Annotated in this window: 55 protein-coding genes and 1 tRNA gene (2 of these 56 cut by a window edge); 40 read left to right on the top strand and 16 right to left on the bottom strand. The window is 35.7% G+C overall.

Annotated elements, in window-relative coordinates:
- Positions 1 to 58, bottom strand: the 5' portion of a protein-coding gene (locus ACEN2N_RS03565; RefSeq protein ID WP_441823025.1) for a hypothetical protein. Its footprint begins 173 nt before the window's first position; 58 of the gene's 231 nt are visible here — the first part of the coding sequence; its start codon is at positions 56 to 58; its stop codon lies beyond the left edge, outside the window.
- A gap of 541 nt (positions 59 to 599) precedes the next feature.
- Entirely contained in the window at positions 600 to 1,814 is a 1,215-nt protein-coding gene (gene dinB, locus ACEN2N_RS03570; protein WP_441823026.1) for a DNA polymerase IV, read from the bottom strand.
- Between the two features lie 277 nt (positions 1,815 to 2,091).
- On the opposite strand from dinB, the gene ACEN2N_RS03575 reads away from it, so the two are divergent.
- Positions 2,092 to 2,970: a hypothetical protein gene (locus ACEN2N_RS03575; RefSeq protein ID WP_441823027.1), complete on the top strand. Its 879-nt coding sequence runs from the start codon at positions 2,092 to 2,094 to the stop codon at positions 2,968 to 2,970.
- 1 nt (position 2,971) lies between these two features.
- On the opposite strand, the gene ACEN2N_RS03580 is transcribed toward ACEN2N_RS03575, so the two are convergent.
- Complete coding sequence (locus ACEN2N_RS03580; RefSeq protein WP_441823028.1) at positions 2,972 to 3,436, bottom strand: hypothetical protein; 465 nt, start codon at positions 3,434 to 3,436, stop codon at positions 2,972 to 2,974.
- Between the two features lie 15 nt (positions 3,437 to 3,451).
- Positions 3,452 to 3,925: a hypothetical protein gene (locus ACEN2N_RS03585; RefSeq protein WP_441823029.1), complete on the bottom strand. Its 474-nt coding sequence runs from the start codon at positions 3,923 to 3,925 to the stop codon at positions 3,452 to 3,454.
- 273 nt (positions 3,926 to 4,198) lie between these two features.
- Between ACEN2N_RS03585 and ACEN2N_RS03590 the strand changes: the two genes are divergently transcribed.
- Both ACEN2N_RS03590 and ACEN2N_RS03595 read left to right on the top strand, forming a co-directional pair.
- Positions 4,199 to 5,533 carry a phospholipase D-like domain-containing protein gene (locus ACEN2N_RS03590; protein ID WP_441823030.1) on the top strand — a complete coding sequence of 445 codons (1,335 nt, stop codon included), beginning with the start codon at positions 4,199 to 4,201 and terminating at the stop codon, positions 5,531 to 5,533.
- A 152-nt stretch (positions 5,534 to 5,685) separates the two neighbouring features.
- Positions 5,686 to 6,738 (top strand): DNA cytosine methyltransferase, encoded by a 1,053-nt coding sequence (locus ACEN2N_RS03595; protein ID WP_441823031.1) that lies wholly within the window; start codon positions 5,686 to 5,688, stop codon positions 6,736 to 6,738.
- A 21-nt stretch (positions 6,739 to 6,759) separates the two neighbouring features.
- Here ACEN2N_RS03595 and ACEN2N_RS03600 read toward each other — a convergent pair whose 3' ends face one another.
- Positions 6,760 to 7,563 carry a CPBP family glutamic-type intramembrane protease gene (locus ACEN2N_RS03600; protein WP_441823032.1) on the bottom strand — a complete coding sequence of 268 codons (804 nt, stop codon included), beginning with the start codon at positions 7,561 to 7,563 and terminating at the stop codon, positions 6,760 to 6,762.
- A gap of 469 nt (positions 7,564 to 8,032) precedes the next feature.
- Positions 8,033 to 8,112: transfer RNA gene (locus ACEN2N_RS03605), tRNA-Leu, on the bottom strand.
- Positions 8,113 to 8,303: 191 nt separating this feature from the next.
- Here ACEN2N_RS03605 and ACEN2N_RS03610 point away from each other — a divergent pair.
- The 3 genes from ACEN2N_RS03610 (at position 8,304) to pth (ending at position 10,626) form a co-directional block, all read left to right on the top strand.
- On the top strand, positions 8,304 to 9,245 hold the full coding sequence (locus tag ACEN2N_RS03610) for a ribose-phosphate pyrophosphokinase (protein WP_441823033.1): 942 nt from the start codon (positions 8,304 to 8,306) through the stop codon (positions 9,243 to 9,245).
- 41 nt (positions 9,246 to 9,286) lie between these two features.
- Positions 9,287 to 9,910, top strand: a complete 624-nt coding sequence (locus ACEN2N_RS03615) for a 50S ribosomal protein L25/general stress protein Ctc (protein ID WP_441823034.1) — start codon at positions 9,287 to 9,289, stop codon at positions 9,908 to 9,910.
- Between the two features lie 86 nt (positions 9,911 to 9,996).
- Positions 9,997 to 10,626 (top strand): aminoacyl-tRNA hydrolase, encoded by a 630-nt coding sequence (pth, locus tag ACEN2N_RS03620; RefSeq protein WP_441823035.1) that lies wholly within the window; start codon positions 9,997 to 9,999, stop codon positions 10,624 to 10,626.
- On the opposite strand, the gene ACEN2N_RS03625 is transcribed toward pth, so the two are convergent.
- Together ACEN2N_RS03625 and ACEN2N_RS03630 are read right to left on the bottom strand one after the other, a co-directional pair.
- On the bottom strand, positions 10,623 to 11,306 hold the full coding sequence (locus ACEN2N_RS03625) for a hypothetical protein (protein ID WP_441823036.1): 684 nt from the start codon (positions 11,304 to 11,306) through the stop codon (positions 10,623 to 10,625). The genes pth and ACEN2N_RS03625 overlap by 4 nt on opposite strands.
- A complete protein-coding gene (locus ACEN2N_RS03630; protein ID WP_441823037.1) occupies positions 11,303 to 15,067 on the bottom strand; it encodes a zinc-dependent metalloprotease in 3,765 nt (1,254 codons plus the stop codon). The genes ACEN2N_RS03625 and ACEN2N_RS03630 overlap by 4 nt, the downstream gene beginning before the upstream one ends.
- Before the next feature lie 53 nt (positions 15,068 to 15,120).
- On the opposite strand from ACEN2N_RS03630, the gene ACEN2N_RS03635 reads away from it, so the two are divergent.
- The 17 genes from ACEN2N_RS03635 (at position 15,121) to ACEN2N_RS03715 (ending at position 28,861) form a co-directional block, all read left to right on the top strand.
- Entirely contained in the window at positions 15,121 to 16,047 is a 927-nt protein-coding gene (locus ACEN2N_RS03635; RefSeq protein ID WP_441823038.1) for a bifunctional riboflavin kinase/FAD synthetase, read from the top strand.
- A gap of 2 nt (positions 16,048 to 16,049) precedes the next feature.
- Entirely contained in the window at positions 16,050 to 17,378 is a 1,329-nt protein-coding gene (locus ACEN2N_RS03640) for an HTTM domain-containing protein (protein ID WP_441823039.1), read from the top strand.
- A gap of 80 nt (positions 17,379 to 17,458) precedes the next feature.
- Positions 17,459 to 18,730, top strand: a complete 1,272-nt coding sequence (gene serS, locus ACEN2N_RS03645; protein WP_441823040.1) for a serine--tRNA ligase — start codon at positions 17,459 to 17,461, stop codon at positions 18,728 to 18,730.
- 135 nt (positions 18,731 to 18,865) lie between these two features.
- Positions 18,866 to 19,192 carry a DMT family transporter gene (locus ACEN2N_RS03650; protein WP_441823041.1) on the top strand — a complete coding sequence of 109 codons (327 nt, stop codon included), beginning with the start codon at positions 18,866 to 18,868 and terminating at the stop codon, positions 19,190 to 19,192.
- 25 nt (positions 19,193 to 19,217) lie between these two features.
- Complete coding sequence (locus ACEN2N_RS03655; protein WP_441823042.1) at positions 19,218 to 19,862, top strand: DUF1801 domain-containing protein; 645 nt, start codon at positions 19,218 to 19,220, stop codon at positions 19,860 to 19,862.
- Positions 19,863 to 19,930: 68 nt separating this feature from the next.
- The gene (locus ACEN2N_RS03660) at positions 19,931 to 21,718 is read left to right on the top strand and encodes a tetratricopeptide repeat protein (protein WP_441823043.1); all 1,788 of its coding nucleotides are present in this window, start codon (positions 19,931 to 19,933) and stop codon (positions 21,716 to 21,718) included.
- 75 nt (positions 21,719 to 21,793) lie between these two features.
- Positions 21,794 to 22,426: a DUF4286 family protein gene (locus tag ACEN2N_RS03665; protein WP_441823044.1), complete on the top strand. Its 633-nt coding sequence runs from the start codon at positions 21,794 to 21,796 to the stop codon at positions 22,424 to 22,426.
- 20 nt (positions 22,427 to 22,446) lie between these two features.
- Complete coding sequence (gene rsmA, locus ACEN2N_RS03670; protein ID WP_441823045.1) at positions 22,447 to 23,313, top strand: 16S rRNA (adenine(1518)-N(6)/adenine(1519)-N(6))-dimethyltransferase RsmA; 867 nt, start codon at positions 22,447 to 22,449, stop codon at positions 23,311 to 23,313.
- Positions 23,300 to 24,655 carry a magnesium transporter gene (gene mgtE, locus ACEN2N_RS03675; protein WP_423997058.1) on the top strand — a complete coding sequence of 452 codons (1,356 nt, stop codon included), beginning with the start codon at positions 23,300 to 23,302 and terminating at the stop codon, positions 24,653 to 24,655. The genes rsmA and mgtE overlap by 14 nt, the downstream gene beginning before the upstream one ends.
- A 114-nt stretch (positions 24,656 to 24,769) precedes the next feature.
- Positions 24,770 to 25,135, top strand: coding sequence for a cupin domain-containing protein (locus tag ACEN2N_RS03680; RefSeq protein ID WP_441823046.1), 366 nt, complete (start codon positions 24,770 to 24,772; stop codon positions 25,133 to 25,135).
- A gap of 10 nt (positions 25,136 to 25,145) precedes the next feature.
- Entirely contained in the window at positions 25,146 to 26,090 is a 945-nt protein-coding gene (locus ACEN2N_RS03685; protein WP_441823047.1) for a 2-hydroxyacid dehydrogenase, read from the top strand.
- A gap of 1 nt (position 26,091) precedes the next feature.
- Positions 26,092 to 26,547: a DUF1801 domain-containing protein gene (locus tag ACEN2N_RS03690; protein WP_441823048.1), complete on the top strand. Its 456-nt coding sequence runs from the start codon at positions 26,092 to 26,094 to the stop codon at positions 26,545 to 26,547.
- Positions 26,548 to 26,553: 6 nt separating this feature from the next.
- Positions 26,554 to 26,940 (top strand): VOC family protein, encoded by a 387-nt coding sequence (locus tag ACEN2N_RS03695; protein ID WP_441823049.1) that lies wholly within the window; start codon positions 26,554 to 26,556, stop codon positions 26,938 to 26,940.
- 55 nt (positions 26,941 to 26,995) lie between these two features.
- Positions 26,996 to 27,445 (top strand): NINE protein, encoded by a 450-nt coding sequence (locus ACEN2N_RS03700; RefSeq protein ID WP_133686120.1) that lies wholly within the window; start codon positions 26,996 to 26,998, stop codon positions 27,443 to 27,445.
- Positions 27,446 to 27,524: 79 nt separating this feature from the next.
- Positions 27,525 to 27,848: an ArsR/SmtB family transcription factor gene (locus ACEN2N_RS03705; protein WP_441823050.1), complete on the top strand. Its 324-nt coding sequence runs from the start codon at positions 27,525 to 27,527 to the stop codon at positions 27,846 to 27,848.
- Positions 27,849 to 27,863: 15 nt separating this feature from the next.
- Positions 27,864 to 28,349, top strand: a complete 486-nt coding sequence (locus tag ACEN2N_RS03710; protein WP_441823051.1) for a DUF6428 family protein — start codon at positions 27,864 to 27,866, stop codon at positions 28,347 to 28,349.
- A gap of 11 nt (positions 28,350 to 28,360) precedes the next feature.
- The gene (locus tag ACEN2N_RS03715; protein WP_441823052.1) at positions 28,361 to 28,861 is read left to right on the top strand and encodes a GNAT family N-acetyltransferase; all 501 of its coding nucleotides are present in this window, start codon (positions 28,361 to 28,363) and stop codon (positions 28,859 to 28,861) included.
- 1 nt (position 28,862) lies between these two features.
- Here ACEN2N_RS03715 and ACEN2N_RS03720 read toward each other — a convergent pair whose 3' ends face one another.
- From ACEN2N_RS03720 to ACEN2N_RS03730, 3 genes are all read right to left on the bottom strand, one after another.
- Positions 28,863 to 30,683, bottom strand: a complete 1,821-nt coding sequence (locus ACEN2N_RS03720) for a GNAT family N-acyltransferase (protein WP_441823053.1) — start codon at positions 30,681 to 30,683, stop codon at positions 28,863 to 28,865.
- A gap of 80 nt (positions 30,684 to 30,763) precedes the next feature.
- A complete protein-coding gene (locus ACEN2N_RS03725; RefSeq protein ID WP_423997041.1) occupies positions 30,764 to 32,011 on the bottom strand; it encodes an aspartate kinase in 1,248 nt (415 codons plus the stop codon).
- Positions 32,012 to 32,047: 36 nt separating this feature from the next.
- Entirely contained in the window at positions 32,048 to 32,530 is a 483-nt protein-coding gene (locus ACEN2N_RS03730) for a GNAT family N-acetyltransferase (protein ID WP_441823054.1), read from the bottom strand.
- Positions 32,531 to 32,637: 107 nt separating this feature from the next.
- On the opposite strand from ACEN2N_RS03730, the gene fbp reads away from it, so the two are divergent.
- Positions 32,638 to 33,648: a class 1 fructose-bisphosphatase gene (gene fbp / locus ACEN2N_RS03735; protein WP_441823055.1), complete on the top strand. Its 1,011-nt coding sequence runs from the start codon at positions 32,638 to 32,640 to the stop codon at positions 33,646 to 33,648.
- 51 nt (positions 33,649 to 33,699) lie between these two features.
- Here the strand turns inward: fbp and ACEN2N_RS03740 are convergent, their stop codons facing one another.
- The gene (locus tag ACEN2N_RS03740) at positions 33,700 to 34,122 is read right to left on the bottom strand and encodes a TerB family tellurite resistance protein (RefSeq protein ID WP_423997035.1); all 423 of its coding nucleotides are present in this window, start codon (positions 34,120 to 34,122) and stop codon (positions 33,700 to 33,702) included.
- A 102-nt stretch (positions 34,123 to 34,224) separates the two neighbouring features.
- Between ACEN2N_RS03740 and ACEN2N_RS03745 the strand changes: the two genes are divergently transcribed.
- The 6 genes from ACEN2N_RS03745 to ACEN2N_RS03770 all read left to right on the top strand — a co-directional run bounded on the left by ACEN2N_RS03745 (position 34,225) and on the right by ACEN2N_RS03770 (position 41,461).
- Positions 34,225 to 35,250 carry a ligase-associated DNA damage response exonuclease gene (locus ACEN2N_RS03745; protein WP_441823056.1) on the top strand — a complete coding sequence of 342 codons (1,026 nt, stop codon included), beginning with the start codon at positions 34,225 to 34,227 and terminating at the stop codon, positions 35,248 to 35,250.
- The gene (locus tag ACEN2N_RS03750; RefSeq protein WP_441823057.1) at positions 35,247 to 36,917 is read left to right on the top strand and encodes an ATP-dependent DNA ligase; all 1,671 of its coding nucleotides are present in this window, start codon (positions 35,247 to 35,249) and stop codon (positions 36,915 to 36,917) included. The genes ACEN2N_RS03745 and ACEN2N_RS03750 overlap by 4 nt, the downstream gene beginning before the upstream one ends.
- A gap of 48 nt (positions 36,918 to 36,965) precedes the next feature.
- Complete coding sequence (locus tag ACEN2N_RS03755; RefSeq protein WP_441823058.1) at positions 36,966 to 37,283, top strand: GIY-YIG nuclease family protein; 318 nt, start codon at positions 36,966 to 36,968, stop codon at positions 37,281 to 37,283.
- Positions 37,284 to 37,325: 42 nt separating this feature from the next.
- Entirely contained in the window at positions 37,326 to 39,797 is a 2,472-nt protein-coding gene (locus tag ACEN2N_RS03760) for a ligase-associated DNA damage response DEXH box helicase (protein ID WP_441823059.1), read from the top strand.
- Between the two features lie 130 nt (positions 39,798 to 39,927).
- Positions 39,928 to 40,599 carry a ligase-associated DNA damage response endonuclease PdeM gene (gene pdeM, locus ACEN2N_RS03765; RefSeq protein ID WP_441823060.1) on the top strand — a complete coding sequence of 224 codons (672 nt, stop codon included), beginning with the start codon at positions 39,928 to 39,930 and terminating at the stop codon, positions 40,597 to 40,599.
- A 58-nt stretch (positions 40,600 to 40,657) separates the two neighbouring features.
- The gene (locus ACEN2N_RS03770; RefSeq protein WP_441823061.1) at positions 40,658 to 41,461 is read left to right on the top strand and encodes a tryptophan-rich sensory protein; all 804 of its coding nucleotides are present in this window, start codon (positions 40,658 to 40,660) and stop codon (positions 41,459 to 41,461) included.
- On the opposite strand, the gene ACEN2N_RS03775 is transcribed toward ACEN2N_RS03770, so the two are convergent.
- Complete coding sequence (locus tag ACEN2N_RS03775) at positions 41,458 to 42,807, bottom strand: dihydrolipoyl dehydrogenase family protein (RefSeq protein WP_441823062.1); 1,350 nt, start codon at positions 42,805 to 42,807, stop codon at positions 41,458 to 41,460. The genes ACEN2N_RS03770 and ACEN2N_RS03775 overlap by 4 nt on opposite strands.
- 126 nt (positions 42,808 to 42,933) lie before the next feature.
- Between ACEN2N_RS03775 and mfd the strand changes: the two genes are divergently transcribed.
- From mfd to ACEN2N_RS03810, 7 genes are all read left to right on the top strand, one after another.
- Positions 42,934 to 46,302, top strand: coding sequence for a transcription-repair coupling factor (gene mfd / locus ACEN2N_RS03780; RefSeq protein ID WP_441823063.1), 3,369 nt, complete (start codon positions 42,934 to 42,936; stop codon positions 46,300 to 46,302).
- Between the two features lies 1 nt (position 46,303).
- Entirely contained in the window at positions 46,304 to 46,630 is a 327-nt protein-coding gene (locus ACEN2N_RS03785) for a TerB family tellurite resistance protein (protein WP_441823064.1), read from the top strand.
- Between the two features lie 105 nt (positions 46,631 to 46,735).
- Positions 46,736 to 47,743 carry a 3-dehydro-L-gulonate 2-dehydrogenase gene (gene yiaK / locus ACEN2N_RS03790; RefSeq protein ID WP_441823065.1) on the top strand — a complete coding sequence of 336 codons (1,008 nt, stop codon included), beginning with the start codon at positions 46,736 to 46,738 and terminating at the stop codon, positions 47,741 to 47,743.
- Positions 47,744 to 47,808: 65 nt separating this feature from the next.
- On the top strand, positions 47,809 to 49,071 hold the full coding sequence (locus ACEN2N_RS03795) for a serine hydrolase domain-containing protein (RefSeq protein WP_441823066.1): 1,263 nt from the start codon (positions 47,809 to 47,811) through the stop codon (positions 49,069 to 49,071).
- 100 nt (positions 49,072 to 49,171) lie between these two features.
- A complete protein-coding gene (locus ACEN2N_RS03800; RefSeq protein WP_441823067.1) occupies positions 49,172 to 49,501 on the top strand; it encodes a hypothetical protein in 330 nt (109 codons plus the stop codon).
- 8 nt (positions 49,502 to 49,509) lie between these two features.
- Positions 49,510 to 49,842, top strand: coding sequence for a hypothetical protein (locus ACEN2N_RS03805; protein WP_441823068.1), 333 nt, complete (start codon positions 49,510 to 49,512; stop codon positions 49,840 to 49,842).
- 166 nt (positions 49,843 to 50,008) lie between these two features.
- Positions 50,009 to 51,328, top strand: a complete 1,320-nt coding sequence (locus tag ACEN2N_RS03810; protein ID WP_441823069.1) for a TlpA family protein disulfide reductase — start codon at positions 50,009 to 50,011, stop codon at positions 51,326 to 51,328.
- Here ACEN2N_RS03810 and ACEN2N_RS03815 read toward each other — a convergent pair.
- Both ACEN2N_RS03815 and ACEN2N_RS03820 read right to left on the bottom strand, forming a co-directional pair.
- On the bottom strand, positions 51,325 to 51,984 hold the full coding sequence (locus ACEN2N_RS03815; RefSeq protein ID WP_133686101.1) for an aspartate kinase: 660 nt from the start codon (positions 51,982 to 51,984) through the stop codon (positions 51,325 to 51,327). The two genes, ACEN2N_RS03810 and ACEN2N_RS03815, sit on opposite strands and share 4 nt — an antisense overlap.
- An 88-nt stretch (positions 51,985 to 52,072) precedes the next feature.
- On the bottom strand, positions 52,073 to 52,432 hold the full coding sequence (locus ACEN2N_RS03820) for a YraN family protein (protein WP_441823070.1): 360 nt from the start codon (positions 52,430 to 52,432) through the stop codon (positions 52,073 to 52,075).
- 186 nt (positions 52,433 to 52,618) lie between these two features.
- Here ACEN2N_RS03820 and ACEN2N_RS03825 point away from each other — a divergent pair, with 186 nt between their 5' ends.
- Positions 52,619 to 54,112 (top strand): DUF1800 domain-containing protein, encoded by a 1,494-nt coding sequence (locus ACEN2N_RS03825; RefSeq protein ID WP_441823071.1) that lies wholly within the window; start codon positions 52,619 to 52,621, stop codon positions 54,110 to 54,112.
- 11 nt (positions 54,113 to 54,123) lie between these two features.
- Positions 54,124 to 55,827 carry a DUF1501 domain-containing protein gene (locus tag ACEN2N_RS03830; protein WP_441823072.1) on the top strand — a complete coding sequence of 568 codons (1,704 nt, stop codon included), beginning with the start codon at positions 54,124 to 54,126 and terminating at the stop codon, positions 55,825 to 55,827.
- Between the two features lie 57 nt (positions 55,828 to 55,884).
- Here ACEN2N_RS03830 and ACEN2N_RS03835 read toward each other — a convergent pair whose 3' ends face one another.
- Positions 55,885 to 56,064 carry a hypothetical protein gene (locus ACEN2N_RS03835; RefSeq protein WP_441823073.1) on the bottom strand — a complete coding sequence of 60 codons (180 nt, stop codon included), beginning with the start codon at positions 56,062 to 56,064 and terminating at the stop codon, positions 55,885 to 55,887.
- A 192-nt stretch (positions 56,065 to 56,256) separates the two neighbouring features.
- Here ACEN2N_RS03835 and metG point away from each other — a divergent pair, with 192 nt between their 5' ends.
- Positions 56,257 to 57,671, top strand: partial view of a methionine--tRNA ligase gene (gene metG / locus ACEN2N_RS03840; protein WP_441823074.1) — the 5' portion only. It continues 664 nt past the right edge of the window; the window shows 1,415 of its 2,079 coding nt (coding positions 1–1,415); the start codon lies at positions 56,257 to 56,259; the stop codon falls past the right edge of the window.

The raw sequence follows: 57,671 nt of genomic DNA on the forward strand, positions 1-57,671 counted from the left end.
GCGCTATACGCTGTGCTTTTGGTTGTTGGTTTTTTGCGTTGAGCGCTGTTCGCTTCACGCTAAGCGCTATACGCTATTTTTTTGCGCTTCGCGTGCGGCGTTGGGCGTGTGGCGCATTACGTTTTCTCACTCATCACTTCACTTCGGCTACGCTCAGTGAACGGATTTCGTCTTTGCGAGGTATTTTCTGCCGAAGCAATCTGCCGAAAGTAGGTACATCCGAATATCATTGTAAGACCAATTCAACAGATCATTTCGTCGTGCCTCCTCGTGAAGACGTTTATACGCTTAGCGTATGGCGTGCGGCGCAATGCGCTTTTTCTCTTCTCTATTTTCTATATTCTCTTTTCTAACTTCAACTTTCTCACTCAGCACTTCACTTCGACTACGCTCAGTGAACGGATGTCGTCTTTGCGAGGTTTTTCACCGAAGCAATCTGCCGAAAGTAGGTACATCCGATTATCATTGTCACCCCAATTCAACAGATCACTTCGTCGTTCCTCCTCGTGAAGACGTTTTTGCGCTTAGCGGTTTTCATCCTTAACAACCATCAACGAACAACCAACAACATTTCATCCCCCCTTTGGGGGCTAGGGGGATTACATCTTCCGATGCGCAAGCACAACAGGCGGTAATCCGTTGAAAGGGTTATGCATTCTCCCGATTGTTTTTGCTCCCATGCCCGATGCTCGCAATACACTTTTATCTCCGTAGCGTTTTCGAATGTTATCTAAGGCATTGTAAAGGCTTAGTATTTCTTCGGTATCATCGAATAAATTGATTTGGTAATTACCCGATACTAAATGACTGAAACGTATACCAATTAACCTTACTAATAACCTACGGTTATATAAGTTCTTGAACAGATCCAAAATTTTAGGTATTAAAATATGGTCTGCGCTGGTATAGGGGATCCGCATTTGCTTTGAATAGGTATTAAAATCTGAATATCGAATTTTTACTGAAATACAGGCGGTTAGCTTATCTCCACGTCGTAATTGATATGCCAGGTTTTCGGTCATGGCGATTAAAATACCACGTAGTCGGTTTACATCTATAGTGTCTTTATCAAAAGTTCGTTCCGTAGAAATTGATTTTCGCTCACAAAACGGAATCACAGGTGTATTATCTATACCATTGGCACGTTTCCATATGACTCCGCCATTAGCACCCAACACCCGTTGCATTACCTCCATCGGCATTTCTTGAACCGTACGTACTTGTCGCAAACCCAAATTCCGTAAGGTCTGATAGGTTTTATCACCCACCATAGGTATTTTTTTTATGGATAGCGGAGCTAAAAAAGGTTTTTCCAGCCCTTCATCTATCTTCAATTGATTATTTGGTTTCGCCTCGTTCGTTGCTACCTTAGAAACAACCTTATTAGCCGACAATCCGAAGGAAATGGGGAGTCCCGTTTCTTTAATAATCTTCTTTCGCATTTCAGAAGCATACTGGTAACAGCCGAAAAAGCGATCCATACCGGTGAGGTCTGCGTAGAACTCATCGATGCTCGATTTTTCAAATACGGGTACGTACTCTTTTATGATTTCTGTTACCACATCTGAGTGTTTACTGTAATCACCGGCATTACCTCGAATTACAACAGCATCAGGACACAGTTCGCGTGCCATTTTCATGGGCATGCCCGAATGCACACCGAATCCGCGAGTTTCATAACTACATGCCGCTACTACACCGCGATCTCCCGTACCGCCCACCAATAAAGGTTTATTATGCAACTCCCGATTATTGAGTCGCTCTACAGATACATAAAAAGTATCTAAATCTATATGAAGTATGGTCTTGCTCATAACTATCCCTCTAAAAAATCGGGATAGCTAAATTATGGATTATTTCCAATTATTAGGATTATTTCCATTTTTTAACATTTTAAAATAAAAGCTGTAGAAACTTAAAATTTGCAAAAACAGCTTACAAAAAGAGACTAATTAAACATCACTACTTTAAAAAAGACCTACTATTATATTAAACTGGTACAAATTTTCGTTTACTAACATATATCTCGTAGATTTTAAAGGTGTTAAACCAATACAGGTTTCATACTATCTTTGAGATAATACAATATATATGCATCAAATTCATTTCATATTATTATCTGCCCTATTACTAGTATCTACTATTAGTTTTGCGCAAGATACCGCTACCATAAATATCGTTTCCCCAAATGAAAATACTGCCTGGAATATTCCGGATAAAATTGCTTTGGAGTGGAATACAATTAAAATCGATACTAGTAAGTCCATTCGTTTTTTTCTGGTACGTAATGAAATGGTAGTACAAGAGCTTGGTTCTTTTAAGAATGATGGTTTTGAAGACGAAATCGAATTGGCGAAAAACATTGGCTCTGGCAATAGATATCAAGTCGTTGCCATAGAACTATTCCCCGATGACAAATTCAATATTGCCAAAAAGGTAACCCCGTTCTTCTCGATAACAAATGCAGCATCCGACGAAAGAAAGAAAAAACAGCAGCTGGCAAATATGAACACCGTTGTTGCTAAAAAGAAATCTAAAAGCAAGGCAAAAAAACAAGCTACACCGAAACAGACTGAAGTAGTTAAAGTAGAAAATAAAGCCGAAAGTAAGCCCGAAGTTAGAGATAGCTTTGATGGCAGAAAAATTTCATATACCAAAGAGTTCGAATTCGAATCTGAGAATCTTATCGTAAAAATTTGGGACCATGGCAGACAAGATGGTGATATTGTATCTATCTATCTGAACGGTGTACAAGTAGTGAAAAAGTACTATTTAACCTACTGGAAAAAGGAGTTCAAAATAAAGCTCGACCCTAAAAAATCTAACGATCTATTCCTATATGCCCATAATTTAGGCGATTCGCCACCAAATACGGTTTCGGTAGAAATATCTGACGGTAAAAAATCTGAAAATATTGTTTTGAACTCCGATTTACAAAGTTGTGAGGCGGTATTGATCAGTGTAAAATAGGTTACCCTTTCATAAATTGAATTAAGTAAGCAATTAAAATACTTACAAAAAGACCCATGTTTACTTTGGCAAAATCATTCACCAATATTTTATAGGTTTTTTTCAATTCTCCTTTCTTTAGGCGGTAGCTTATAGCAATTTCCCTACCTGCCAAAATTCCGATAAAAGCCCATGTAGTACTCATTGGTATGGTATTTACTGTCGTAAAAAAGAATAACAAAAGACCATAACAAGCATCGATTATTGTTGCCGAACGTATATGCTGAGTATTCGATTTTTGATTCACTATCCCTTGAATCTTACCACCTTTCGAATTAAATATATATGCCATAATGAGCAGAATAAGCGCTAATGAAAATACGAGTTCAACCAATGATAATTGCCTCGGAAGAAATACAAAAATATTGGCAAAATCTTGTATTAACCACTGCGACCAAAGAAAGCCTGTTGAAAACCATTGCGCCACTAGCCAATAGGGTCGCTACTTTTTCTTATCCATTAATCGAATAGAAGCCGGAGATTCAAATTTTTTCGTCAAAATTAAATACAGCACAAATGCGGCAACGAAAGCAAGTGAATATCCGAATACAGATTTAAGTATCATTTTTTCTATCAGTTGGCTCGATGAAAAAACACTTAAAATCATAAACGTAGTACTTGCAGGTATACCAAAACGGGTAATTACCATTAAAGAGATCGGTGCCAATAAATACCACCAAGGCATTGGATCAGGTAGCGGAATATTCGACAACCTGCCATAAGAAACATCGCCACCGTTCATATACCAGCCATAAACCAACGTAACCGTTAAAATAGAGCCCGCAAAACCCCATAAAAGCCACCATTTCACATTTGCGTTAGAGGTAATGAAAGTACCTAATGTTTGTATTACATCATTAGCGATCACAGCATAAGCTGCTACAATAAAACCTAAATAAATAATGTATTGATCCATATATAAGTTTGATCTATAGCCTTTTTTACCACTAACAATCAATGCATTAACCTATAAAAAATAAAGGCCGAAAGTAGTATTAAAATTGATGCACTCATTTTATTTTATTAAAAATTTATCAATCACTTTTTGTGCTCTTAAAAAACATTTCACAATATAATTTCAACCATTTCAATTATTCTTAAGAATGTCGCATAAAACAAACAGATGCCTATCTTTAAGCACAGTCAAAAAACTAACTCTATTTAGGTAGCCTAATTATTATCAGCATAAATGCCATTTAAAACTTTCTTTGATGAACCTGATAATTATAAGAATCGATTTGATTTTTATGAGCAAGGCGGCTCTCCATTATTGCTTGAAAAATTCATAGAAACGATAGAAGAGCAAAAAAATGACATTGAAGAAATCAACATTTCTTGGTATCTGTATAACAATAAGCATTTACATAATTACCTTAAAGAAGTATCGCAGACCGGTATTATTGTAAATGTCATTACCATACCCTTAGAAGGGTATGACGGTTCAAAACCACAATACTTAAAACATCTTTATACCAAAGAACAAAGCACTAAAAAATTCACTAAATATGCTTTGGCAAGAGAAATTTTAGGCGAGATGTACAGAACAGAGAAATATCCAAATTTCAATTTGTACTTCTTCTCTCATCTTTATGTACGTAGTGCCTTTGTGAATAAGTTCTCTAGAGGGTCGCTCCCCTATTCGTTACACATAAAATCTGCCTATCTCAAAAAGAAAAATGGGTACACTTTGGTTTTAAGCTCTTCTAATTTGGCTGTTAGAGATTTGGTAAAATACGAATCTATGCTCTGTATTGAAAACGAGCCACATTACGAAGATAATGCCAAAGCATTCTTCATAGATCTAATACAAAACGCCATACCGATCAAAGCCTTTAAAGGAGCATTGAACACTACTTGCAATACCTATAAGAGGATAGAATTCAGCAGCTCGAATCAAATACAAATTACAGCTCCGTTTTATCATAATTCTGCTAACCAATTAGAAACTACCCTCTCTGAATACCTTTTATCTGCTAAAGATAGAATTGTCATTTGCGCACAACATTTAGCCGCTTTCGACTATACATTCAATGCTAAACATCATTCTACAATTCAAAAAAATGAAACAAGACGTGGTATTTTAGGGGCTGTGCTAGATATGGCCAACAAGGGTGTATCTGTTACTTGTTTGTCACAAACATTTGCACCAACCACTGAGGATAAGAAAAAATATGAAACGGTAAAATTTAGAAGACCGGCGAACATTGGCAATTTTCAAAAATTTTATACTGAGCTCATGCTTACTAAAAACACATCGTATTTTGTCAATGAACATCTGCATTCCAAATTTATTATTATAGACGACATGCTCATTTATTGTTCTTATAATTTTACGCCCACGCAGTTCATCTTTTTAGATAATGTCAACATTTCTAAATTCAAAAATATGCCCAATTTAAGTTATGAGGGAATTCATTGCGAAGTAGGTATGCACCTTGTTATTAAAGACCTAAATACCGTTAAATCATTCGAAAAAAATGTACAGGAAATAATTAAAAAGAAGAAAACCATACAAGTGAAATAAGTAGAAGCAGAATTACATCTTTAGAAAATCGATCGATAAGTTTACTACGCTATAAAAGCAATTTGAAATTCTAAAATGTATTTTTGTCTTTATGTGATGTTTTCTAAAAACCCTTTTAGAGAACATAATAAATTAAAGAATAGCACAAGAAAATGAATGTAGTATCGTTTTTTGCTGGAGCAGGCGGACTTGATCTTGGTTTTGAACAAGCCGGATTTAATGTGATATGGGCAAACGAATATGATAAGGATATTTGGGAGACGTATAAAAAGAATCACCCCAATACCACATTCGACAATAGAAGTATTGTAGATATACCTGCGGATGATGTACCCGATTGTGACGGAATCATTGGTGGGCCGCCATGTCAAAGCTGGAGTGCAGCCGGTGCAGCTAGAGGCATTCAAGATAAAAGAGGACAGTTATTCTATGATTTTATTAGAATACTGGAAGCCAAACAACCCAAATTCTTCTTAGCAGAAAACGTAAGTGGAATGCTTATTGGCAAACATAGCGAGGCACTTGATGGCATTAAGAATCTTTTAAAAAATGCCGGTACAGGTTATGACCTTTCATTTAAAATGCTGAATGCGTCTGACTATAATGTACCCCAAGACAGAAAACGAGTGTTCTTTATAGGTATTAGAAAAGACCTGGATTTCAAATATGAATTCCCGACAGAGACCTTTCCTAAAATAACGCTTGAAACAGCTATTTCAGATTTAAAAGATACGGCAATACCTGCGCTAGAATTCAATAATACCAATGGCAAAAAATGCACTATTACGAATCATGAATATATGATCGGTGGTTTTTCTACCATGTATATGTCTAGGAATAGAGTTCGCAATTGGGACGAACAATCATTTACCATACAAGCAGGTGGCAGACATGCACCGATACATCCGCAAGCACCAAAAATGAAGCTTATCCAAAAAGATGTTCGAGTATTCGTGCCAGGAAAGGAGAATCTTTACAGAAGACTAAGCGTTCGAGAATGTGCTAGAATACAGACATTCCCCAATGATTTCACCTTTCACTACAACAAAGTAGCGGCAGGCTATAAAATGATCGGTAATGCGGTACCCGTAAATTTGGCTAAATTTTTAGCAAGTAGTATTATGCATCAGATAAAGGCTAACGAAACTAGAAAAACTACAGTAAAAACTAATAAAAAAGCAAGTGCTTATAACCTTGCAGAATAGCTACAATATACGTGATAATTATTACACACTCTTTAGTTCTGTACTTGCCTCATTTATTTTTGGCGGCATAAAATACATGAAAATCAACATGATCAGAAAATAAAGAACCGCAAATGTAGTATAGGTATTGTCACCCGCATCTGGTGAAATCGGCAACAAAACAAGAGACATATTTAACATCGATTGTATTACCAATACACATATTCCACTTTTGGTTTTTGAGTATACAATAGCACACATACCAGCAGCTCCCATCATATTTAAAAATAATGGCCATACTGGTAAATCTTCTATTACTCCGACATTAATAAGAACGGAAGGTAGCCACCATAACGACCATACGAAACCAATAATTAGACTGGCATAGAAAGGTTTAATGATTTTTGATAGCTCACGAACGGCATATCCAATCCAGACAACTTCACCTAAAAATGCCCAAGACAATAAGAATAATGTGAATTTTAAGGTAGGTATATAAATCTCAAAATCGAGAATAGACATATCCCCATTATAGAAAGCTACAATTGATAAGGTTAGTAAACCAATTGAAAATGCGAATAGTAGCCCAAATAGATACCATTTTGGATGCACTTTCCAAATTAGCATAGGTCTAAATAAATTCTTTATTCCCTCAGTACCTTTTGTGATTTTTACAATAATAAGCAATAAGAACATCAGTGCATAAAAGCGACCATTGGTATATGGAAAGAAATCTATTAGTCCTTTACTTTTCAAGTAAGTGATTACAAAATTAAGTAAAGGTGCGAGAGCTAAAAAAATCCATATTTCGTACTTTCTTAGAAAGTCAATCATTTTTGTGGTCATCGGTAAATTTCTAATTATAGTTGGGAATTGCTATCTATTATTTTGAACTAATCTCTTGATAAAAGAAATATTTGCGAATATAGTTTTATCATTTTTTATTGCAACTCGTTTTAGTTGTAAGAGCTATAATTAAGGTTTAAACGCCAATTTTCATGTTGTTTCAACAAATAACATTCATGTATTTATTTCGCCGAAAATTCCAAAATAATCTTCATGAATTTTACCTGACACCTTAGATTCGTACTATAAACTAAAACCCGCAATTTTAAAAAGCCTTACGTAATCATGAAAAAATAATCGCTCCACACCATAATGTTGAGTAAAATCAATATTTGCTCCAATGGGCTCAATGGCAATTAAAGATGGAAGTATGTAATTCGTTTAAATAAGAAGATGTTTGAAAAAAGACAGGATACACGGAAACAAAAAAACCTAACAATCTATTTATAAGATTATTAGGTTTTTTAAGTACTCGAGGCGGGAATCGAACCCGCACTCCGAAGAACTGGATTTTGAATCCAGCGCGTCTACCAGTTCCGCCACTCGAGCAAATTTGTCATTTAAAAACGACATCCTGTGAAAACAAGACTGCAAAACTAAATAATTATTTTCTTTCTATCACCAAAAATATCAAGATTTATACGTTAGCAACCAAATTTAATTTTTAAATTTGCACCTCCTTAAAAACAAGGGTTTCAATATTTTATAGAAGCAACTGTTTGGAAAACAATAAGAAAGACATGCCATACCAAGTTCCACAACCGAAAATATTTGCTTGCACCCAAAGTAAAATCTTAGGCGAGAAAATCGCTAAAGCATATGGTATGGAACTGGGCAAGATATCTTTTTCACGTTATAGTGATGGGGAATTTCAGCCATCGTTCGAAGAATCTATTCGTGGAACACGAATATTTATTATCGGTTCTACGCACCCTGGTCCTGAGAACTTGATGGAAATGTTATTGATGATCGATGCTGCAAAAAGAGCATCGGCGCGTCATATAACAGCGGTAATGCCTTATTTCGGTTGGGCAAGACAAGATAGAAAAGACAAACCTAGAGTGCCAATAGCAGCAAAGCTAGTTGCTAAAATGCTTGAAACAGCAGGTGCAACTAGAATAATAACGATGGATCTGCATGCCGATCAAATTCAAGGATTTTTTGAAAAACCTGTTGATCATCTTTTTGCATCTACTTTATTTTTACCATACTTAAAAAACTTAGGTCTAAAAGACCTTACCATAGCATCGCCAGATATGGGCGGTTCAAAAAGAGCTTATGCCTATTCAAAAGCATTAGACTGCGACGTTGTTGTATGTTATAAGCAAAGAGCAAAAGCGAACATCATATCTCATATGGAGCTTATCGGTGATGTACAAGGTAAAAATGTTGTACTAGTTGATGATATGGTAGATACTGCCGGTACATTAACAAAAGCTGCCGATTTAATGATGGAACGTGGTGCACTAAGTGTTAGGGCAATTACTACACATGGCCTTTTATCGGGTGATGCATACGAGAAAATCGAGAAATCGAAATTAACAGAGTTGATTATAACCGATTCTATTCCTATAGAAATCAAGAGTGATAAAGTAAGAGTATTAAGTTGTGCCAATCTATTTGCAGATGTAATGGATAAAGTACACAACAATAACTCTATTTCTTCTAAGTTCTTAATGTAAGTTAGAAGCCAAAATAAGAATATTAATTTTTAATACATATAATGAAGTCAATTACAATTAAAGGATCAGAAAGAGAAAGCGTGGGCAAAAAGGCAACGAAGGCCCTACGTAATGCTGGAAAGGTTCCTTGCGTAGTATACGGAGGGGATAAACCATTACACTTTTCAGCAGATGAACTTGCGTTCAGAGACTTGGTTTACACTGCAAATGCACACACAGTTGCAATTGAATTAGATGGTGGAGCCTCTCTTAAAGCAGTTATGCAAGATATTCAGTTTCACCCGGTAACCGACAAAATCATTCACATTGATTTCTATCAATTGTTCGATGATAAAATGGTAACTATGGATATTCCTGTTAGATTAGAAGGAAATTCTCCAGGTGTTCGTAATGGTGGTCGTTTACTATTTAGAAAACGTAAACTTTCTATCAAAGCATTACCTTCTAAATTACCAGATTTCTTTGATATCGATATTTCAAAATTGAAAATCGGTCAACTTATTTCTGTAGGGTCATTACTAAGTGATGATTTCACAATTTTACATCCAGAAAGTCAGGTTGTTGTTCAGGTTAAAACTGCTCGTACAGCTGTTGTTATTGATGATGAAGATGAAGAAGGAGAAGAAGGAGCTGAAGGTGGTTCTGAAGAAGCTACTGAAGAATAGTCTTTACAATTCAAATTTTACAATAGAGCATCCTGGTACTTGTATCAGGATGCTTTTGTATTTTTACACCATAAATCCAATTACAAATGTTCGGTTTTTTTAAATCACTTTTTACAAAACAGAACATAATTATTGAAGAGAAAGACCCCATGAAGAAATTTTTAATCGTTGGCCTAGGTAATATAGGTGATGAATATGCAGAAACACGCCATAATATTGGCTTCAAAGTATTAGACGAGGTAGCCAAAGTAAATGACTTTACATTCGAAACCGTTAAGCTTGGCGATATAGGTTCTTACAAAGTAAAAGGAAGAACGGTAATTTGCTTAAAACCTTCTACCTATATGAACCGAAGTGGAAAAGCACTGAAGTATTGGATGGATAAAGAGAATATACCACAAAGTAATATTCTCGTCATAACCGACGATATTAATTTACCTTTTGGCACTATTCGTATTAAAACAAAAGGAAGCAATGGCGGGCATAATGGCTTAAAAGATATAGAGCTTTTTCTACAAACCATTTTATATAACAGATATCGTTTTGGAGTTGGTGCAGATTTTGGGCAAGGTAAACAGGTAGAATATGTATTGGGCCAGTGGAACGATGAGGAAAAAACGTTGCTACCCGAACGATTAAAAAAATCGACCGAAATAATTAACTCGTTTGTACTAGCTGGTATTGCCAGAACCATGAATCAATTCAACAATTCTTAAAGTACCTTGAAATTGTAAACACCAGTATCTGACTTGTTACCTTCTTCATCGATAACAACGACCCTCCAGTAATAAACCGTATCTGAAGTCACCGAAACCTTTACATTCGTTACTGTAGATGATAGTTCTCTAATTAAATCGACAGGCGGTGTTTCGACAGAAAAATAAACCTCATACCTATCGATATCATCATCTAAATCAGATGCTGACCACGATAGCTCAACCTCGTTATTAATATCTTTAAAAACGTTGTCTGATGATGCAGGACTTTCAATTGTTGCAGGAAAAGGAGCAAAAGTTGTTCTAGATCCCGAATTATAAAAATACCACTCTTCGCTAGATACCGTTTGCTCTACCTCACTATTTCTAGAACGCACAAACCATGAAAACTGTGTTCCTTTTGCCAATGGTAATTTTGCAGAACTTGATGCAGATACAATAGTTTGAACGGTACCAGTGCTAATATTAGTAACACGCAACTCATAAGTTTCGGTATTATCTGCCAAACCCCATCGAAACTCTACTTGACTAATATCCTCACCTAAACTTACCCCAGTCGTGCATTCAGAGTTTTCTTCTGGAAAAGCCAATTGCACAGCTTCTGGTGGATTTGCGGCACTTTTCTTTTTACAGCTGTTAACCGCAAACAAACATGCAATAAGTACTAAAAAGCGCATCATTCTTTAACAACTTTAGAAGTTCCTTTTATTGTTCGACCCTCATACTTTAAATAATAAATACCTGTAGCAAGAGAGCTTAAATCTAATGAGATGCCCCCCTCTACTGGAAAGGTCGTTATTCTTAAAATATTTCTACCATCAGCACTGAAAACACTTACAGCAACCTCTTCTCGTTCTGCACCTAAATATACCCTCACCACATCTTGCACCGGATTTGGATATACCACTGGTTGAACGTAAAAGCCGACCTGTTCTTCATAAACGCCTTGGCAAGGTATATCGGTATACACCTTTAAAGTATTTAATCCTTTTTCTAAATTTATAGATATGGTTGACTTATCTGTCTGCAACGCTACACCGTTCAATTCTATGGTATAAAATGTAGACCCGTTCATTTCAAGCGTAACCTGAGAACCGTCTAAAGCTATTTTAGAAGTAACGCTTAATGGCAAAGGTTCTGTAATCTGCACCTCAACGCAATACTCTTGATAAGTAATGGTACCATCTGTACCTGTAATACATAAGGTATACGTTCCTGAACCTAAATTCGCCAAGTTAAATGCATTAGAGAAATTCTGACTTAGGTTGACCCCATTACCAGAAACAGATACTAGATAATCTAATGCCAATTTAGGCACTATAGATAACGACCCGTCATTATTCTCTCGACAAGTTTCACTCTTTAAACTAATAATAAAATTCTCTGGCGGAAAACGATATACGGCACAACCAGAAGCATCGACTTCTTGACCAGCAGGTGTGCCTAAACAAAGATCATCACCATCATCGAACACTCCGTCATTATCAGTGTCAGGCCTAAAACCACCTTCAACACAAAGCTCAAGAGCAAAAGATTTTAAACTACCACCATCAGATGGTGCATTATCTTTAACCTCTAATGTCCATTCCCCTAGAATAGACTCCCCATTAAACGAACTCAAACTCCCTAGAGGTCTAACCGAACCGCTAATACCTGGCTCTACAGAACAGGAAAAAGCCGGACTATCATCATCAAAAGTTGCAATTATGTTTCTTGAGTCGCCACAAGAATTTGACACCAAAGTAACTGTAGTACCAGTTGGTGATGTTAGCGTTACCACTAGGTCTGCCAAAAAGGTGTGTTCAATATTCAATTGCACATTTACATCTGCTACCGGCAAGTCTTCGAAAAAAACAATTTTAGATGTAATTACCGGTGTACCACTGCTAGATATTGTTATTGGCAAACCTGTTGCAGTTTTAGTCGCACAATTAAACTGTACTGTAGAAAAACTGAAAGGAGTTCCAAAATTACCTTCACCGCAGTCATTTTTTGGCTTTACACGCCAAAAATATAATCCGTTATTATCTAAAAGTGTTGGCGAATATGAACTACCGTTTACGGTAGTCGACTCTATAATGTTTGCAAAAGCGCTATCATCAGAAATCTCAATTTCATACTGCGTATTACCAACTGCAGTTCCCCATTCGAGTAGCACATCTGTTGATGCGTTTTCAAAACCATCAACCGGCGACACTAAAATAACATCTTCAAAACTATCATCGTATACTCTTAATTGTAGTGTAATTTCTTTGGTTACAGTTGCCGCAGTTGCCTGCACTGTTATCGGATACACACCAACATCTAGTGTTGCTATGCCCACAAAATCAATAGTTACCAGAGTATCTGTAGTATCTGCCGAAATAGGAGTAAATGTTGCTGTCAAACCCGTTGGCATATTTACAATACTAAAAGTACTTTCTTCATCAAAACCCAAGTCAGTTTCATAGGTAAAAGGAATACTTAGATCATCGGGCTTACAAACATCAAAAACTACCTCATCAAAATTCAATACAATTTCTGAAGGTGTAATAGAAAAATTGACATCATTTACTGCAAAGTAAATATTGTTATCTGCCTGTATCATTATTCGACCAGTACTGGTAGCAATATTCGGAATAATAATATTCTGGCTGCCATCATTCAACGTGTTTTCTACCAATGGAATGGGAAATGTAACTCCCCGATCTGTCGATAGAAATATAGAAACTGTAGTTGTATTAATAGGTGCTATATTGGTATTTGCAACATCCCAAGTAATAGTTTGCACAGAACCAGCTTCAAAAGATTCTTCTATTGTTTGAGAACTTATTAAAAAAGGTCCGGCTTCATTAATAACCGAAACAATCATCTCATCAGAATCTGATTGCCCTCCATTTAGCGCATTGTCTCGTACGGTCAATGAAAAGTTCATCTCACGACCTACATTAGAAAGTGTTTCCCAAGCAGAACCAGAAGTAGGTACTGTCTGAGTGAGTTCTCCTATTAAAATTCTATTCAAACTAGGAAAATATCTTTCTGGTGTCAATTTAGGGGGCAATGACCTAAAGTTTGCTCCAGCGGGGTTATCAGGTCCAAATGTAGCCTGGGTAACAATGCCGTTATCAATCTGTTCCCAAGTATAACTCAGTACATTTACTGCGTCAGCATCTGTAGCTTCGCCCGTAAGTACAAAGGGAGTACCTTTTGGTATACTATAGTTTATTAATGGTGTAATCGTTGGTGGACTATTGGCAAGTACTTCTGTTACACCACAAGAAACCGTTTCTAGATAATCTCGTATTTGAAGTATACTCACATAATGAAAGTAATCATCACTATTAGAAGCAACATTATTGACACCTGTTATACCCGCATACCCCATTATGGTAGTACCACTAGCTGGCTCGACCTGTACCGTGGTACCTTCAGAAATATGAGAAAAAGAATGATTGGCCCCGAACTGGTGCCCCATTTCATGAGCGACCAAATCAATATCAAAAGCATCACCCACTGGCGATGATAAAGTTGTATAGCCACTACCCTTTCTACTATCGGTACAAACAGCACCGATAAAGCCTGAGTTACCATCTAGCGTATTATCTTGTTGATTGAACAAATGCCCAATATCATAATTTGCTTCACCAATTAAACTGGTCAATGTATTTTGCACCTGAGAGCTTAAACTCCCTGTATAAGGGTCAGTTTCTGGATCTGTATAAATTACAAGGTCTGTATTTGCTATTAACTCTAGAGTTATTGCTAAATCGCGTTCAAATACGGCATTAATTCTAGTTAAAGTAGCATTTATAGCAGCAAGTGCATCTGCCTTAGTGCCACCATGAAACTCAGTATATTCACCAGAAGCAGAAACGGCTACCCTAAATTTTCTAAGGGTTTGATCATCGACCAATTTAGCGGTTAGATTTTGTGAATATTCTTTAACCTCAGGTATCGTTTTACAAACAAAATCGATATCTCGCTCATCTTGTTCAGTTCTACGATACAATATATAAGTATTGTCAGCTGATTTTTGCATAAAGACAGCTCCATTATCGCCCGAAGTACTCATAGTACTTTGAATACCTTTTGGTGAAACGCTAAAACGAATTTGCATTGTTGGGTCGTGAAGCGCAATACCTTTATATGATTTAATTGAGGGATATTTTGCAGCAAGTCCTTCAGAAAAAAGATGAGCATCTTCTACCGAAAAAGGAATTAAAGAACCGTCTTCATTGGGAAAATAGATAATATTTGCAACTGTATTACCGGCAAGTGAAGAGAGAAATGCTTCTTGGTTTAGTGTGAAAGCCATGCCTTTATTCACCAATAAACGCTGTTTTGAAAACTGTTTCGCGGTAGCATTTAATTCAGTATTTTTCCAATAACTAGTTTGAGCCAGACCGGAAAAGGAAAGAAATACTATGGTAATTGAGAAAACTAGGCGTAATTTTGCAATCATTAAGAGGCTTTTAACTCAAAATCAAATATAAGTCTTTTTATTTTCTATCATAGGTGATTACAGTCCGCAACATTTCTAAATACAAAGAAGAATATCCTACGGTCATTACCATAGGTACCTTTGACGGTGTACATATAGGTCACCTTAAAATACTTAACAAAATCATAAATCATGCCAAGAGTACAGAATTAAAATCTTCTGTGCTTACCTTTTTTCCGCATCCGAGAATGGTTTTACAGAAAGATGCTAATATAAAACTGTTGAATACGATAGATGAAAAGATTACTATTTTAGAAAATCTTGGTCTTGACATACTCATCATTCATCCTTTCACCAAAGAATTCTCTCGTCTTACGGCAGTTGAATTTGTACGTGATATGCTTGTAAATACCCTACATATAAAAAAGGTAATTATTGGATATGACCATAGGTTCGGTCGAAATAGAAATGCGAATATCAATGATTTAACGACATTCGGAAATACCTATGATTTTTCGGTTGAAGAAATTCCCGCTCAAGAAATTGACGATGTATCTGTGAGTTCTACAAAAATTAGAAAAGCATTAGAAGACGGCGATATTGAAACCGCTAATAGTTACTTGGGCTATGAATACATGCTTACAGGAACGATTATTAAGGGAAGGGGAATCGGCAAACAATTGGGCTACCCAACAGCTAACCTATCTATAGCCGAAGATTATAAACTGATACCTAAAAATGGTGCTTACGTTGTAAACAGTATTTTAAATGGAGTGGTTGTATACGGAATGATGAATATCGGCTTTAACCCAACCGTTAATGGTACCGAGAAATCGATAGAGATTAATTTTTTCGATTTTAATATCGATTTATATGATCAAAAAATTCAAGTTAATATTTTGGTTCGCTTAAGAGATGAGCATAAATTTGAATCTGTAGAGGCTTTAAAGAATCAATTAGCCAAGGATAAGGAAAAATCGCTACATTATATTAAAAAGTAATTATGCTCAATAGGTTGTTATTTCATCGCATAGATAATAGCCCATTAATCATCTTCCGTATTTTTTTTGGTATTCTAATTGCCCTAGAATGTTTTGGTGCTATCGCTACAGGGTGGGTAAAGCGCAATCTCATTACACCACAATACACTTTTCCTTTCATAGATTTTGAGTTTATACAGCCATTACCAGGTTATGGCATGTACTTTTACTTCTGCATCATGGGCTTGCTGGGCCTATTTATAGCTATAGGTTTCAAATACAGAGCAAGTATCATTTCATTTACGGTGCTGTGGACAGCAACGTATTTGATGCAAAAAACAGCCTATAACAACCATTACTACCTGCTTATATTAATATCATTATTAATGTGCTTTTTTCCTGCGGAAAGAAGTCGGTCGTACGATGTCAAAATGAATTCAGAATTAGAAATCAATTCAATGTATGCCTATGTAAAATGGATAATAGTATTGCAATTATTCATTGTTTATATATACGCTTCTATAGCCAAAATGTATGGCGATTGGCTTGATTTTAGCACCATTGCTACATTAATGAATTCAAAAAAAGACTATTGGTTAATTGGCGATATATTACAACAACCATGGGTACATGTAATTATCGGCTACGTAGGAATTCTATTCGACCTATTAATAGTACCAGCACTACTTTGGAAACCAACAAGAAAAATCGCCTTCTTTCTGTCATTATTTTTTCATTTGTTCAATTCCATTATTTTTCAAATCGGAATTTTCCCTTATTTATCGATCGCTTTCAGTGTTTTCTTTTTTGAACCAGAAACCATTCGCAGCATATTTTTTAAATCTAAGAGACCGTATACCGCTTCAAAATTTATTATTCCAACATACAAAAACATATTTCTATTAGGCTTTTTTGTATACTTTATAATACAATTACTACTCCCCATTCGGCATTACGCTATTGACGGAGATGTACTTTGGACGGAAGAAGGTCACCGAATGAGCTGGAGAATGATGTTACGAAGCAGACAAGGTAAGGGTACCTTTAAAGTAGTCGATAAAAAGACGGAAGAAGTGACCTATATAAATCCGAAAGATTACGTCACCGCAAGTCAAGAGCGTAAAATTTTCGCTTATCCAGATTTTGCTTGGCAGTTCGCACAGTACCTAAAGAAAGATTTTGAAGAAAAAAATTTGGAAGTTGAAATCTATTTAGAGAATTCTTTAATCAGCATTAATAGAAAAAATTACACTCCGTTTATTGACCCCGAAATAGATTTAGCTGCAGAACCGTGGTACCAAACAAAACACCATACTTGGATTCTACCTATTAACAATAAAATTAAAAATTAGTTAATTACAATTTAGTATTTATAAGTACCGTTTGTAAACAATAAGATTAACGTAAATTTACAGCCAAATACAATTCAATAATGTTACAAATACAGACCATAAGAGATAATAAGGAAGAAATTATCCTTGCCCTTGGAAAAAGAAATATTGACGCACAACCTTTAGTTGAAAAAGTGCTTCAATTAGATGAAAATAGACGTGCTGCCCAAACCAGTTTGGACAACGTTTTGGCCGAATCGAACAAGCTTTCTAAAGAAATTGGTGAATTGTACAAAACTGGAAAGGCACAAGAAGCCAATCTGCTAAAAGAACAAACAGGAAAACTAAAAGAAGAATCAAAACAATTAGGCGATGACCTTGCCAATGCCGAAGAAGAGCTGCAAACACTTTTATATCAATTACCAAACGCACCTCACAGTTCTGTAAAAAAAGGCTCTTCTGAAGAAGATAACGAAGAAATATTTAGAGAAGGTGAAGTGCCAAAATTATATGATAACGCACAACCACATTGGGAGCTCGCAAAGAAATATGACATCATAGATTTTGAATTAGGCGTTAAAATAGCTGGTGCTGGTTTTCCCGTTTATAAAGGAAAAGGTGCTCGCTTACAACGTGCTTTAATTGCTTATTTCTTAGATAAAAATACTGAAGCTGGCTATACTGAAATTCAAGTTCCGCATTTGGTAAACGAACTCTCAGGGTATGGCACAGGTCAATTACCAGACAAAGAAGGACAAATGTATCATGTAACTGCAGACGACCTGTATTTAATACCAACTGCAGAAGTTCCGGTAACCAACATTTTTAGAGATGTTATTGTAAATGAAAGTGATTTTCCTATTACATATACGGGGTATACTCCGTGTTTTAGAAGAGAAGCAGGTAGTTATGGTGCACATGTACGTGGTCTAAACCGATTACACCAATTCGATAAAGTTGAAATTGTACGCGTAGAGCATCCAACAAAATCATATGACGCCTTAGATGGCATGGTTGAACATGTAAAGAATATTTTAAGAGAATTAAAATTACCATACCGTATTCTAAGACTGTGTGGTGGTGATTTAGGATTTACCTCAGCGCTTACCTTTGACTTTGAAGTATTCTCAACTGCTCAAGATAGATGGCTAGAAATTAGCTCTGTTTCGAACTTTGAAACCTACCAAGCCAACAGATTAAAATTGCGCTTTAAAGATGAAAATGGCAAAAACCAACTGGCACATACTTTGAACGGAAGTTCTTTGGCATTACCACGTGTATTAGCCGGAATTTTAGAAAATTACCAAACTGCAGACGGAATTAAAATTCCAGATGTATTAGTACCTTATTGTGGCTTTGATATGATTGATTAATAATCAAAAAATACATCAAAGCATTAAAAATCAAAAACAGAAATGCCATATAAAATAATTTATGTGGCATTTCTGTTTTTAAAAATTTATTTATATTAAAACAGCAAACGTTACTTTAAACAAATTCAAAAGATTATGAATTGGGTACTATTAATAATCGCCGGTCTATTTGAAGTAGCTTTCGCCTTTTGTTTAGGCAAAGCAAAAGAAACTACAGGCAACGAAATGTACTTATGGTATGTTGGTTTTTTAGTCGCACTTTCCATAAGCATGATACTTTTGGTGAAAGCAACACAAACATTACCAATCGGCACCGCTTATGCAGTCTGGACAGGTATTGGCGCAGTGGGTACCGTACTAGTGGGGATATTTGTATTCAAAGAACCAGCGACTTTTTTACGCATTCTTTTTATTACAACATTAATAGGTTCGATCATTGGGCTTAAAGTAGTTTCACATTAGAAACACTTAAAAACAACGCACTCTTATGAATAAAAAAGTGGATACTTTTTTAACCGAAGTTTTACAGTGGCAAGTAGAACTTATTCGCCTTCGTGAGCTAATATTAGAATGTGATGTTGTAGAAGATTTTAAATGGAAACACCCTTGCTACACCAACAATGGTAAAAATATTGTCTTAATATACGGCTTTAAGGAATATTGTGCGGTACTTTTTTACAAAGGAGCTTTATTAAAAGACCACAAAAACATATTAATTCAGCAAACCAAAAATGTACAGGCTGGCAGGCAAATTAGATTTCAGAATATTGAAGAAATTAATGAGCTATCGGTGGTGATTAAAGAATATATTCAAGAAGCAATAGCTCATGAAAAATCGGGGAAACAAATTCCGATGAAAAAGGTATCCGATTTTGCCGTTCCTTTTGAATTAAAACAAATATTTATGGATAATCCGGAGTTTAAAATTGCATTCACAAATCTAACTCCCGGTCGCCAAAAAGGATATTTGCTTCATTTTAATCAGGCGAAACAAAGTGCTACGCAGGTAGCAAGAATCGAAAAGAATACCAAAAGAATCTTCAACGGTAAGGGTTTAAACGATTGTGTTTGTGGTTTATCTAAAAGAATGCCGAACTGCGATGGTTCTCATAAACAATTACAGGTTACTTAATGCATAATTTCAAGCGCTTGTCACCAACTCCTTAACAATAACTTACCGCATTCTATGTATCTTTGGTTATGCGCTTTATCTTTTTCATTATAACATATACAGCTCTGTCAACATTCAGCTTTGCCCAAGATGATTTCTTGGCAAAGCAATATTTTGCTGATGGTGATTTTGAAAAAGCAGTTGTTTTCTATGAAAAATTAGTAGAAAAAAACCCGAGAAGAACGGAATATGTTCAAAATTTAGTCGCCTGCTATCAACAACTAGAACGATATGTGGAAGCTGAAGATTTTTTGAACGAACGCTTAAAAGACCGCAACCCCTACCCTACACTCCTAATAGATTTAGGTTATAACTATGCCCGTCAAGAAAAAGAAGATATGGCACAGATTAATTATGATAAGGCATTAGATATCATTTCAAAAAATCCGAATTACGGTTATGCGTTAGGTCTTCAATTTCAAAAATATAGCCTTTTAGATTTTGCCATTAAAGCTTTTCAACAATCAATGGATCTAAACCCCGCTTTAGACTTCAACTTTCAAATGGCAAGAATTTACGGTGAACAGGGAAATGTTGAGGCGATGTACAACTCGTACCTAAACCTCGTTATCGATGGTAAAACATCTAAATCTAATATTTTACGAAGCATCGATGATTTTGTTTCTGAAGATGCGGAAGATAAAAACAACATCCTGTTAAAAAAAGTATTGTTAGAGCGGGCACAAAAAAATCCTGATGTTCTTTGGAACGAGCTTTTAAGCTGGCTGTTCGTACAGCAAAAACAATATGGGAGTGCACTTAGACAAGAAAAAGCTATTTATAAACGCATGCAAGGTAGTTCTACAACGCGTTTAGAAAATCTAGGAAAAGATGCTTTAGAGAATGAAGAACATGAGGTTGCAAAAGATATTTTCAGCTACATCATTGAAAACACTAGTAATAACATTACAAAATTAGACTCAGAATTATACCTCATTGATATTGAATTATTGAACCCAACTACAAATCAACTAGAAGCAATTCAAAAAAAATATGATGCGCTAATAGATGAGTACGGTTATAAAACACAATCGTTGCAACTTCAAGTTGCCTATGCGAATTTTCTAACCTTTAAAAAGAATGATCCGGCACCTGCAGAGAAGTTACTTAAAAATAGTCTTGATCTTCCTTTAAGCGATAGAGGTACCGCATATTTGAAATTAGCCTTGGGCGATATTTTGGTCTATGATAAAAAATTTAATGAAGCTCTTATCTACTTCTCACAGATTCAGCAAAAACTAAAAAACGATGTACTTGGGCAAGATGCCCGTTATAAAGTGGCACAAACAAGTTTTTATAAGGGAGATTTCGATTGGGCATTGACACAACTAAAGGTATTGCGTAGTTCTACGTCTCAGCTTATTGCAAATGATGCCATGCAATTAAGCTTATTGATATCTGATAATTCACTCGAAGATTCTACACAAACCGCACTTAAAAAATATGCCAGAGCCGATTTTTTAGCCTACCAGAACAAGACCGATGAAGCAATTATTGCATTGGGCGATATTTTAGAAAATCATAAGGGAGAAAAAATTGAAGATGAGGCACTATTGAAGCAAGCGCAGTTGTTCGAAAAACAGAAGAAATATGAAGATGCCGAACTAAACTATCAAAAAATCATCACATTCTATGGTAATGGCATTCTTGCCGATGATGCTTATTATGCCTTGGGCGAACTATATAGAAAAATATTGAACGACCCCATCAAAGCCAAAGAACAGTACGAGAAAATTATCTACAATTATCAAGATAGCTACTACTTTCCTGAAGCACGAAAGAACTTTAGAATTTTAAGGGGAGATTCCATAAATTAAAATCAGGCTTCATCTAATTCGTTTTAAGCGCTAGTTAAACTAACTTTGCATATCAATTTGAACTTGAACTAACGCATGTATATATATAACGTTACCACTAATGTAGAAGAAACTGCTCATGATACTTGGGTACAATGGATGAAAGAAATTCATATTCCACAAGTACTTTCAACAGGCAAATTCTTAAGCGCAAAATTCTCAAAAGTATTAGTTGAAGAAGAGATGGGCGGCTTCACTTATTCGGTACAATATACCATACAAGACAAAGCTACCTTAGAACGATATTACGAAGAAAACGCTCCTGCATTAATAGAAAGTGTTCAGCGTAAATTTGCCGGGCAATTGGTTTCTTTTAAAACAGAATTAGAAATAGTAGATGAGTACTTTGTACAAAGGGCTGCGGCTACGCACTATTTATTTACTTATGGCACCCTGCAAGAAAGAGATGTACAATTAGGTATTTTCTCTAGACCATTAAATGGGTTTGAAGATGAATTGCCATTATATATTATATCTGATGAGAAGGTAGCCGACCTTTACCCGACCCTACAACATACGGGCGTTAAAGAAGATGTTATTAAAGGACAAGTATATACGCTATCTCATCAAGAATTAGAAAAAGCAGATAGTTACGAGGGTGAAGCATACGAAAGAATTCAGATTCAGCTAGCTTCTGGAAAAAACGCATGGGCTTATATCGCAAAATAAGATAGTGCAAAATATTAGTTATGGGAACGAAAAGGAAGAAGAACAAAGACGATAAATATGCTCATAAAAAGCATAACGAAAAAAGTCCTGTAAAAGCGAAAAAGTACTTAGGTCAGCATTTCTTAAAAGATGAAGGCATTGCAAAGCAAATTGCCGAAACCTTACTACAAAAAGATTATAAGAACGTAATAGAAATAGGTCCAGGTACGGGAGTACTAACCAAATACCTTCTTTTACGAGATAGTAATTTAGTGGCTATGGATCTGGATAGAGAATCAATTACCTATCTCAATGAAAAGTTTCCGTTAGAACACCCTAAAGCATTTGAGGGTAATGGTACTTTTAAGGTTATTGAAGCAGATTTTTTGAATTACGATATTTCCACTTTATTCGGCGACGAGCAATTTGGCATAACTGGTAACTTCCCTTACAATATCTCTACACAGATTGTTTTTAAAATGCTAGAACTTAGAAACTATGTTCCTGAATTTTCGGGGATGTTTCAAAAAGAGGTCGCGCAACGTATTTGCTCATCAGAAGGTAGTAAGGCATATGGTATTCTTTCTGTTTTAGTTCAAGTATTTTATGATGCCGAATATCTATTTACGGTAGATCCAATTGTTTTCGACCCACCACCAAAAGTACAATCGGGGGTATTGCGATTAACAAGAAAACCAAAATTTGAGCTTTCTTGCGACGAACAACTTTTATACCGTGTAGTAAAAGCAGCATTTAATCAACGTAGAAAGACATTACGTAACAGTTTAAAAACATTTACATTGTCAGATAATTTAAGAGAAGATACTATATTTGACCTAAGGCCAGAACAATTGGCGGTTGACGATTTTATTGCATTGACGAAGAAAATAGCAGATGACACCCTTTAAACTAACAGAAGAATTTGTAGTAGAAATAGAACAGCTCATTGAACAAAACAATGATGCTGAACTAAATTCTATGTTAGAGGCCGTGCATTATGCCGATGTTGCCGAAATCATTAATGAATTAGATGAAGCCAAGGCGACCTATTTAATTAAGTTACTTGGTAGTGATAAAACCTCTGATGTTCTAACCGAGTTAGATGAAGACATTCGTGAGGCCATTTTAGGTAATTTGTCATCTCAAGAAATTGCCAGTGAGCTAGATGAGCTAGACACCGATGATGCTGCAGATATTATTGGCGAACTTCCAAAAGAGCAGATACAAGACGTCATCTCTAAAATCGAAGATAGAGAACACGCTAAAGATATCGTCGATTTATTAAGATATGCTGAAGATTCCGCTGGCGGCCTTATGGCAAAAGAGCTTGTAAAAGTCAATGAAAATTGGAATGTACTTACTTGTGTAAAGGAAATGCGGGCACAAGCTGAGAATGTTACTAGAGTACATTCTATTTATGTGGTAGATGATGAAGATAAATTAAAAGGGCGACTATCGTTAAAAGATTTATTGACCACTTCTACCAAAACGCACATTAAAGATGTATTCATAAAAAATGTTGATGCCGTCAACGTTAATGAAGATCCAGAAGAAGTGGCAAGGATCATGACTAAATATGACCTTGAAGCCATACCTGTAGTTGACGAAATAGGTAGGTTGGTAGGGCGTATTACTATTGATGATATCGTAGATGTAATAAAAGAAGAAGCCGAGCGCGACTACCAAATGGCCGCAGGTATTTCTAGGGGTGTAGAGGCAGATGATAGCATTTGGGAACTTACCAAAGCACGTTTACCATGGTTGATTATTGGTATGTTCGGCGGTATTGGTGCAGCAAGTATTATCAATAGTTTTCAAGAAGTAATGAATACGTTTCCTATACTTCTAATTTTTGTGCCTTTAATACAAGCAACGGCAGGTAATGTTGGTGTACAATCTTCGGCAATTATGGTACAAGGTCTTGCTAACAACACTGTAAAGGGCGAAATATTAAATAGATTATTTAAAGAATTTACATTGGCTTTAATTAACGGTATTGCCATTGCTATCATTGTATTGATCATTAGCCATTTCTTCTTTAAAACAAGCTATTTGGTCTCCATCACTCTTTGCGTAGCTCTGATCTCTGTAATTATTATTGCGGCACTTATAGGTACTTTTATTCCTGTATTTTTAGATAAAAGGGGTGTTGATCCAGCGGTAGCTACTGGTCCGTTTATCACCACTGGCAATGATATTTTTGGTATTTTAATATACTTCTCTATTGCAAAGATGATTTTAGGTATTTAATAAACAGCCGATCTTCTTTTTAGAATACTGTCGCTTTGCGTATCTTACTGTATTCAAATTCTTAAAAGAAATCAATCCTTATTTATCCTGAATAGGATAAAATAAACAGCACTAATGAACAGTATTACCTTAAAAGAAAAATTTAAGCAAGTAACTGCTTATTGGCATCCGCACCAAATAGGCGTTGTTGATGATATGCAGGTTTTACTGGCAAAAATAAAAGGTGAATTTGTATGGCATTCGCATGACAAAGAAGATGAACTTTTTCAAGTAATAAAAGGCACCCTTTATATGCAATATAGAGATCGTACCGAGATCGCAGAGCAAGGCGAGATTATCATTGTGCCTAAAGGTATTGAACACTGCCCAATGACAAAAAATGATGAAGAAGTGCACATTTTGTTGTATGAAAAATTAAGTACTGCACATACAGGTAAAATCCAAGACGAAAAAACACAAACAGAGTACCCCAAAATATAATTTAGATTACATGAAAGTATTACACGTAGACATCAATCACCCTTTAATAATCGAGCAATTTTCTGAATTAGGTTTTCAGAACGATGAAGACTACACCTCTACCAAAAAACAGATTGAAGCCAAAATCGCAGATTATGACGGACTCATAATTCGCAGTAGATTTTCAATTGACGCTGATTTTTTAGATAAGGCAAAAAACTTAAAATTCATCGGCAGATTAGGTGCCGGATTAGAAAATATTGACATAAGATATGCCAAGTCGCTAGGTATTTTTCTTGCTGCAGCACCAGAAGGTAATCGCAATGCTGTTGGCGAACATGCACTAGGTATGCTTTTATCCCTTTTTAACAAACTTAACTCAGCAGATAAAGAAGTTAGAAGCGGCAAATGGGATCGCGAAGGTAACAGAGGCGTAGAATTAGAAGGCAAAGTGGTAGGTATTATCGGTTATGGCAATATGGGAAAAGCCTTTGCTAAAAAATTAAAAGGTTTCGATGTAGAAGAAGTTATCTGCTATGACATTCAAGGTGGCGTAGAAGACGAAAATGCCCGTCAAGTAGGTATTATGGAATTTCAAAATAGGGTCGATGTTATAAGCTTGCATGTACCTCAAACAGAATTAACAATAGGTATGGTCAACAAAGAGTTTCTAGAGAAATTTGAAAACCCTATTTGGATTATTAATACTGCCAGAGGCAAATGTGTTATTACCACAGATTTAGTAGACGCTTTAAACTCGGGTAAAGTACTTGGTGCCGGTTTAGATGTTTTAGAGTATGAAAAGACATCTTTCGAAAATATGTTCACCGATGGTAATTTACCAGAGGCATTTCAATATCTAATTAGCTCTGACCAAGTCATACTTTCTCCGCATGTAGCAGGGTGGACCGTAGAAAGTAAAATTAAATTAGCGCAAACAATAGTAGACAAAATAAAGAAGAAATTCGAAAGCTAAAATGACATATGAAGCCAGCACACCAAATGAATATATTGCCCAATTACCACAAGAACGTAAAGTGGTAATTGAAAAACTAAGAGGTATTATTTTACAAAATTTACCAGTTGGTTTTGAAGAGCAATTAAGTTATAGCATGCTAGGTTACATTGTACCGCATTCTCTTTATCCGGCAGGGTATCATGTTAAGTCCGAATTACCATTGCCTTTTATCAATTTGGCTTCTCAAAAGAATTTTATTGCGTTGTACCACTCTGGTATATATGCAGATAATACTTTATTGAATTGGTTTACTAATGAATTTCCAAACCATTGTAAGCTTAAGTTAGATATGGGCAAGAGTTGTATTCGTTTTAAAAGTATGGATGATATTCCTTACGAGCTCATTGCAGAACTATGTACCAAAATGACACCCCAAGAATGGATTAATTTATACGAGAGGAATATTAAAAAATAAATCGATATGAAAAAAAGAGTAACAGGTTTAGGCGGGTTTTTTTTCAAAACGAAAGATCCTGATCAATCTAAAAATTGGTATAACAAACATTTGGGACTTAACACTGACCAATATGGCTGTACATTTTGGTGGAAAGATAAAGAAGGTAATGATTGCTCAACACAATGGAGCCCCATGAATGCCGATACCGATTATTTCAAACCCAGCCAATCTAGCTTTATGATGAATTTTAGGGTTGAAAATCTTGTAGAATTATTAGAAGTTTTAAAGGAAGAAGGGGTTACCATAGTTGGTGAAATTCAAGAATTTGAATATGGAAAATTCGGATGGATTTTAGACCCCGACGGAAATAAGCTAGAGCTTTGGGAACCAATTGATAAAGCATTTCTATGATGTTGAAATAATTACTACATTTATCACTTATAATAACCACCAAACAACAAATAAAATGTCAGACGAGAATAAAGATTTTGGAGACAAGGCCGAAGACGCCTTTGACAAAGCAAAAGAATCTGCAAAAGAATTTTCAGAGGATGCAAAAGAATCTGCAAAAGAATTTAGTGATAATGCTAAAAAAACAGCCGATGAATTTAGTGCTGGAGCCAGAGAAGCTTTTAGTAGTGCAGGCGGTGAAAACAAAAAAGTATTGGCTGGAATCCTAGCAATTATTTTTGGCTCTTTAGGTGTTCATAAATTCATATTAGGATATCAAAAAGAAGGTATAATACTATTAGGAATAACCATAGCATCTTATGTACTAATGTGTGCATTTGGACTTGGGTTATTAATAGTATGGATTCCTGGAGTAATAGGATTAATCGAAGGTATCATCTACCTAACGAAATCAGACGAAGAGTTTTACAACACCTACCAAGTAGGTAGAAAACCTTGGTTCTAAATAGCTTAAGCCAGATAAAATATCATCTGGCTTTTTTTATATTATTTATTATCGTAATATTGCAATATATAAATACAAAATGGGAATTACTAAAACACAAATATTTAACAAAGAGCAGAATGAACTTGCTATCATTTTTAAAGTATTATCGAACCCTGCTCGTATTGCCATCTTACAATACATAAGCCAGCAAGACTCTTGTATCTGTAATGATATTGTTGATGAAATTGGTTTGGCTCAGCCAACTATCTCACAACATTTAAAAGAACTTAAGAGTATAGATTTAATTAGAGGCGAAATAGAAGGCAAAAAAGTATGTTACTGCATCAATTTATCGAAATGGACAGAGATACAAACACTACTGAATTCTTTCTTCAACACCACAAAAAGTAATTGTTGTTAATTAAAATATATAGACATGAAAACAAACGAACTTCTATCATTATTAAAGGAAAACGCTAGTAAAACCTTAGTGTTTGAATATGCACCTGGTCAATTGGTAGGCGCCAATTATCATATTACCGAAGTTAAAAATATTACTATCGACTCTGTTGATTGTGGTGCTGGTACAGATTTCTGGAAAGAAACCATCATACAGTTATGGGAGAGTCCGGCAGAACTGGGCAAAAGAGATTATATGATTGCCGATAAAGCATTGAGTATTCTAAATACGGTCGATAAAATAAAGCCTATGGAGAAAGATGTTGAAGTGAAGTTTGAATACAGCAATTCGGTATTTCACACAGCTCAACTATATGTATTATCACACCAAATAAAAGATAATCAGATTTTAATGCACTTGGGTGTAGAGAAGACAGACTGTAAAGCAAAAGAAACTTGTGGTGTACCTGAAACGGCAGAAGTTGCAGAGATATCTTGCGCACCAGGTGGCGGCTGCTGTTAATTTTAATTAGCATGAATGATATAACAATTAGAACAATGTTGGCGACGGATTGGGAGTCTGTCGCCAACATTTACAAACAAGGCATTGATACTGGCATGGCTACTTTTGAAACCAATGTACCCACTTTTGAAGCTTGGGACGAAGCACATATGAGAACCTGCCGATTTATTGCTGAAAGCACCTCTGAAATTATGGGTTGGGTCGCACTCTCCCCTGTTTCTAGTAGATGCGTTTATGGTGGCGTAGCAGAAATTAGTGTCTATATTTCTGAAAATAGTCGTGGCAAAGGTTTAGGTAAATTATTGTTAGAACATGTTATATCGGCTAGCGAACAAGAAGGCATTTGGACGCTTCAATCTGGTATTTTTCCGACAAATTATGGCAGCATAAAAATACATGAAGCTACAGGTTTTAGAATGATTGGCAAACGCGAGCGCGTGGGCAGATTACATAGTAAATGGGTAGATAACGTACTTTTTGAAAGACGAAGCAGTATAGTAGGTATAGATTAAATTATTGCTCTATGTCCGAATTTTGAGATTCTAACCATTTACGCTCCAATTCTGCCTGAAATTCTTCCATTACCGGTTTTACGGTACTCTCAGGTAAATCGGCAATTTTGATATACATTAATCCGTCGACAGAGTTATTAAATAATGGATCTACATTGAACGCCACTACTCTTGCATTTTGTTTGATATACTTCTTTATCAAAACCGGCAAACGTAAGTTACCTGGCTCAACCTCATCTATTAAACGATCAAACTTATTTAAGTCGGCTTGGGTTTCATCAAAAACGAATTCCTTGTCCGCATCTTTTAACTTCACCTTGAACTCTTTTTTAGGTCTTATGTATTGTGCTACATAAGGATCCCAATAATTCGACTTCATAAATTCGATCATCAACGATTTAGAGAAGTTTGAAAATTGGTTACTGATACTTACCCCACCTATTAAGTATTTGTGCTCTGGAAACCGCAATGTAGTATGCACAATTCCCTTCCAAAGTAAAAATAAGGGCATTGGTTTTTGTTGGTATTCTTTAGTGATATAGGCACGACCCATTTCAATGGAATGTTCCATCATGTCATATAGTTCTGGTTCAACCCTAAAAAGATCCTGTACATAAAAGCCATCAATACCATACTCAGGAAAAATCTCTGAACCCATACCCATTCTATAGGCACCAACAATACATTTTACCTCATCGTCCCATAAAAAAAGATGGTGATAATAGCTATCAAAATTATCTAAGTCAATGGCTTTATTAGTACCCTCACCAATTGCTCTAAATGTTACTTCTCGTTGTCTTCCTATTTCCTTTAAAATAAAAGGCATGTCTTTTTCCTTGGCCAAAAAGACTTCATAATTTTTACTTTGCAGTAAACGACAATCTTTCTCTCTAAGTTTTTCAATTTCACCCTCCATAACCTCTTTACGAACTGCATCTGCAATTTTTTTGGGTTGCTTAGGTATTTTAAGGCTTGTTGGTATTTGATCTATTAAACGCTCTTTTTCATAAGCGTTAGAAAGCATATATGTTTTACGACGTAGAAGATCTGTATATTCTTCTAAACTACCTTGTTCATTTTGTGTAGCTACAGAAATAGGTTGCCCAATTCTAACTTTAATTGGTCTGTTTCTTTGCGAAAAAACTTGAGAGGGAATCATAGCTGTTCTTAACGAATCACCAAGTTTAGAAATTCTATAAAACAACGAACTATTTTTTGCGTGAAAGTAAATAGGAACTACGGGTACATTTGCTTTTCTAATTAATTTGATAGCAGCTTCTTCCCAAGGTTTATCAACCAATAACTTACCATCTTTATGTGTAGAAACTTCTCCTGCAGGAAAAACACCTAACACATGACCGTCTTTTAAATGTTCTAAAGTTTTTTTGAATCCGGCTAAATTACTTCTGGCATCTTTATGTTCGGTAAACGGATTTACAGGCAAAACATAAGGTTCTAATGGAACCATTCTTTGCAATAAAAAATTAGCCATTATCTTATAATCTGGTCGTTGCTTAATCATTAATTTAAACAACAAAATACCGTCAATAGCACCCAATGGATGATTACTGATGGTTACATACGGACCTTCTTTCGGTAAACGTCTAAAGTCTTCTTCTGGAATTTCATAGTCAATTTCGTATAGCTCTAGAATGGCATTGGCATAATCTTCTCCTTCTAAATGGGCAATGCTGTCGTAATCTCTATTTATACGAGACAATCTAGTAACCTTCAACAGCATCCAACCAATAAAAGTACCAAACACTCGGTATTTAGATAGCTTGGTAGCCGTGGCAATTTCTTTAGCGGTAACTAAACCCATATGTCCTCATCGATTAGACTGTAAATATAGGAAAATAGCACTAGTAGAGTTGCTTTTACAAAACATGAAATATAAAGAAATTACTTCACCACTAGCTGTACAGTTTCGGCACCACGTTGTTCTAACAATAGCTCATGACCGTTCTGCAATGATTCTAAAGCTTTAGCATTAAAATGTCTAATAGTATATAACGATACATTCTCATGATGTACCACTTTAAACTTGCTCTTTAATTGTTGCAGAAGCGCTTCTAGTCCGCCAAACTTATTATCGATACAAACCGAGAAACTAATGGCAGAGTTTTGAATTAAATCTACCTTTATTTTATGCAGATGAAACAGTTTAAAGAGTTCGCTAATACTATCTTCAACGATGAAAGAAAAGTCAAGCGAAGACAACTTCATTAAAACCTGATTCTTCTTGACTATAAAGCAAGGTACTTTTGGTTCTATACCAACACCCTTACCTACAGTGGTACCCTTACCTAATGGGTTTATGAATGATTTTACGTGCAACGGAATTTCTTTACGCTGCAAAGGTTGTAATGTTTTTGGGTGAATTACAGAAGCGCCATAAAATGCTAACTCAATAGCCTCTCTATATGATATGTTATTCAGCAATTGTGTTTCTTTAAAATATCTAGGATCTGCGTTTAGCACTCCCGGTACATCTTTCCAGATAGTCACAGAATCAGCATTTAAACAATACGCTAAAATTGCCGCAGAATAATCAGATCCCTCTCTACCTAAAGTAGTGGTAAAGTTATTATCATCGCTACCTAAGAAACCCTGTGTAATATTCAGTACCTTTTTATCTATTGTGGTAACGTTCTTTTGGGTACGTTCCCAGTCTACTGTAGTGTCTCTGTAATTACTATCTGTTTTAATGAAATTTCTAACATCTAACCAGTTATTGGCGATACCTATTTCTTTAAAATATGCACTTATGATAGTGGTAGAAATTAATTCTCCGTAACCAACTATTTGATCATAAACAAAGTTATAGTTGGGCGATTTATTCCATACCAAAAAGCCGTTAATTTCATCGACAAGCACTTTAATCTCTTTATAAATGGCATGTTGTGCATTTGGAAATAATTCAGATACGATATCTAAATGATAATCAACCATTTCGGCTACCTTAGAAGGTATCTCTTTTTTATCATCGAAATAAGCATTAATAATATCTTCCATGGCATTGGTGGTTTTGCCCATTGCCGAAACTACCAGTAGTGTATTCTCATACCCTACTTCTTTCAAAACCTTTACTACATTTTTAACCGCATTTGCATCTTTAACCGATGCTCCTCCAAATTTAAAAACTCTCATATGCTATTGCTCTCTAAATTTTATCTTTCTTTTCAATTAAGCTATTGCGCTTAAATACTCTTTTATTCCTGTTTCATCTAATTGCACTACATCCCAATCTCTCATTACTTTGGCCCCCTTACTCTCGTAAAAACCTATTGCAGGTTCGTTCCAATCGATAACTTCCCAGCTTATTCTTTTCACCCCTAATTGATCACCATATTTTACAACCTCATTTAATAGTGCCGTACCTAAACCACTACCACGCATCTCTTTTGTGACTATTAAATCTTCTAAATGAATAACTGGTCCTTTCCATGTAGAATATCGAGGATAAACAAGTGCCATACCTACAATTTTATTGTTCTTTTCTGCAACAAAACAGTGAAATAATTGCTGTGCCCCAAAACCATCTTCTTCTAAATTCTGAACGCTTACTTCAACAGCATCATCTTCTTTCTCAAAAGTGGCTAATTCTTGAATTAAGTGAAGCACTTGCTTCATATCTTCTCTCTTGGCAACCCTGATTGTATACTCCATAATTGTTACAAATAAAACACAAAGTTATAAATTTAAAAAATGTAATTAAAACGAAAATTGAACGTTTAACAAAATACACGATATTTGTATAAACCATAAACTAAAAGATGTCTCCAAAAAGAAATCAGACCTTAGGGGAGTTTATTATTGAAAATCAAGATTCATTTCAATATTCCTCAGGTGAATTATCAAAGCTTATCAATGCCATTAGATTAGCCGCAAAAGTTGTTAACCACGAAGTGAGCAAAGCTGGTCTAATCGATATTTTAGGCGGTGTTGGTGAAACCAACATACAAGGTGAAGATCAACAGAAATTAGATTTATTCGCTAATGAAAAATTCATTCAAACTTTAAAAAATAGAGAAATTGTTTGCGGTATCGCTTCAGAAGAAGAAGATAGCTTCATAAGCATTAACAGTAATGATGATAACCATCAGAACAAATATGTTGTTTTAATTGATCCCCTAGACGGGTCATCTAACATTGATGTCAATGTTTCGGTAGGTACCATATTCTCTATTTATAGACGTATTACGCCTGTAGGGACACCAGTTACTATGGAAGATTTTTTACAGCCAGGTAATCAACAGGTTGCAGCAGGTTATGTAGTTTACGGTACATCGACTATGTTAGTTTATACTACTGGTGATGGTGTAAACGGTTTTACATTAAACCCAGCATTAGGTACTTTTTATCTATCTCACCCGAATATGAAATTTCCTGAAAACGGCAGAATCTATTCTGTAAATGAAGGTAATTATGTTCATTTTCACCAAGGGGTAAAAGATTATATTAAATATTGTCAAATGGAAGAAGATGATAGACCATATACCTCTAGGTACATTGGATCTTTAGTTTCTGACTTTCATAGAAATATGATTAAAGGTGGTATATATATGTACCCGAAAAGTAGTGTTACCGAAAGCGGTAAACTGCGATTATTATACGAATGTAACCCAATGGCATTTTTAGCCGAACAGGCAAACGGTCTAGCAGTAGGTGGTAGAACGCGTATTATGGACATTGTGCCAACTGAACTACATCAACGTGTTCCGTTCTTTTGTGGCAGCAGAAAAATGGTAGAAAAACTGCAAGAATTCTTAGATAAATATCATTAATAAAAAAGGGAGCAAATTGCTCCCTTTTTTTATGTCCACTTTTTTCAAAGCTTAGTGTTTTACTAAGTATAAATAATCATCAAAATCTATTTTTCCTCCAAAAATAGCAATTGAACGTTCAATAACTTTATCTGCTTTTTCATCAGTAAAGCCAAGACCGATTGCATACTTTTTAATCAGCACTCTTTCTTCATCATCAATTTCATGATCAGAGTATACAATTTTGAACAAATCGTATAAACGCTCTAATCTCCTCTCAGAATCTGGCGTAGAATCGATTGGGTATTTATTCTCTTTCTTTAATACCTCTTGATATTCAGACTCGGTGATATCTAATTTACTAGCGAAACGATCTAACAATTTTTTTTCTTCAACGCTAATTTCACCATCAATAGACGCCAAAGTGGCCAAAGCTGCAAAGTGAGCTAAGTTTCTTCTATGCTCACCACTACTATATAAATCTGCAAAAGACATATCTTAAATTTTAATTATTGAGCAAATATAAATTTTTTAGAGGTCATAGTTTAGTTTGTCAGCAACTTTGTTTGCATGCAAAATTTGTAACTTGATGTCGCTATGAAAACACCTCTATTACAATTTACAAACAATGGCATTTATTGCGAAAAGGCTAAAGTTTACCTTGACCCATGGAAACCTGTAGACCATGCCATCATATCACATGGACATGCTGACCATAGTAGATACGGTCATAAAAAATATATTACCCATCATAGAAACGTTCCAATTATTCTGCATCGATTAGGCGAAATTAATGTTGAAGGAAAAGAATGGGGAGAGTCTTTTGTTATCAATAATGTAAAATTTAGTCTTCACCCAGCAGGTCATATTATTGGCTCATCACAAATACGAGTTGAGCATAAAGGGGAGGTTTGGGTATTTACGGGAGATTATAAAACTGAAAACGATGGTATTTCCACTCCGTACGAACCAATAAAATGTAACACCTTTATAACCGAATGTACTTTTGGGCTACCTGCATTTAAATGGACGCCACAAGTAGAGGTTTTCGAAAACATAAATAACTGGTGGGCAGAGAATAGAGCCGAAGGCAAAACATCAATTCTTTTTGGGTATAGTTTAGGCAAGGCTCAGCGATTGCTAAAATATCTGAATACAGACATTGGTGAAATATACACCCATGGCGCCATTGAAAATATGACAGAGGTGCTGCGACCTTTAGTAGATTTTCCAAAAACAACTCTTATCACTAGAGAAACAAAGAAAGAGCAATTGCTAGGTAACATTGTATTAGCACCGCCAAGTGCACATGGTAGTACATGGATAAGAAAAATGGTGCCTTATGTTACTGCTTCCGCAAGCGGATGGATGACCTTTAGAGGAGCCCGAAGACGCAGGGCTATTGATAAAGGTTTTGTATTAAGTGACCATTGCGATTGGTCGGGACTTCTAGAAAGCATCGAAGCTACCGGTGCAGAAAAAATCATTTGCACGCACGGATATACAGATATATTTTCAAAATACCTTCGTGAACAAGGCTATGATGCCCGCACCGAAGCAACACAATATGGAGAGGAAGAAATAGAAGCTGCCCTAGCTTCAAAATCATCTATATCAGCATGAAAAACTTCGCCCTCCTTATAAAAACATTAGATAGTACCAATAAGACAACTATAAAAGTACAGGCTTTAACAGACTACTTTCTAAAAGCCAGTGACGAGGACAAAGTATGGACAATTGCCATACTCTCGCATCGTAGACCACCAAGGCCGGTGAACACTACCTTGCTTAGAACCTGGGCATCAGAATTAGCTAATATTCCACTTTGGTTATTTGAAGAGAGTTACCATATCGTTGGTGATTTAGCCGAAACTATCGCTTTGGTGATACCAGCAGCAAATCAATCATCAGAAAAGAGTTTGACTGTTTTTCTTAAGGAAATGATAGCCCTAAAAAAGAAGACAGATGATCATAAAAAGGCATATCTCTATGAAAACTGGAAAGTGCTTAACTATTATGAACGCTTTGTTTTTACAAAACTCATTACTGGCGGATTCAGAATTGGCGTTAGTCAAAAATTAATGACCCGCGCATTGGCTAAAGCAACTGAAATAGACGAGGATATTTTAGCTTATAAATTGATGGGCAACTGGGACCCAAATACGATATCTTTTCAACAGCTGGTTCTCGAAGAAAACGAAAGCGATTACCTATCTAAACCCTACCCTTTTTATTTGGCGTATGCCATTGAAGGCGAAGCAGCAGATTTAGGCGATATAAATGAATGGTCGGCAGAACATAAATGGGATGGCATTCGCTCTCAGGTAATTCTTAGAAATGATGAACTGTTTGTATGGAGCCGTGGTGAAGAATTAGTGACCGATAAATATCCAGAATTTGAAAAGTTCGTTGGCGTTATTCCTAATGGAACAGTTATAGACGGTGAAATACTTCCATTTCCCAATGGTACTATCGGAACATTCAACGACCTACAAACGCGTATAGGTCGCAAAAATATATCAGCAGCACTTTTAAAAAAAGTACCTGTTATTTTAAAAGCCTATGATATTTTAGAGTGGAAAGGAAAAGATATTCGCCAAACGCCCTTTATAGAACGCAGACAAATTTTAGAAAAGCTATTTAAAAATGTTACTGCACTACATCAAACAGATAATAAAAATACGGTCACTGAGCGTAGTCAAAGTGATATTCCTCTTTATCTTTCTGAAACAATGCATTTTAATTCTTGGATTGAATTAGCAGAAGAACGCGACCGCTCTCGTGAAATGCATAGTGAGGGACTCATGCTTAAAAGAAAAGATTCTCCATATTTGGTAGGTAGAAAGAAGGGAGACTGGTGGAAATGGAAAGTAGACCCATTAACTATAGATGCCGTACTTACTTATGCCATGAGAGGTCATGGTAGACGAAGTAACTTATTTACAGATTACACTTTTGCTCTTTGGAAGGATAATGAAGAAGGAGAAAAAGAACTAGTTACGTTTGCAAAAGCATATTCCGGACTAACAGATACAGAATTCAGAAAACTAGATGCATGGATAAAGAAGAATACATTAGAACGTTTTGGTCCTGTTCGTAGTGTTACTCCGCATCATGTTTTTGAAATAGCTTTTGAAGGTATTGCATTATCAAAACGTCATAAAAGTGGTATTGCCACCCGTTTTCCAAGAATGTTACGATGGCGAAAGGACAAGAACATTCATGAAGCAAATACACTTGAAGATTTAAAGGGGTTAATTCCGAGCGAAGCGAAGGAATCTGTTGAATAAAAAACTTATACTTAATTTACATCTGTTGATTTCACTAGCCTAAATAAAATGAAAGGATATGTCTACATAACAACCAATAAAAATAAAACAGTTATTTATGTTGGAGCTACAGATGACATTAAAAGAAGAATGAATGAACATAAAAACAGAATATATCCAAATGCTTTCACCAAGAAATACAATTGCGATATTCTAGTTTATTTTGAGGAATTTGAGAATGTGGAAGATGCATTTAAAAGAGAATTGAAATTAAAAGCTGGCAATCGGATAAAAAAGGAAGAATTAATAAATTCAATGAATCCTGAATGGGGTGATCTTTCCATTAATTGGTTAGACGATAATTCTCAACTTCGGAACAAAAAATAAAATTCAAGAATAAATCAAACAGATTGCTTCGCTTTGCTCGCAATGGTAAAAAGACAAGAACTTTACGATATCGCCGAAAATTGGTTTCAAGAACAAAATTGGAAACCTTTTAAATTCCAAAAAGATACTTGGAAGGCTTTTCTACAGGGTAAAAATGGACTCTTAAACGCTCCGACAGGTAGCGGAAAGACTTATGCACTTTGGTTTCCTATTGTGTTGAATTACATAAAAAACAATCCTGATTATAAAACTAAACACAGAAAGGGATTAAAGGCTATTTGGATTACTCCGCTGCGTGCGTTATCCCAAGAAATAAAACAATCTGCAGAACGCATCACCTTAGATTTAGGTACGCAAATGACAGTAGGCACCCGTTCTGGCGATACTTCAACAAAAGAAAGGGCACAGCAAAAAAAGCAAATGCCAGATCTGCTAATCACCACTCCAGAAAGTCTACAATTACTATTGGCTACAAAGGGGTACGATAAAATTTTCAAAGATTGTTCAGCAATAATTGTTGATGAATGGCATGAAATATTAGGCACAAAACGAGGTGTACAAATAGAACTTGCCTTATCTCGGCTTAAAAATGTATCCCCTCATTTAAGAATTTGGGGCATATCTGCAACCATTGGTAATTTAGAACAAGCCAGAGATGTGTTACTGGGTATTGAGTCTGAAGCTTTAGAAAACTCCGTTCTCATAAAAGCCAATATCAATAAGAAGATTACCGTAAAGAGTATTATTCCGAAAAAGATGGAAACCTTTCCATGGCGAGGTCATTTGGGACTTCATTTATTGGAAGAAGTAATTCCCATTATAAACAATAGCAAAACCACCCTACTGTTCACAAATACCAGAAGTCAGTGCGAAATCTGGTTTCAGAAAATTTTGGAAAAGCATCCAGAATATGCAGGTGAAATGGCAATGCACCATGGCAGTATAAATAAAGAAACTAGAGTTTGGGTTGAAAATGCCATTAGAAACGAGGAATTAAAAGCAGTGGTCTGCACCTCTAGTTTAGACTTGGGAGTAGATTTTGCACCTGTTGAAACAGTTGTACAAATAGGAGGTCCAAAAGGTGTTGCCCGTTTTTTACAACGTGCAGGGCGTAGCGGTCATAGACCTGGTAAAGAAAGTGTAATTTATTTTCTACCCACTCACGCCATAGAACTTATAGAAGCATCGGCATTACAAAAAGCGGTAAAGTTGAACACTGTAGAAGACCGCATGCCCTATCTTAATAGTTATGATGTTCTTTTACAGTATTTAACCACATTGGCGATTTCAGACGGATTCTACCCCAAAGAAATCTATCAAGAAATAAAACAGACGTTCTGCTACCAAGCCCTTACCGAAGAAAAATGGCAGTGGTTATTGAACTTTTTGGTGATGGGCAGTCAAAGTTTACAGAGTTATGACGAATACAAAAAAGTAGAGATTGAAGAAGACGGTAAATTTAAAGTGAACAATCGTGGTGTGGCGATGCGCCACCGTTTCCAAATTGGCACTATAGTAGGCGATGTCAATTTAGCAGTCAAATATCAAAAAGGCGGATATATAGGTTCTATTGAAGAATTTTTCATTTCTAAACTTAACAAAGGTGATGTATTCACTTTTGCTGGTAGAAATTTAGAATTCATTCGAATTAAAGAAATGACCGTACAGGTGCGAAATTCTAATAAGAAAACCAATAAAATTTCTAGTTGGATGGGAAGCAGACTAACGCTATCTGCACAAATGTCTGAGCTACTCAGAAATGAACTGTACAGCTCAGGCGAGCCAATTAAAAATCAATCTGCAGAAATAAGAGCATTGAAACCTCTTTTTGACAGACAACGACGAGATAGTATAGTACCTAAACCATCAGAATTTCTAATTGAAACCTTTAAAACTCGCGATGGCTACCATCATCTCTTTTATCCTTTTGAAGGTAGATTTGTACATGAGGCAATGGGCAGCTTATTAGGGTATAGAATTAGCCTACTATCCCCTATTACCTTTTCATTAGCGTTTAACGATTATGGTTTTGAACTTTTATCAGATCAGCCCATAGATATTCAACAAGTGTTAGATAATGATTTGTTTACCACAGATTTTATGCTGGATGATTTACAAAAAAGTTTGAATGCCACCGAAATGGCACGCCGCAGATTTAGGGATGTTGCTATTATTAGCGGAATGGTATTTACTGGCTACCCTAAAAAAGGGATTAAAATGAAACATCTACAAAGCAGTTCTCAATTACTGTTCGATGTTTTTAGAGATTACGAACCAGATAATTTATTGTTTCAACAAGCGTTTACCGAAACTTTTGAGCACCAATTAGAAGAGGGTCGTTTACGATTATCACTAGAGCGTATTGCCACACAAGAAATTGTTTGGAAAGCGTGCGAGCAACCCACACCATTTTCTTTCCCTTTGATTACAGAACGTGTGGGGCGCGAAAAATTATCAAGTGAAAAATTAGCTGACAGAATTAAAAAAATGGCTGCACTATTGATGAAGAAATAGAATCCCCTTAGCACCCAAAGGGGGAATAAATTGAACTATTTGCTGAGCAATAATTAGTGTGTAGCGTTTGGCGCAAAGCGCATAGCGTAAAACGCTTTTCGCAAAACAAATTTCTCGTAATTTTGCATCGATGACTCATTCGATTACCCTTCACGATCAAGTTTTTGAAATGCACTTTTCTGGCGCTCTTTTTTGGGTAGAGAAATCAATGTTATTGATTAGTGATGTTCATTTGGGTAAAGTTTCGCATTTTAGAAAATACGGTGCTGCAGTTCCGCAACAGGCAGTGCAGCAAAATTTTGATGCATTAACCTCTGTAGTGAATCATTTTAAACCAGAATCGATAGTTTTTTTAGGAGATTTATTTCACTCCGCCTTAAACACAGAATGGCTATTTTTTGAAGAATGGGTGAAGGCTACTCCACAAGAAATAATTTTAGTAAGCGGTAATCACGATATTATTTCTCCACTGAAATATGAAGAATTACATATAAAGGTGATTCCAGAATTAGTATTAGAATCTTTTCTTTTAACCCATCATCCAGAAGAACGAGATGGTTTATTCAACTTTTCAGGACACATACACCCTGCAATTAAACTTAGCGGACTAGGAAGACAATCTGTACGGTTACCTTGCTTTTACAAAACAGAACATCAAATGATAGTACCGGCATTTGGTGAATTTACAGGTACTTATACCTTAGAACCATGCGATGGTTGTGAAGTTTATGCCCTTTTAGGCGATGCCGTGCTGCCCGTTCCTATAAAAGAGGTGAAAAAGAAACGTAATTACCGAAAATAGATCGTTTAATGTGCTAAAGAGCATAACTTTATAAGATATCCATTATAGTTTTACACGTATGAAAAAGAAACTAGCAGTACTTAATTTAGCATCTGTAATTTTAGTCATTATAGTAAATTACATTTCGCAAGCATTTTCGCTAAACGATACTACAATTGGCGAAATGAGCGCACAGTATGAAAATCTGTTTACTCCCGCAGCATATGCATTTGCCATTTGGGGTGTAATCTTTTTAGCATTGTTGGGCTATGGCATATTTCAGGTAAAAAGAGCCTTTTTCAGTGATAAACCAAGCGAATTTATTGAACAGACTGGTTATTGGTTTGCCTTAGCGAATATTTTAAACTGTTGTTGGGTAATTGCTTTTATGTACAATTACACCGGACTTTCAGTGATTATTATGTTTGGAATATTACTTTCATTGATTAAGATTATTCTAAATACCAATATGGAGCGTTGGGATGCCCCAATATCAGTCATCGCATTTGTTTGGTGGCCCATTTGTTTTTACAGCGGATGGATATCTGTAGCTACCATCGCAAATATTTCTGCATATTTAAGCAAACTAGATTGGAACGGCGGAGTACTATCTGAACAAGCATGGACGATAAATATGATTGTAGTGGCGACTGTGATTAATCTTCTTATGATATGGAAAAGAAATATGCGCGAATTTGCTCTTGTTGGTGTTTGGGCATTGTTCGCCATTTATGTACGACATAATGAATCAAATATTTATATTGCTTACTCAGCAATGACAGGCACAATTATTCTCTTTATTGCCATTGCTTTTCATGCATTCAAAAACCGAGAAACTAGTCCGTTTAAAAAATTGCAAGAACGATTACAAGAGAAATCTTAAACCATACTTTTTATATCATTACCCCAAGATGGATAAGAGAATATAGTAGATTTTATATCGCGATCAGTCATTTTATTATTTATTGCCATGGTAAATATATTGATGGTTTCACCAGCATCAGGCCCTATTACGTGTGCACCCACAATTTCTCCAGTTCTATCGTTCATAATCACTTTGTACGCGTACAATGGTGCATTTATTCGTTTTGCATTAAACCAGTCGGTCGCGACCTCAAAATTCACTCTTATATTTTTATAACGACTACGTGCTTCCTCTTCAGAATACCCTACTGTAGCCAAGTTCGGCGAAGTAAATACCACAGACGGTATCACTGGCACCTCTAATTTTTTATCATTTCCATTAATTATATTTTCGGCAACAACATAACCTTGCCTACCCGAAAGCGGCGTGAGCGGTAAATTCTTATCAGAAACGTCTCCGCAAGCATAAACATTTGAATTACTAGTACTTTGCAAATAAGCATTTGTTGCTACACCATTATCTTCAAATTGAACATTCCCCTTTTCTAAATCTAAACCTGTCAATGCGGGTACACGACCAGCGGTATTAAAAAATGCTTCGGCTTCAATGGTGTGTTCCCTCCTTTCTAACTCATAAGTTAGCGTGAGTTTTTTTCGTTTCTTTTTCAATACTGTAGGTATTGCATTGAAGATGAAATTAATCCCAAGTGTTTCAGAGTACTTTCTAAGCTCGTTTACCAAATCTGCATCAAAAGCATGCAATGGTCTTTTACCTGTATCTATAACCGTGACCTCGGCGCCAGCTCTTGCTGCCATATGAGCAAACTCCATCCCAATATATCCTCCTCCAACAAAAACTATTTTTTTAGGTAGCTTTTTAAGATTTAGAAAATCATCGCTCTCCTTGAAGTGCTTTGCACCAGGTGTGGTTAAAGTTCTAGGCACCAATCCCGTAGCAATTACAATTTTCTTGACAACGACTTTCTTTCCTTCAACCAATAAGGTATTCTCGTCTAAAAATGCAGGAGATTGATGGAATAACGTAATTCCCAATTCCTTCAAATTATGTTCTGTAGATGCAGGGATATTAACGGTGAAATTTCGTTTAAATTTTTGTAGTTGTTTCCAATTTATTTTCGCCGCTTTGCTAATACCTTTTCCCTTCAAGTTTTCGCTTAACTCAAAAGCTTCTACAGCACTGAGTAATATTTTTTTAGGATCACAACCTCTATTTGCGCATGTACCACCGAATTCACGATTATCGGTAATGGCAACTTTTAATCCCTTATCAGTACAAGCTTTGGCAACAGTTTGTCCGGCAATTCCACTTCCTATTACAAAAACATCAAACTCATTATCTTCCATATCTCTTTACTTTTTCTGCGATACCCCAAATTGCAACTTTTTAGGGTCAACCTGTAACCCATATTCGATAATAATGAATCGTATCCATTTCTTAGGTATGCTTATATTTGTAAAAATTATAAACTGTTGAGTCATTCTTCTATCCAACAACGGTATAATCAGTCTCCTCAAATAGGGAAACTGCAAAATACTATTGCCGTTTCTGAAAATTCAGGAACCAAAAAAATTCAATTAAAAGGTCTCGTAGGATCATCACTTTCTTTCGTACTTTCTTCCATCTTTAAAACAGAAGACCGTCCGTTTTTGGCGATTTTCAATGATAAAGAAGAAGCTGCCTATTATTTAAATGATTTAGAAAGCCTTATTGGCGAAGATAATGTGCTTTTTTACCCAGGAAGTTACCGCAGACCTTATCAAATAGAAGAAACAGATAATGCTAATGTGCTTTTACGTGCAGAGGTTTTAAACAGAATTAATTCTAGAAAAAAGCCAGCGGTAATAGTTACTTACCCCGATGCACTTTTTGAAAAAGTAGTTACCAGAAAAGACCTAGATATGAATACCCTTAAAATGAAATTGGGCGATACACTTTCGCTAGATTTTTTAAACGAAATTTTATTCGAATATAAATTTAAACGGGTAGATTTTATTACAGAACCAGGCGAATTTTCGGTTCGTGGTGGTATTGTAGATGTTTTTTCGTTCTCGCATGATGAGCCTTACAGAATTGAGTTTTTTGGCGATGAAATTGACAGTATAAGAACTTTCGATGTAGAAACACAACTTTCGAAAGAAAAGGTAAAATCAATAACGATTGTCCCGAACATGGCCGACAAGTTTTTGATAGAGAAGAGACAGAGTTTTTTGACCTACGTATCACCCAAAACCTTACTATTCGCCAAGAATACAGATTTTCTTTACGACCGTTTAGATGATTTTTTCGAAAAGGCAAAAGAAGCGTTTACAAAACTATCAAAAGACATTAAGCATGCCGAGCCTGAGGAGTTATTTATGGGCGGTGCTGAATTTAGAGAACAACTTTCTGGCTTTACACTTTTAACGCAAGATGCAAAAAGAGATGCCGTTGATTTTATTGAATTCCACTCAAAACCACAACCTTCATTTAATAAAAAGTTCGATTTACTAATTGAGAATTTAAATAGTTATAAAGACCAAGGCTATACCAATTATATCTTTTGTGCCAGTGAGCAGCAAGCCAAACGTTTTCATGACATTTTTGAAGAAGTCAACGAACATGTACATTATCAAATCATTGTTTCTCCGCTATTTCAAGGTTTTATAGATGATGATCAAAAATTGGTTTGTTATACCGATCATCAAATTTTTGAACGTTACCACAAATTCCATTTAAAGAACGGTTATGCAAAAAAGCAGGCAATTACTTTAAAAGAATTGAACAAACTTGAAATCGGCGATTACGTTACCCATATTGATCATGGTATAGGTAAATTCGGCGGATTACAGAAAATAGATGTTGAAGGCAAAAAGCAAGAAGCCATAAAATTGATGTATGGCGAGCGCGATATTTTGTACGTTAGTATACATTCTCTCCACAAAATTTCAAAATTTAATGGTAAGGATGGTGCACCACCAAAAATTTACAAATTAGGTTCTGGAGCATGGAAAAAAATTAAGGAAAAGACCAAATCGCGTGTTAAAAAAATCGCGTTTAACCTTATTAAAATATATGCGAAGCGAAGGCTAGAAAAGGGATTTCAATATAACCCCGATAGTTATTTGCAGAATGAACTAGAGGCTTCGTTTATTTACGAAGATACTCCCGATCAAAGTACCGCTACCGAAGATGTAAAAAGAGACATGGAAAGTGAGCGACCTATGGATCGCTTAATTTGTGGTGATGTAGGTTTTGGTAAAACTGAAATTGCAATTCGTGCTGCGTTTAAAGCAGTAGATAATGGTAAGCAGGTAGCCGTTTTAGTACCAACCACCATATTGGCATTTCAACACCACCGAACCTTTTCTGAACGGTTAAAAGATATGCCGGTAACGGTAGATTATCTGAATAGATTTAGAACAGCGAAAGAGAAAAAAGATACCATTCAGCGATTGGGCGAAGGCAAGGTCGACATCATTATTGGTACCCATCAACTGGTAAACAAAAATGTTCAGTTTAAGGACCTTGGGTTATTAATTGTTGATGAGGAGCAAAAATTTGGGGTTGCCGTAAAAGACAAATTAAAGTCTATCAAAGAAAATGTAGATGTACTTACATTAACAGCAACACCGATACCGCGAACACTTCAATTTAGTTTAATGGCAGCTAGAGATTTATCAACCATTACAACTGCACCACCAAACAGATACCCTATAGAAAGTCAGGTTGTACGTTTCAATGAAGAAATTATACGAGATGCCGTTAGTTATGAAATTGAACGTGGCGGTCAGGTATTCTTCATTCACAATCGTATTGAAAATATTAAAGAAGTTGCTGGTATGATACAGAGATTAGTGCCCGATGCTAAAGTAGCAGTTGGTCACGGTCAAATGGAAGGTAAGAAATTAGAGGCTTTAATGCTAGGGTTCATGAATAGTGAATTTGATGTTTTAGTATCTACAACCATTGTTGAAAGCGGTTTAGACGTTACCAATGCCAATACCATTTTCATTAACAATGCCAATAACTTTGGATTGAGCGATTTGCACCAGATGCGTGGTCGTGTGGGTCGTGGCAATAAAAAAGCATTCTGTTATTTCATTACTCCCCCTTACGAAGTCATGACCAATGACGCACGCAAACGTATAGAAGCTTTGGCGCAGTTTACCGAATTAGGTAGTGGGTTCAATATTGCCATGAAAGATTTAGAGATTCGTGGTGCTGGCGATTTACTAGGTGGTGAACAAAGCGGATTCATTAATGAAATAGGTTTTGAAACCTATCAGAAAATATTGGCTGAAGCAATCGATGAATTAAAAGAAAACGAATTTAAAGACCTTTATGAAGAGGTCGAAGGCAAGCATGAAAAGATTTTTGTAAAAGAAACACAGATAGATTCTGACTTTGAATTACTATTTCCTGACGATTATATTAATAATATTACCGAAAGGTTAACGTTATATACAGACCTGAATCAGGTAAAAGATGAAGCAGCGCTTCAAAAATTTGAAGCACAATTAGTAGATCGTTTCGGTGAATTACCAGATCAGGCTGCAGATTTACTCAACTCGGTGCGTATAAAATGGATTGCAAATAGTATCGGTTTAGAGAAAATTGTAATGAAGCAAGGTAAAATGATTGGGTACTTTATAAGCGACCAACAATCGGCATTTTATCAAACTTCGATATTTACCAGAGTTTTACAGTATGTACAATCTCATGCCCAGCAGTGTAAAATTAAAGAAAAAAAGACCCGAAACGGATTACGATTATTACTGGTTTTTGAAAACATAAGATCTACCGACAGGGCTTATTTGGCATTAAAGCCATTTGAAATAAAAGAAAAAACAATTGCATAATATGGAGTTTGATATTTCAGAAAAATTGGCCATGGTACATTTAATCGATTCGGTTATTGTAGCCGATGGTGAAGTACATAATGGCGAAATCAATGCCTTAACAAAATTGATGACCATAATCGATTTTGATAGTAATTTTTTGATTCAGGCACGTAACATCGATTTAGAGCAAAGTGTACATATCTTAAAGGAAATGCCTGAGGACAAGAAAAGTAAACTGGCACAAATATTAAAAGATGTAGCCATATCTGACGGTTATATTCATGAAAAAGAAAGTGATGTTATACGACATGTCTTCTCTGAAATTGGGCTTTCTAAAAAAGCATAGTCCTTTCATATCTGCAGCTTTTCTACTACATAGATTAACATAAAATTTAACGAGCTAAACAACTTGTGTATCTTAACGGTTGAATTTAATTTTAAATAAACCGTTTTGAGCGAAATAAAAGTTTCATCTGAGGAAATGAAATCTGTTTTGGAGTCTTTGTTCATCAAACACTCTTTTACAAAAGCACAGGCAAAGATACTGGCTCAAATTCATACAGAAAGCACTTTAGATGGTATTTACTCCCATGGAATTAACAGAGTGCCCGTTTTTATAGATTACGTCAATAAAGGCTTAATTAAGACAGATGCTATTGCGACTAAAATATCCTCAATTGGAAGTATTGAAAGATGGGATGGCAATTTGGGGTCAGGAATTCTAAATGCTATATCATGTACAGACCAAGCCATTAACTTAGCAAAAACTTACGGAATAGGATTAGTAGCTATTAAAAATACCAACCATTGGATGCGTGGTGGCACCTACGGTTGGCGAGCTGCAGAACAAGGTTGCATCTCTATTATGTTCACCAATACAATTCCCAATATGCCAGCGTGGGGCGGTCAAGAAAATAGAATTGGTAATAATCCCTTAGTGATTTCCATACCTAGAAAAGAAGGACATGTAGTATTAGACATGGCATTATCTCAATTTTCATTCGGGAAAATGCAAAGTTTAGATTTAAAAAACGAAGAGCTTCCTTTTAATGGTGGATGGGATTCTAATAATCAATTGAGTAAGAATCCTAAAGACATTATGGATTCTGGCAGAGCATTACCTGTAGGATATTGGAAAGGATCTGCCCTTTCTATGATTTTAGATATGCTGGCAACTTTACTTTCTGCGGGTAATTCTACTTATAAAATTGGACTGAAAAAAAATGAGACCGCATTATCACAGGTGTTTATGTGTATAGACCCATCAACTTTTTCAGATACCGAAATGCAAGAAAACTTATTGAACGAGATTATCCAATTCACCCATGATGGTCCACCAATGAAAATGGGCAATAAAACCTTTTACCCAGGAGAACGAACCCTCTCTACTAGACTAAAAAATCAAAAAGAGGGCATGATGGTAAATTCTAAAATATGGGAACAAGTACTTCAATTGTAAAACTAGACTTAATCTCGCTTATTTTATTTTCGTACTTTCAAAACACTCATATCAACCTAACAATCATGAAAAAATTACTTTATTACTTTACGCTACTTTTAATTGTAACCTCATGTAAAGAATCTGCAAAAAAAGAGGCCGTTGTAGAACCAGAAATAATTACAACAACTGCAAAGGCTCGAATAGATTCTGTTCTTAAAAGTTTTGTAGATGCAAAAAACATAGCTGGTGTTTCTGCACTAATATTCGAAAAAGGCGAAGAAGTATATTACAATGCATTTGGTTACGCAGACATTGCCGCAAATAAACCGATGGACAGGAATACGATTGTTCAAATCTATTCTATGACCAAGCCTATTACAGGCACTGCTTTGATGACTCTATATGAAGAAGGTAAATTTAAGTTAGAAGAACCTATTTCTAAGTATATTCCTGAATTTGCAAACATGACCGTTTACACAGGGGTAGATGCTAAAGGAAATGTGTTAACCGAACCGTTACATAGAGAAATAACTATTAGAGATATTACAAGACATACTGCAGGTTTCCCCAATAGAGATGACATACCTGGCTTAAGCAAATTATTTAAGGATGCAGACGCAATGAACCGAGAAAACACCCTTACCCAAATGGGAAAAAAAATGGGAGAAGTTCCTTTATGGTTTCAGCCTGGTACACAATGGGAATATGGACCAAGTGTAGATGTACAAGCTTTGTTAGTAGAGAGAATTTCAGGAACTCCTTATGGTGAATTTGTACAGACGCAAGTACTTGACCCGTTAAAAATGTACGAAACAAGATATTATATTCCCGAAGAAGATAGAAACCGATTTGCTAAATTATACATCAGAAAAGAAGAAGGCAAATTAATACAGGACACCATCACCTATAGTAATTATACTAAACATTGGCCATTAACACGCGGAGGATCAGGACTTACATCAACTTTAGATAATTACATGCGTTTTGCTCAAATGCTTGTGCATGAAGGCAGTTTAGATTCTGTGCAAATACTTAAACCGGAAACTATAAAACTCATGGCTACTAATCAATTAGCAGATAGTATTACAGAACGTTCTTGGTTACCAAGTAAAGGGCAGGTAGGTTTTGGAATTGACTTTGCAGTGCGTGTAGCACCACCCAAAACACCAGATGAAAATAACGGAGTTGAAGGTGAGTTCTATTGGGATGGTGCCGCCTCTACCCTATTTTGGGTAGATCCAGTGAATAAGCTTACCGCTGTATTGTTCGTGCAGCTTTTTCCTTATGACCAAATAAACCTTCACAAAGAATTTAGAGATGCTGTATACGGTCCGTATCCGTTTTAATAATACAAATCATACATTCTAAATCAGCTTTAATAACTAGTAGTTAAAGACTATCAAAAGTCGTGTAGTTTTTATATCTTTCAACCTCAAAACAAAAATAATGGAGTTTGAAGAGTTTGTAAAAGCAGCTTTTGTAAAAATGATTTATGAAGTAATAGAGGCAGATGGTAAAATACACCCGGCCGAACTAGAAACTTTGAACAAATTAAAAAGTGTCATTGGTTTTGACGACGCTTTTTTAGAGCGTGCAAAATTGTTAGATTATGACAATGCAATAGTTACTCTTTACAATTTACCTCACGATCAAAAGAAAGCCCTTGCCGATATTCTTGAAGAAGTTGCCATTGCCGATGGCGCCATTCATAAAAAAGAGATGGAACTTATTATTGATACTTTTATTAATATTGGATTAGGAGAAGAAACAGAGTAATGGCTAGTATGATAGAATTTACACAAGAAGAAAAATTAGCCGTTGTAAAAATGGTAGACTATGTTATTCTAGCAGATAGCAAAGTGGATCCTGCCGAAATGAAATACCTGACAGAATTAATGGAACGCTTTTCTTTTGACAGTTTCTTTGTTGGCCAAGCTCGTAACCTAGACAAAGCAAAAGCTTACAAGATTCTAAACCTAATGTCTTTAGAAAAAAAGAAAGTATTGTCTATACTTTTAGAAGAAGTAGCAATTTCTGATGGTTTTGTTCATGAAAAGGAACTACTCAAAATAGCTGAAGCCCTTGGCCATATGAAAATTGAAAATGAATTTTCATAAGCTTTTCTAAATTACAGCTCACAATTGCCGCTTGGTTTTTACTTTTATGCCTTTACCAACGTATTCTTCTCATATTAAATAATCTAAAAGGACTCTCATAAATAGAATAATTACTCTTTTAGTATGTTGCTATGAATAGTGGTCCGATAATTGTCTTTACAAAATCATGAAAGTTCTCATTAGTTTTTTTCTTCTTTTTACTTGCTTAAGTATACAGTCGCAAGGTTCTATTTCTGGTAATTTTTCACCTCCAAAAGATTTCAAATGGTTAATTGCCTACGAATTGACACCAAATGGCGAACGTTATAGTGTCGATACCGCTGTAAAAGATGGTTCTTTTACATTACAAATGCCAGCTTCTGCTCAAGCAGGTATGTACCGCTTAGTATATGCAGTACCGCAAGATGAATTTTATATCGATATTATTTATGATAAAAAAGAAGATGTAAAATTCAATTTTGATCTTGAAAACGGATTAACAATTACCAATTCTGTGGAAAATAAATGGTATCATGAATATTTTTCTAAAATTACTGCTGCGCAGGATAAGCTGATAGAATTTTATGAAACCCAAAATAAACCAAACAAAGAATACGCTGGCATTATTAAAGAGTTAAATACCATACAAACTTCGTTTGAAGAAAAAAATGAGACTACTATTGCCCATAAATTCATTAGAGCGAACAGAAGCTATATTCCTGCTGAATTCGAAAATCTAGAAACTTTTTTAAAGCATAAAAAGCAACATCATTTCGACAATTTAAATAGTGCTGATCCTATTTTACAAGGCTCTAATTTTTTGACAGACAAATTCGCTGCCTATGTTTTTTCAGCACTTCCTGCTGATATTTCTACTAAAGATATATTAGAAAGTGAAGTAAATAAAAACGTTAAGACTACTGCTGAATTTATTGCTAAAACACCAATTGGCTTTCAAGAAAAGGCACTGCACCAATTATGGAAAATTGCAGATGCCAATGAAATGGGCACGGTACAAGATTACATATTTAAAAATTATTTAAAAAAAATGGCACAGACCAATAACAATCAAAAATTGGTCGATGAAATTGAAATGGCATCTCGCCTAAGAATCGGAGCAATTTCTCCTGATATTACTTGGGTAGCTAAAGGCAAAAAACACTCGCTATTAAAGATGGAAAAAGCCGAGAATTACTTGCTTGTTTTTTGGAGCAGTACGTGTTCTCACTGTTTAAAAGAACTACCGGCTCTTCATAAAGAAGTTCAAGAGTACGATAACCTTAAAATTGTTGCTATCGGTTTAGAAGATGATGACTTTAATTGGAAAGAAGTTTCTGCAACTTTACCAGGGTTTAATCACGCCATAGCATTAGGTAGATGGGAAAGTGAGTATGCACATACTTTTGGCATACAAAGCACACCTACCTATTTTATATTAGATAGTGAGAAACGTTTTCTAGCTAAACCAGAGTCTGACAAAGAAGTAGTAGAATTTTTAGAAAACTAAAGCGCTTTTAAATCCTTTATTGTTTTAAAGGCAATATCTACCTGATCATCGTTTACTAGAATTGTAAATTCATTGGTAGTTGAGATTACTTCGTAAAGAACAATCCCTTCCCAAGCGAGTCTTTGAAAGATAAAATAGTAAATACCAGGTACAGAAACATTTTCTGCAGGTAATTTTACGGTAATCGATGAAAGTTCCTCCGCTTTTTGAGTACATTTTTCATCTTTAAACAGTCGCTCAACCGTTTTATCCATCACATTGCTAATAACAATATTGATTTCATTTACACCACGGCTAGAGGTATAAAAAACATCTTGGTTATTATTGATCTCTTCAAGCAACTTAGCTTGATGTACCAATATTTTATCAGAAGCTAAAAAAGTATAATCGGTAAGCGAAGATCTTACGGTGATTTCACCAATATTCTTCAATACTTTTAGAATTTTATGGGTTGCCCTAAATTCCAAATCATCAGACAGGCGTTTCAATGCCATTACAATTGCGCCATTACGAATGTCTTTACCTAATTCATGTTCAATCTCAGGTTTTACGATCCTAGATAACGATGTTAGATTGATGATACCCTGTGCCAGAGCACTTTGTAAAAAAGGTTTTTTCTTAATGTACTCTTCTACTACTGATGATATTGTTTTCATTTTACTGCTTGGTTATTGTTCAAATATAACAACTTGTTACAAATAAAACAAAATGTTTTTAAATAAATCTACCAAAACAGTAGATTACTTAGAAGTGATAAAAGGCAGATTCTAAATGTTCTAGCTCTAATCGGCTCTTATTTTTAAGAATGGTTATAATATCAAAACGTATCTCAACATCAAGATTATTATCGGTAACATAGTGATCTGCGGCCATTACTAATAACTTAATTTTTTTAGGTGTAACAGTTTCTGCAATATTTTCTATATAATCTGAACTTCGAGATCGAACTTCAACAATTGCCAATGTATCGCCTTTTCTGGCAATAATATCTATCTCAGCTTTTAGGTATCTATAGTTTTTATACTTTATAGCATACCCATTTTTTTTAAGATGGTTTACGGCTATCTCTTCACCTTCTTTTCCAAATTCGTTATGTTTTCCCATGATATAGTTCGCAGATTGTGTACTTCATCGAAAATATAGGAATTTCGACGCCATTCTATCAATAAATTTCGTTATTTGAAAACTGATTATCGAAAATAGATAGTTTTAAATACTATACCAAATTTCGAAACGTTTATCATAGAAGCCCCAACTCTACGAACGTAATACAAATGCCTATTTAAGAATATGGAATATTTCATTAATTGTAATACTTCTACTCTTGCTCCGTATACAGCTAATTTAGATCAGCTCAGAGCATCTCATCTATACCGTCGATTAGGTTTTAGTGCCTCATTGGAAACTATTAATCAAGCCATTGGTCAATCTGCCGGTGCCTTAGTAGATAGTTTAGTCGACGAGGCTTTAAATATGCCAGAAATTTCTATACCTGTATGGGCAAATTGGAACAATGACAATTACCCTACAGATAGCGATGCGAGAGACCTATTAAAACGAGAACAGAAAAATGAATTTCAACTGGATTATGCCAATAGTCTTTTAAATAATAATTTAAGAGATAGATTGAGTTTTTTCTGGAGCAATCATTTTGTTACCGAATTAGAGGTATATAACTGTAATTCATTTTTATATCAATATATAGACTGCCTTCAACGCAATTCTTTAGGTAATTTTAAAACCTTTACTAGTGAGATTGGGTTAACCAATGCCATGTTGTATTATTTAGATGGCGTATATAATAACGGTAACAACCCTAATGAGAATTATGCTCGTGAACTATATGAGCTTTTTACATTGGGCGAAGGTAATGGTTATACTGAAGAAGATATTATAGAAACTGCAAAAGCACTTAGCGGCTATGTAGAACGTGGCGAAGTAGGGTGTTCTCCTGTAGCATTTGATGCTACAAAACATGACGCTGGTTCTAAGACCATATTAGGCCAAACCGGCAATTGGGGATATGATGATGTCATCAACATCCTTTTTGAACAAAGAGCACCCGAAATTGCAGAATACATTTGCCGTAAATTATATGAGTTTTTCGTACACCCAGATTCAAAAGATGATGCGAACAACGCTCAAATGATTATCGATGGTTTAGCAGCAACATTTGTAACTAATAACTTTGAAATAGCACCAGTGTTAAGACTTTTATTTAAGAGTCAGCACTTTTTCGACGACGAAGCTATTGGGGTAATTATAAAGAGTCCGGTTGATTTCTATTTTAATACTTTAAACGAATCTGGCTTTAGCTATACCGACACGAATGTGGCTGAAATGGTCAATTACAGTGCATTATTAAGTCAAGAAATTTTTGACCCTTTTGATGTGGCCGGTTGGCAACGAGACAGGTCTTGGATCAATACCAATTTTATGATCGGGCGATGGCTTACCATTGAAAGCATATTAGAAGAATTCTATATGGCCGATAATGAGCAATTTAGAACCTTCGGATTAGAAATATCAGGTAATGCAGGTTTAACAAGTTCAAACCCCGACGAGGTTGCTAGACTTATAATCGATTTCGTTTTAACTAAGGGACTTCTAAATGAAGAAGAATATGCAAAGGCATTTGCTATATTCAGAAGTGATGTAGAAGATGTTTACTACGAAGGTGGTAATCAAGAATCATGGACGTTGGCTACTTGGCAACAAGGTCCGTTTCAAGTATACCTTCTGTATCAATATTTAGCTAGACAACCTGAGTTTCAATTAAAATAACACCTACTCTTATGTGCAATACACACCACTCCCCATTTAAAGGTCTACAACATGAAGGCCATGATGAAGAACATAAAACATGGAGCAGACGCTCTTTTTTACAAGCAATGGGCATTGCGGGCTCAGGCTCAATGATGCTAGGTGCAAATATGTTATCGGCTTCTGCCCCATCGCCATTATCGGCGGGCATTTCAGCTGCCGAAACAGATAATATTTTAATACTTATTCGCCTTTCGGGCGGTAATGATGGGTTAAGTACGGTTATACCTCTTCAACAATATGACAGTTATGCCAATGCGAGACCTAATATCTATGTACCAGAAAGTAAAGTTTTAAAATTGACCGATGAATTCGGTGTACCATCTTATATGAACTCTTTGGCGCCCATGTGGGAAGAAGGGCAATTTAAGGCTGTACATGGTGTAGGTTATGAAGGTCAAAGTTTATCGCACTTTACAGGTTCAGATATTTTTGCAAATACAGATATAGAAACTACAGGATTCAGCGGTTTAAATACCGGATGGATGGGTAGACACTTTGAAAACATATATCCAGATTACTTGGTAAATCCGCCAGCCGCACCAGCTGCCATACAAATTGGTCAGTTCGGTAGTTTAGTTTTTCAAGGTGATGAAACCAATTATGCGTTTGTAACTTCTAATGTTGATCAACTAGAAGAAATTGCAGAATCTGGTGTCGTATATGGTTTAGATGATACCCTGTTCAACAACTGTATGTACGGTGACCAGTTGAAATTTTTAAGAGGTGTTGCCAATACAACATATGAATATTCTGGTATTATACACGATGCATATACACGTGGTCAAAATCAAGTAGAATATCAAGATAACGGCTTTGCCCGCCAATTGGCCCTTATCGCAAGGCTGATAAAAGGAAACTTAGGCACTAAAGTATATATGATTTCAATGGGTGGTTTCGATACCCATGGTAATCAACCACAGGCACATGCCAGGTTAATGACGAATTTATCTGTAGCGGTGAACAACTTCTATGAAGATATTGCCTTTACACAACAAGATGACAAGGTATTGAGTATGACCTTTTCTGAATTCGGTAGACGAATTTTTGAAAATGGATCTAATGGTACCGATCATGGCAAGGCAACACCGACCTTATTTTTTGGATCAGGTTTAAATGGTAGTGCTTTTGTAGGTGATCACCCAACTCTAGACGATCCAGATGGACGAGGAAACCTAGAATACACGATGGATTTTAGAGATCTATACGCCACTGTTCTTGCAGAATGGCTTTGTGTAGACGTACCATTGGTAGAAGCTCATTTATTGAACTACAAACCATATGTACCGGTAGACTTAGGCTTTAGCTGTAGTGGAGAAGCTTTTCCTGATATTGCGTATAGCGATGGTGAAGTTACACCACCTGTATACCCAGACGAACAAGCAGAGACTCCGTTTAACCCAGATTTATTGAATGCCGTTGTTCATAAACCTTTTTATCCAACGGATAGTACACCACATATCTACTTAGAGATGCCATTTTCGGCACATGTAGATATTGAACTTTTTAATATTCTTGGTCAGAAAGTCGGCACCGTTTTTAACGAAATGATGTTTGAAGGTTCTACCGAAATAAATATACGAGAGCGCATGCCCGAACAACTATCAACAGGTAAGTACATTTATCGTATTAATGTACAAAACCAAAAAATGAGTAAATCAGTGATGGTAGTTTAATCTGTTTCCCACTATGTAAAAAGCCCTATTCAATTTAATTGAATAGGGCTTTTTATTTTATGCCAATTTCGATTTGTTCATTTTGGACTCAAACCTCAATTCTTTTTTTACTCTATGGTTCTTGTCTTTGTAAAGCCGCACAACATCTTCTTTACTTGTTTGTGCATCTTTTATTCCTTCATTAAATTTCTCTAAGCTTTCATCAAGCTTTAACTTTCTTGAATTACCAACAGCCATAACATCTATGTTTTAGTTTATAAATAGGTATTTTCTTACATTATAACAGATTCTAAATGCTTTTAGTATAAAATATCCATGAACGACATCGTTAGACACGATTAAATTTTTCATATAGTAGCTTACTACTAATCTTAAGTAATTAGTAATTCTCCCATCAAATTCAGTATTTTTGTAGCTTAATTTATTTTGATGTCCGATATTAATTCACCCTCTAGATATACGATTACTGCTGCGTTGCCATATACAAATGGTCCAATACACATTGGGCATTTGGCCGGCGTTTACGTACCAGCAGATATTTACGCTCGTTACCTAAGATTAACAGGTAAAGACGTTGCCTTTGTTTGTGGTAGCGATGAACATGGCGTAGCCATATCAATGAAAGCTAAAAAAGAAGGCGTAACCCCAAAAGATATTATTGACAAATACCATGCGATAATTAAGCAGTCTTTTGTGGACTTTGGAATCACATTCGATAATTACTCTAGAACCTCTGCAAAGATTCATCACGATACGGCTTCAGAATTCTTTATAAATCTTTATGATAAAGGAGATTTCATAGAAGAAACTACCGCGCAGTTATATGATGAGGAAGCACAGCAGTTTTTGGCTGACCGTTTTGTCATAGGTACATGCCCTAAATGTGGAAATGAAGAGGCATACGGTGATCAATGTGAAAATTGCGGATCAAGTTTAAATGCTACCGATTTAATAAATCCGAAATCAACTATAACCGGTACTATACCTACAACTAAAGAAACCAAACATTGGTTCTTACCATTAGATAGGTATGAAGAATTTTTAAAAGATTGGATTCTTAAAGGTCATAAAGATGATTGGAAACCCAATGTATACGGACAGTGTAAATCATGGATCGATGGCGGGTTAGAACCAAGAGCTGTTACCAGAGATTTAGACTGGGGTATTCCTGTACCTGTTGAAGGTGGCGAAGGTAAAGTGCTATATGTATGGTTTGATGCACCTATCGGATATATTTCATCTACTAAAGAATGGGCTGCCCGTGAAGGAAAAGATTGGGAACCCTATTGGAAAGATGAAAACACAAAATTAGTTCACTTCATTGGGAAAGATAATATTGTTTTTCACTGTATCATTTTCCCTTCTATGTTAAAGGCGGAAGGCAGTTATATTCTACCTGAAAATGTACCCGCAAATGAATTCTTGAATTTAGAAGGAAACAAACTGTCTACTTCTAAAAACTGGGCGGTTTGGTTGCATGAGTACCTAGTAGATTTTCCTGAAATGCAAGATTCGTTGCGTTACACGTTAACAGCAAACGCACCAGAAACTAAGGATAATGATTTCACTTGGAAAGATTTTCAAGCACGCAACAATAATGAGTTAGTAGCTATTTTAGGTAATTTCATTAACAGAGTAGTGGTATTGACCAACAAGTATTACGAAGGCAAAGTACCTGCTAAAGGAAGCTTAACCGATGTTGATATCGAGACACTTGAACAATTATCAAAATATCCAGGAATCATTTCCAGTTCTATTGAACGCTACCGTTTTAGGGAAGCTGGTCAAGAACTAATGAATCTTGCTCGTTTAGGTAATAAATACTTAGCCGATGCAGAGCCTTG

Origin of the sequence: Maribacter spongiicola (genome assembly GCF_052119685.1) — a bacterium.
GTDB lineage: Bacteria > Bacteroidota > Bacteroidia > Flavobacteriales > Flavobacteriaceae > Maribacter > Maribacter spongiicola_A.

What these genes read in the sequence shown, in the direction of transcription:
- ACEN2N_RS03700 (WP_133686120.1), top strand. Translation starts at nt 26,996, where the DNA reads ATGTCAGACGAGAATAAAGATTTTGGAGACAAGGCCGAAGACGCCTTT.
- ACEN2N_RS03720 (WP_441823053.1), bottom strand. Translation starts at nt 30,683, where the DNA reads ATGGGTTTAGTTACCGCTAAAGAAATTGCCACGGCTACCAAGCTATCT.
- ACEN2N_RS03800 (WP_441823067.1), top strand. Translation starts at nt 49,172, where the DNA reads ATGGAGTTTGAAGAGTTTGTAAAAGCAGCTTTTGTAAAAATGATTTAT.
- ACEN2N_RS03740 (WP_423997035.1), bottom strand. Translation starts at nt 34,122, where the DNA reads ATGTCTTTTGCAGATTTATATAGTAGTGGTGAGCATAGAAGAAACTTA.
- ACEN2N_RS03775 (WP_441823062.1), bottom strand. Translation starts at nt 42,807, where the DNA reads ATGGAAGATAATGAGTTTGATGTTTTTGTAATAGGAAGTGGAATTGCC.
- ACEN2N_RS03730 (WP_441823054.1), bottom strand. Translation starts at nt 32,530, where the DNA reads ATGGAGTATACAATCAGGGTTGCCAAGAGAGAAGATATGAAGCAAGTG.
- ACEN2N_RS03755 (WP_441823058.1), top strand. Translation starts at nt 36,966, where the DNA reads ATGAAAGGATATGTCTACATAACAACCAATAAAAATAAAACAGTTATT.
- ACEN2N_RS03595 (WP_441823031.1), top strand. Translation starts at nt 5,686, where the DNA reads ATGAATGTAGTATCGTTTTTTGCTGGAGCAGGCGGACTTGATCTTGGT.
- ACEN2N_RS03810 (WP_441823069.1), top strand. Translation starts at nt 50,009, where the DNA reads ATGAAAGTTCTCATTAGTTTTTTTCTTCTTTTTACTTGCTTAAGTATA.
- ACEN2N_RS03760 (WP_441823059.1), top strand. Translation starts at nt 37,326, where the DNA reads ATGGTAAAAAGACAAGAACTTTACGATATCGCCGAAAATTGGTTTCAA.
- ACEN2N_RS03600 (WP_441823032.1), bottom strand. Translation starts at nt 7,563, where the DNA reads ATGACCACAAAAATGATTGACTTTCTAAGAAAGTACGAAATATGGATT.
- ACEN2N_RS03685 (WP_441823047.1), top strand. Translation starts at nt 25,146, where the DNA reads ATGAAAGTATTACACGTAGACATCAATCACCCTTTAATAATCGAGCAA.
- ACEN2N_RS03590 (WP_441823030.1), top strand. Translation starts at nt 4,199, where the DNA reads ATGCCATTTAAAACTTTCTTTGATGAACCTGATAATTATAAGAATCGA.
- ACEN2N_RS03640 (WP_441823039.1), top strand. Translation starts at nt 16,050, where the DNA reads ATGCTCAATAGGTTGTTATTTCATCGCATAGATAATAGCCCATTAATC.
- ACEN2N_RS03770 (WP_441823061.1), top strand. Translation starts at nt 40,658, where the DNA reads ATGAAAAAGAAACTAGCAGTACTTAATTTAGCATCTGTAATTTTAGTC.
- ACEN2N_RS03655 (WP_441823042.1), top strand. Translation starts at nt 19,218, where the DNA reads ATGAATAAAAAAGTGGATACTTTTTTAACCGAAGTTTTACAGTGGCAA.
- ACEN2N_RS03630 (WP_441823037.1), bottom strand. Translation starts at nt 15,067, where the DNA reads ATGATTGCAAAATTACGCCTAGTTTTCTCAATTACCATAGTATTTCTT.
- ACEN2N_RS03615 (WP_441823034.1), top strand. Translation starts at nt 9,287, where the DNA reads ATGAAGTCAATTACAATTAAAGGATCAGAAAGAGAAAGCGTGGGCAAA.
- ACEN2N_RS03725 (WP_423997041.1), bottom strand. Translation starts at nt 32,011, where the DNA reads ATGAGAGTTTTTAAATTTGGAGGAGCATCGGTTAAAGATGCAAATGCG.
- ACEN2N_RS03650 (WP_441823041.1), top strand. Translation starts at nt 18,866, where the DNA reads ATGAATTGGGTACTATTAATAATCGCCGGTCTATTTGAAGTAGCTTTC.
- ACEN2N_RS03835 (WP_441823073.1), bottom strand. Translation starts at nt 56,064, where the DNA reads ATGGCTGTTGGTAATTCAAGAAAGTTAAAGCTTGATGAAAGCTTAGAG.
- ACEN2N_RS03715 (WP_441823052.1), top strand. Translation starts at nt 28,361, where the DNA reads ATGAATGATATAACAATTAGAACAATGTTGGCGACGGATTGGGAGTCT.
- rsmA (WP_441823045.1), top strand. Translation starts at nt 22,447, where the DNA reads ATGGGAACGAAAAGGAAGAAGAACAAAGACGATAAATATGCTCATAAA.
- ACEN2N_RS03785 (WP_441823064.1), top strand. Translation starts at nt 46,304, where the DNA reads ATGGAGTTTGATATTTCAGAAAAATTGGCCATGGTACATTTAATCGAT.
- ACEN2N_RS03825 (WP_441823071.1), top strand. Translation starts at nt 52,619, where the DNA reads ATGGAATATTTCATTAATTGTAATACTTCTACTCTTGCTCCGTATACA.
- ACEN2N_RS03690 (WP_441823048.1), top strand. Translation starts at nt 26,092, where the DNA reads ATGACATATGAAGCCAGCACACCAAATGAATATATTGCCCAATTACCA.
- ACEN2N_RS03830 (WP_441823072.1), top strand. Translation starts at nt 54,124, where the DNA reads ATGTGCAATACACACCACTCCCCATTTAAAGGTCTACAACATGAAGGC.
- ACEN2N_RS03610 (WP_441823033.1), top strand. Translation starts at nt 8,304, where the DNA reads ATGCCATACCAAGTTCCACAACCGAAAATATTTGCTTGCACCCAAAGT.
- ACEN2N_RS03820 (WP_441823070.1), bottom strand. Translation starts at nt 52,432, where the DNA reads ATGGGAAAACATAACGAATTTGGAAAAGAAGGTGAAGAGATAGCCGTA.
- ACEN2N_RS03750 (WP_441823057.1), top strand. Translation starts at nt 35,247, where the DNA reads ATGAAAAACTTCGCCCTCCTTATAAAAACATTAGATAGTACCAATAAG.
- ACEN2N_RS03585 (WP_441823029.1), bottom strand. Translation starts at nt 3,925, where the DNA reads ATGGATCAATACATTATTTATTTAGGTTTTATTGTAGCAGCTTATGCT.
- ACEN2N_RS03665 (WP_441823044.1), top strand. Translation starts at nt 21,794, where the DNA reads ATGTATATATATAACGTTACCACTAATGTAGAAGAAACTGCTCATGAT.
- pdeM (WP_441823060.1), top strand. Translation starts at nt 39,928, where the DNA reads ATGACTCATTCGATTACCCTTCACGATCAAGTTTTTGAAATGCACTTT.
- ACEN2N_RS03815 (WP_133686101.1), bottom strand. Translation starts at nt 51,984, where the DNA reads ATGAAAACAATATCATCAGTAGTAGAAGAGTACATTAAGAAAAAACCT.
- ACEN2N_RS03795 (WP_441823066.1), top strand. Translation starts at nt 47,809, where the DNA reads ATGAAAAAATTACTTTATTACTTTACGCTACTTTTAATTGTAACCTCA.
- fbp (WP_441823055.1), top strand. Translation starts at nt 32,638, where the DNA reads ATGTCTCCAAAAAGAAATCAGACCTTAGGGGAGTTTATTATTGAAAAT.
- ACEN2N_RS03575 (WP_441823027.1), top strand. Translation starts at nt 2,092, where the DNA reads ATGCATCAAATTCATTTCATATTATTATCTGCCCTATTACTAGTATCT.
- dinB (WP_441823026.1), bottom strand. Translation starts at nt 1,814, where the DNA reads ATGAGCAAGACCATACTTCATATAGATTTAGATACTTTTTATGTATCT.
- ACEN2N_RS03680 (WP_441823046.1), top strand. Translation starts at nt 24,770, where the DNA reads ATGAACAGTATTACCTTAAAAGAAAAATTTAAGCAAGTAACTGCTTAT.
- ACEN2N_RS03745 (WP_441823056.1), top strand. Translation starts at nt 34,225, where the DNA reads ATGAAAACACCTCTATTACAATTTACAAACAATGGCATTTATTGCGAA.
- ACEN2N_RS03625 (WP_441823036.1), bottom strand. Translation starts at nt 11,306, where the DNA reads ATGATGCGCTTTTTAGTACTTATTGCATGTTTGTTTGCGGTTAACAGC.
- ACEN2N_RS03660 (WP_441823043.1), top strand. Translation starts at nt 19,931, where the DNA reads ATGCGCTTTATCTTTTTCATTATAACATATACAGCTCTGTCAACATTC.
- mgtE (WP_423997058.1), top strand. Translation starts at nt 23,300, where the DNA reads ATGACACCCTTTAAACTAACAGAAGAATTTGTAGTAGAAATAGAACAG.
- ACEN2N_RS03705 (WP_441823050.1), top strand. Translation starts at nt 27,525, where the DNA reads ATGGGAATTACTAAAACACAAATATTTAACAAAGAGCAGAATGAACTT.
- serS (WP_441823040.1), top strand. Translation starts at nt 17,459, where the DNA reads ATGTTACAAATACAGACCATAAGAGATAATAAGGAAGAAATTATCCTT.
- ACEN2N_RS03805 (WP_441823068.1), top strand. Translation starts at nt 49,510, where the DNA reads ATGATAGAATTTACACAAGAAGAAAAATTAGCCGTTGTAAAAATGGTA.
- ACEN2N_RS03695 (WP_441823049.1), top strand. Translation starts at nt 26,554, where the DNA reads ATGAAAAAAAGAGTAACAGGTTTAGGCGGGTTTTTTTTCAAAACGAAA.
- ACEN2N_RS03710 (WP_441823051.1), top strand. Translation starts at nt 27,864, where the DNA reads ATGAAAACAAACGAACTTCTATCATTATTAAAGGAAAACGCTAGTAAA.
- pth (WP_441823035.1), top strand. Translation starts at nt 9,997, where the DNA reads ATGTTCGGTTTTTTTAAATCACTTTTTACAAAACAGAACATAATTATT.